This window comes from Gilliamella sp. N-G2, from assembly GCF_002142215.1.
Lineage (GTDB): Bacteria > Pseudomonadota > Gammaproteobacteria > Enterobacterales > Orbaceae > Gilliamella.
Map to the genome: position 1 here is coordinate 57672 of NZ_NAST01000006.1, position 57671 is coordinate 115342.

Here is a 57671-nt window from a genome sequence, read left to right on the forward strand (position 1 = left end):
CAAAAGAATATGATCACATTAAAGATGTTGATGACTTACCAGAATTATTAAAATCTCAAATCCAACATTTCTTTGAACAATATAAAGCCCTTGAAAAAGGTAAATGGGTGAAAGTTGACGGTTGGGATAATGCCGAAGCAGCTCGCAAAGAAATTATCGAATCTTTTGAACGCGCAAAACAAAAGTAATTTGCAATATACAAAAAAGTAATTTTTTGTCTGAGTCATAAAAAATTTTTATGACTCTTTTTTTTATGTTTATTTTAACTTTCGAAATAACCTCAAGTAGTTATAATATCAGTAATTTATCATAGATCAAAAAACAATCAATTACAGAAAAATTATAAAAAAAACTTCACTCTAAGATGAAAAAAATGTCATGAAACTCTTGCTTTCGATTATAATTTATGAGGTAATAGTAATGGGCAAACGAAAGAAACATTTTTATGGAAACGATTAACTTTTTAATTTAGTGGTAAACTGGTTAGATTAGTTTTTGAGTGGATGTAAATAATGTTTAGTTAAGCCTAAACAGCCGATAAGGCAAATTATTAATTATTGTTAGGATGTCTAGTCAATGAATAAAAAAACAGGCCAAGTAAAATGGTTCAACGAAAGTAAAGGTTTCGGTTTTATTACCCCAACCGATGGAAGCAAAGATGTATTTGTTCACTTCTCTGCTATATCAGGTGATGGATTTAAAACCCTAGCTGAAGGACAACAAGTCGAATTTGCTATCCAAGATAGCCCTCGTGGACCAGCAGCGGCTGAAGTTGTTGTTATCTAATTAAATTTAATTAAATAATATAAGCAAAACGCCTATTTTTAGAAATAGGCGTTTTTTATGCGTACAAATAATGATTTCAAGCAGAAGTTAAAAAAGCGACACCAAGGTCGCCTTTTTAATTACAATAGATTCTTATTTTTTAGAAACAACTGCGATTAAGTCTAATACTTTATTTGAATAACCAACTTCGTTATCGTACCAAGATACTAATTTAACAAAGTTATCGCTTAATTGGATACCCGCTTTAGCATCAAATACAGAAGTACAAACTTCACCTAAGAAATCTGTAGACACAACGTCATCTTCAGTATAACCAAGAACGCCTTTCATTGGACCTTCTGCAGCAGCTTTGATTGCTTTACAGATATCTTCATATTTAGCTGGTTTTGCTAAACGAGCTGTTAAGTCAACAACAGAAACGTCTGGAGTTGGAACACGGAAAGCCATACCAGTTAATTTACCATTTAATTCAGGAATAACTTTACCTACCGCTTTAGCCGCACCAGTTGATGAAGGGATGATATTTTGAGCTGCACCACGACCACCACGCCAATCTTTATGAGATGGACCGTCAACAGTTTTTTGAGTTGCTGTAGTTGCGTGAACAGTAGTCATTAATGCTTCAACGATACCGAAGTTATCATTAACTACTTTAGCTAAAGGCGCTAAACAGTTAGTAGTACAAGAAGCATTAGAAACGATATCTTGACCTGCATATTCTTTATCATTAACACCCATAACAAACATTGGAGTATTGTCTTTAGATGGGCCAGTTAAAACAACTTTTTTAGCACCAGCTTGAATGTGTTTACGAGCAGTTTCATCAGTTAAGAATAAACCAGTTGCTTCAGCTACAACATCAACACCTACTTCATTCCATTTTAAGTTCGCAGGATCTCTTTCAGCAGTAACGCGGATTGTTTTACCGTTAACAATTAATTTACCGTCTTTAACTTCAACAGTACCGTCAAAACGACCGTGAGTTGAGTCATATTTAAGCATATAAGCCATATAATCAACGTCTAATAAATCATTGATAGCAACGATTTCGATGTCAGAGCGTTTTTGAGCAGCACGGAAAACAATACGACCGATACGGCCAAAACCATTAATACCTACTTTGATTGTCATAACAATTACCTTCTTTTTGTTTTAAATGATAAAAATAACTTGCAGTAAACTACCAAATTTTGGGGGCTTATTCAAGACCATTACACATAATTAGGCACGAATTAATCAAATAGTTTTTAATCATAAAAGAAATTACAAACTATACTCAATAAAATCATATAATTAATGTGATAAAAAATTTTACTCTAAGCATAAAAATAACCACTGCATTAAGTAAAAATAATTCGTTATAATAAGTTGGATTATAAGAATAATACCGCTCCAAATTAAGTAACAATTACATAGCGAAGATTTTATCGACCATAAACTTAATATATATTATCCTAGCAATAATTTATGCTAGCTTAGTTACAAATTTTTACTATCATAAGGCATTTGGCTGTCTAACTACTAGATTCTGCGATAGAAGTTGAAATTGTAATAGATTTGATAAATTGAATTTTAAATATTAAAGAAATAACACTATGACTGATAACCAAGATTTTACCGACCACACACCAATGATGCGCCAGTATCTAAAGTTGAAAGCTGAAAATCCTGATATTTTGCTATTTTATCGTATGGGGGATTTTTATGAGATGTTTTATGAAGATGCTAAACGTGGTTCACAGCTCTTGGATATTTCACTAACCAAACGAGGCTCATCTAATGGTCAACCTATTCCGATGGCAGGAGTACCTTACCATGCGGTTGAAAGTTATTTAGCCAAACTCATTTCACTTGGTGAATCAGTCGCAATTTGCGAACAAATTGGTGATCCAGCAACAAGTAAAGGACCGGTTGAACGTAAAATTGTCCGTATTGTTACTCCAGGTACTGTAAGTGATGAATTATTGTTAGAAGATCGCAAAGACAATTTGCTTGCTTGTATTTGGCAACAAAAAGAGCACTTTGGTTATGCAACTTTAGACATGAGTTCTGGACGTTTCTTTGTATTTGAATGTGATAATCCTGAAGCAATACAAGCAGAATTGCAACGGACCGCCCCTGTCGAATTACTCTATCCAGAAAATTTCGAATCGATGTCTATGATTGAACATCGCCATGGTTTAAGACGAAGACCAATATGGGATTTCGATCTTGAAACGGCAAAACAACAACTTAATTTACAATTTGGTACTAATGATTTAGTTGGTTACGGAGTTGAGAATTGTCATTATGCATTATGTGCAGCAGGTTGCTTATTGCAATATGTCAAAGATACCCAACGCACAGCTATGCCTCATATTCGATCAATAATTAAAGAATCGCCTGTTGATTTTGTAGTCTTAGATGCAGCTACCAGAAAAAACTTAGAAATTACTGAAAATTTATCGGGTGGCACTGAACATACCGTTGCCGACATTTTAGATAAAACACAAACCGCTATGGGTAGTCGAATGCTCAAAAGATGGTTGCATTCACCAATACGCAATCTATCTATCTTACACAATCGGCAACAGGCAATAAGTGAATTACAAAATAATATTATCGATTTACAACCGTTATTAAAACAAATCGGTGATCTTGAACGAATTTTGGCAAGATTAGCCTTAAGAAGTGCACGTCCGCGCGATTTTGCTCGATTACGTGATGCCTACAACCTTTTACCACAACTTCAGCAATCATTGTCTGAATTTAAGGCACCTGCACTCATTGCATTGCGTGCTAAAATCAATCAATTTGATCAAATAGCCGATCTATTAAATCGAGCAATTATTGAATCACCACCAGTAATTATTCGTGATGGAGGTGTCATTGCTAGCGGTTATAATCAAGAGCTGGACGAACTACGCGATTTAGCAGATGGTGCAACCAACTATTTAGAACAGCTCGAAATTCGCGAGCGTGAAACTTTAGGCATTGATACATTGAAAGTTGGTTTTAATGCGGTTCATGGTTATTACATCCAAATTAGCCGCGGGCAAAGTCATTTAGCACCAATCCATTATACACGAAGACAAACACTGAAAAATGTCGAACGCTATATTATTCCTGAGTTAAAAGAGTATGAAGATAAAGTTTTAACATCTAAAGGTCGAGCTTTAGCTCTAGAAAAACAACTTTATGAACAACTATTCGATCAACTGTTACCATCATTAGCCGATATGCAAATCAGTGCTGATGCAATTGCGGAACTTGACGTACTGACCAACCTTGCTGAAAGAGCCTTGACGCTTAATTATTATTGTCCAACCTTAACCAATCAAGCTGGTATTGAAATCAAGGATGGCCGACATATTGTAATAGAACAGGTATTGCAAAAGCCATTTATCGCCAACTCATTATCATTATCACCGAATAGAAGAATGCTAATTATAACGGGTCCAAATATGGGTGGTAAAAGTACCTATATGCGTCAAGCCGCGTTAATTGTTCTACTTGCTTATATTGGTAGTTTCGTTCCTGCCTCTAAAGCAATCATCGGCCCTGTTGATCGCATTTTTACACGGATTGGGGCATCAGATGACCTAGCTTCGGGACGGTCTACCTTTATGGTCGAAATGACTGAAACAGCTAATATTATGCATAATGCAACAACAAATAGTTTAGTTTTAATGGACGAAATTGGACGTGGAACTTCAACTTATGATGGTCTTTCATTAGCATGGGCTTGTGCTGAAAATTTGGCTAACCAAATCAAAGCGATGACTCTATTTGCTACCCACTATTTTGAACTAACTCAATTACCAGAACAGATGCAAGGTGTTTATAACATCCATTTTGATGCAATAGAACATGACAATACCGTCGCCTTTATTCATGAAGTCTCAGAAGGTGCAGCAAGCAAGAGTTTCGGTATAGCGGTAGCAGGACTTGCAGGAGTACCTAAAACCATCTTAAAACGTGCCAACCAAAAATTAAAAGAGCTAGAAGTCATTTCTAAACAATCAGCTAATAGCCATGTTGAAAGCTCACAACTTACCTTTATTGGCGATGCAGAACCATCAGAAGTCGAACTAGCCCTACAACAGATCGATCCTGATGCATTAACGCCAAAACAAGCGTTAGAAACCATTTACCAATTAAAAAAATTACTTTAACCAATCGTCAATAAAAGTAAATTAATAAAAAAACCGCTATTAAATCAATAATGGCGGTGTTAATTTTAAAATTTTGGTTTGAATTATTTCCAAAATTTCTTCTTAGAGGTTTTACCAATACCAGGATTAAAACTATTAGTTGGATCTAACTCATGATAGAAGTTTTTCAAATCTGAATTAGCATGATACAAATGACCAACATTATGTTCAGCTGGATATTGCGCTCCACGCTGATCGAGTATTACCAACATTTCATCCTCCACTTTAGCACAATCAGTACCTTTTTTTGCCAAATAGTCTTGATGGAACACCGAACAGAAAAAATGACCATAATATAACTTATGAATAAAATGCTGACTAATACTTTCAGGCAAGGTTTCGAACCAATCTTTATCATTACGTCGCAAAGCGATATCCAATGCGACTAAATCCTCAACCGTTTTAGTATGCACATTACGATAAACTGTCGCAGCACCCGCAACGGCAAAACGGTGCAACATTGCAGCTTCTGCTTCTTTATCATTACAACGAAAATAACTGCCATTACGTTTTTCAGTTGAACTGGTAGCAAAATAGTCCTGCAAAAATGTCTCAGCTTCAGCTATGCCATCATCAGACATTTTTAAAATCAAATGATGTTCATAACGATCACGATAATCACGCATCGATTTTGGCAAATGATTTGGCCATAATTTACAAACAGCCACGGCAAATTTATCGGAAAAACTGCCCGAAATAAAAGGGATTTTACTCATTATTCGATCAACAAAATTCTTCAAAGAATACATACGAGGTATGTTATCGGTGCCCAATTTTTGGATCGCTAAAAATAGATGTTTACCATATACTGCAGCTATATCAAACGCATCTCGATGAATATACTCACCAGATACAGGTAAATTTTTAAATTGTCCTAAAATATGACGACGAATATCATCAAGTTCATTGGTATTATTCGTGCCAATATAAAACACTGCAGTGTTTTCTTCTAATGGAAATGTATCTAATCGCACCGCAAATACCATTAACCGCCCTGCACTACCAGACGCTTCGTAGTGACGTGCTGGATCTGCATTATATCTGGCCGGCGTATTAGCATCGATTTGTCGCACATGATCACAATAATGGTGATCGTGCCCTAAACCAGCGTTCGGATTAACATCTTTATCGGTATAAACCCGATTTTGTAGATTTTGTAAAATATCCTCAGGCGTATCGCCTAACTCAATACCTAAATGATTAACCAAATGTAACTGCCCTTGCTCATCCAATTGAGCAAATACTGCCATTTGAGTATAAGCTGGCCCCCGTTGAATTAACGCACCACCCGAATTATTACATACGCCACCTAATACTGAAGCACCAATACAAGACGAGCCAATCACTGAATGTGGTCCACGATGATATTTTTTTAGTTCTTTTTCTAAATGAAATAACGTACTACCCGGCAAACAGACAACCTGATCGCCATTTTCAATTACTTGAATGCCATCTAATCGACGGGTACTTACAATAACTATCGGTCTATCATAATCATTACCATCTGGCGTTGAACCACCTGTTAAACCAGTGTTAGCTGATTGAGTTATTACAATAACATCAGCTTCAACACAAGCTTTTAAAACTTGCCACTGCTCTAATAGTGTGCCAGGTATAACCACCGCTAATGCATCCCCTAGGCCAAAACGTGCACCTTGACGATAAGGTAAAGTACGACTTGGATCAGTTAAGATATATTTATCACCAACAATACTTTTTAACTTTTCAACAAGGCCTGATGTACTATTATTCACTGTCATTTTGGTTCCCTTATTTAAATTAGAATTAGACAAATATTCAACTCTTCCTGATCATATTATAACCAATTAAATTTATTGAAAAGAGCACATTACACTTTACAGAGATAAAGAACAAAACTGACACAAAAAGCTAAAAGGAATAAAAATAATAGATAATTATTAGAGTATAGAGATATAAAGAATTAAGATTAAAGTTTTATCGAATCATGCATACAATTTTGAGTTGTAACAATAGAGTTCCTCAACTTTTTTTGCTAAAAAATTCTTTTAGTCGATAAAAATACTTTCCTAAAAAAATAAATATACGGTGTTGGTTATTATTCTTTTTTAGTTTTTTAAATTCTTGGACTGATTTTATTAATGGTACATCTGTTTTGAATATTTTTTTCGGTTTCTTTGGCTTTCTAATATTTTTATTTTGTATTCGATTTTCAATAACGCCAACAATACTAATCATAATAACAAATAATATGATTAAAAATTCAGAAAAAACAAAGAAAAATACCTGTTCACTTTTGCCCCCAATAGTATAAAATCTTGTAGATACTACAGCTGCATAGCTATCTGTGATAGTTAGCAAAAATAGCATGAGAAATAAAAAAACACTTTTCAAATTTAACATTCCTTTGTCACTATATTCTTAAGTGATGACTGAAAATAAGCATACAACAAAGTATAAAATTTGCATATAAATTAGATAATTTTAGATTGTATTTCATTAGAAAATCATTTAATTTTTTCCAATTATACTATTTAGGTTATGCAAATAATCTAAACATTGTTGTGTTATAGATTTCATAAATTCATAATTAAAAAATATAGTTTAATCGCTTTTATCAATAGACAAGCTATCATTTCAAACTAATCTTCTTGATTTTTCAACTTCACTTAATAAATATCAGACGAGAAAATTACAATTCCCTGATTTTAAAGAAGATAGAAAAGGGGTGAAGATAGAATGAAAGTTTAATTGCTTCAATATCTCGTTCGTTTCCTATTTGTGTTTTAATGACCTTATATATCGGCGGACAAGTAGGATTTAAACCCCGAGTAATTGAAGGAATCCCTGAAAAAGCAAAATTTGAATCGCCACTGTCATTATTATTAGACGGTCAACAACGAATTACTTCAATTTATCAAGTAACTCTTCGCAAACAAATTGTTAAAACAAGTACACCTAAAAATAAAAAGTTAAATACAAATTTATATCAATATAAAAAAGCCTCAAATTCTAATTTAGATAGAGAAGAAGCAATTATAAATATTGCTGAAGATAAAAATTTGACAAGAACAAGAAGATTAACTTTGATTTGATTCTTTGTACATTAACTATTTAATATATTAAAATTTAAAATAAATATTGAATGGTTGGGAATATAATAACTAAATTTTATATTAATATGATAAAAAAACTTTATTTATTGATTATTTTCTTTTTTCTATTTTATGGTAGTAAGTCTGCAATTTCCGAACAAAAAGCTATTGATGTAAATCCTATTAAAGAAACATCAGTAGTAAAAGAAAAAAATACTCAATCTCAATATATTTCTTATGAAATGGTGAAAAATTTATCTTTAGATGATGCACTAGGAAAATTTCCTTCCTATAAAAAAGAAACATATATTTTAGGAACTAATGAAGGTCTAATAACAGAATTTAGGATAGGGCTGCTTAATATTTTCAAACAAGACGAAATTAAACAGGGGAAAATTAAAATAACCGAAATAACTTGGCAAATTAATGCTGTAGAAAATTTAACAGTTTGGTATCACCTACAAAAGGAACAATGGCTACCTATAGATCATTATATTTGGCATAAAGATTCGCTGTTTTAATCTGTTAAAAAATAGTTTGCCACCAACGACGACCACTATCTACAATTTAATAAGAGATCCATTTTATTAGTAAATGGATCTTAACGCTAAATTATAGAATCAAAAATCAAGTATAATAAATACTAGAACAACGTAGTTTCTCTTATAATCCGAAATGCTTCATAAAGCGAATAGAACACACCATCACTTTCAATTTCATCTTAATAAAATTGAATTATTCATTTTCAATAACGAGTTTGTAATCTTTTGCAATAATATCAAAAACATAATCATATGTTTGTAATACATAGTGTTTATGATCTTCGCTTATCTTAGAGGATATGCTGCCGTTTTTTAACTCTTGAATTAAACTAGAATTGCAAACTAAATCAAAAGATGAGTCTAATTTTTTTTCATTTATATAAAGATCTAATTCACAACACTGATAATAAATAACATCCGAAAAAGAAAATGTATATGGAATAAAATCTTTTCCCGAAGTTATTTCAGTTAATATGGAATTGAATTCACCTTTAAAAATACAATTATATTTTGAATCAAATATCTGCTTGAATTCATCTAAATAGATCGCATCTCTTCCGCTTATAACTCCAACCGCTTCAGTTTTAATCGCTTGATATTTCATATTGGTTAATCTTTCTTGATAATATTTCTAGGGATTAATTTGTTTATAAATTATTATTTCATGCTTTCATCAAAAACAATACTCTTTCTAGTTAACTTAGTACACAAACTATATTTGCTCATTAAATTTGGGGGTGGTTATTTTTTTGAATGAGAAAAAACAACTATGATTATATTTACTATAAAAACGTATATTTAACACAGTAAATCATTTTCTCTATATTCCTAATAAAGTTGAATAAAAAGAGGAATTAATTTTTAAAAGAACTAATTTTTTAGATAAATAATGATTGTATTATTTATCTAAACTATTTTTATTATCACTAGCAATAGTGATGTTTATCAAAGTAAAAGCCTAATCCAACTTGGGATGTTGATCAACAAGTTCCTGTCGTTTAGTTTGTAGTTCTTCGATCTGTTCATCGATATCTTCCACTTCATCTTCAATTGAATCAAAATGTTCAGAAAGGAGTGATTCAGCTTCGTTGCGATTAGCGGCTGTTGGCGTGGTACCATGTAACGGTTTTTTTGCGGTTTCGTGCATGGCAAAACCGGTAACAACACCAATAAATCCCACCAACATCAAATAATAGGCTGGCATATATAAGTTACCGGTTGATTCAACAAGCCATGCTACTAAAGTTGGCGTTACCCCAGCAACAATAATCGCAAGATTGAAAATGCTGGCAATGGCGCTATAGCGGATATTTGTAGGAAACATGGCGGGCAATATTGAGGTAATAATCCCGGTAAAACAGTTAATAAAGAGTGCTAAGATAAATACCCCTAAAAAAACTAAGGGAATATGCTGACTGTTAATTAACATAAACGCTGGATAAGATAATAGCAATAGACCGATACTACCAATTAATATAAATGGTTTACGTCCTACTTTGTCACTTAGTAGCCCAATTATGGGTTGAATAATTAACATTCCGACCATTATCGCTATAATTATGAGTAAACCATGCTCAGTGTCATAATTTAAGTTATGCGCTAAATAGCTTGGCATATAAGTTAATAACAAATAGAACGATACGTTTGTCACAATAACTAATCCTGCGCAAACCAAAATATGTCGCCAATATTTGCTGATAATATTTTTTAGCGCTGATTTGGTTTCAGCTATTTCTTCTGATTCTCTAGCTTCGAGGTGTTGTTGGAAAGTTGGAGTCTCTTCGGAAATATGATGTAAGATAAAACTAATTATACCCAACGGTAAGGCAATTAAAAATGGGACACGCCACCCCCAACTATAGAGCGCCGATTGACTAAGTAGCATGGATAAGAACACCACTAAACCTGCTCCAATAATAAACCCGACCATTGAACCAAAATCAAGCCAACCACCAATAAAACCGCGTTTACGATCGGGTGAATATTCGGCCACCACCGTTGCGGAACCTGAGTATTCACCACCAATTGAAAAACCTTGCGCTAATTTAACCATTAACAGTAATACTGGTGAGGTAATGCCAATTGTTTCATAAGTTGGTATCAGTCCAATACAAAATGTACTTAATGACATGATTATTAACGTAATAGATAGTACTTTTTGTCGACCGATATTATCACCAATTAAACCAAAAATTATCCCTCCTAATGGACGAATAAAAAAGGGAATAGAAAAAGTCGATAACGCTGCAATAATCTGCACACTAGGCGATACATGAGGAAAAAACACCTGACCAATAATATACGCCAAAAAACTATATACACCAAAGTCATACCACTCAATAGCATTACTGAAAGCCGATGCCCAAGTGGCTTTCTTTAATTGGTTATCATTAATAATGGGAATGTCATTAATGTCTAGAGGTTTATGATTCGATTTTGCCATGAAATACCGCCTTTTAAATTTATTAATATCAAGATTTAAATCCAAATAATTAATTTCAATCAGCTGCCATGCCAAAGATAAACGATAAGATTAGAGAAATTCGAGATAAAAATTTAAACACACCAATTTTGCTTAATGATTGATGTCAGACAGGAAAGAATTATATACCTAAATTTAACAAAAATAACTCATTTATCACACCAAGCTATTATCTTCATTTTCATCTTGTTGATGGTGACTATTGCTAGTAACCTTATCCATTATCCTTTAGAATGAGATTACCCAAACTGATGAGGTATTCCCTATGCGATGGAGAGACCAAAGAGAGAGTGATAACATTGAAGATCGCCGCTCACAATCAGCAAGTGATATTGGGACACGTATCCCAATTGGTGGTAAAGGTAAAATTATTCTATTTCTTATCGTGTTAGTAGCCGGTTACTACGGCGTTGACTTGACGGGCTTACTAGACAGCAGTGTGATTAATTTAGGCGATAACACATCCACGAGCCAAGTTGATGACGCTCCACTTAACGACAGTGACGCTGCTAAATTTACATCAGTGATTTTAGCTAGCACCGAAGATTTTTGGCAAGAACAATTCCAACAATTAGGCAAAATGTATATTCCTCCTAAACTGGTGCTGTATAGCGGTGCAACCCGAACGCTATGTGGTACTGGCCAAGCTATGATGGGTCCATTTTATTGTAATTTAGATAAAACCGTTTACCTTGATTTATCATTTTATCAAGAGATGAAAAGACGCCTTGGTGGTGGCGGTGACTTTGCCCAAGGCTATGTGATTGCCCACGAAGTTGGACATCACGTACAAAATTTACTTGGCACTTTTGATAAACTCCAGCAATTAGGGCAAAATCAAACGAATCAGCTATCGATTAAACTTGAATTGCAAGCCGATTGTTATGCCGGTTTATGGGGTCATGCTATGCAAAAACAGCATATTTTAGAAGTGGGCGATATAGAACAAGCCCTCAATACCGTGCAAGCGATTGGCGATGATCGTCTGCAACAACAAAATAATGGTTATGTTGTTCCTGATAGTTTTACTCATGGCACCTCAAAACAACGTTATACATGGTTTAAACGTGGCTTTGATAGTGGGTCGATAAATCAGTGCAATACATTTATTCAATAAGGAAATTTAAGTAAAGGAACCAATATGTCAAAAAAATTAGTAAACCGAGTTCTATTAGTCAATGATGATGGCATTGATGCCACGGGGATCCGAATTTTGAAGAGTATCGCGGAAAATATCGCTAACGAAGTTTGGGTGGTTGCGCCGGTGGTCGATCAGAGCGGTGTTTCTTGTTCGGTGAGTCTAAAATCGCCATTTCGGGTACAAAAGCGTAGCCAAACGGAATATGCGGTCTATGGCACACCTGCCGACTGTTCGTTATTTGCTATAAAATCTGTCATGGCCAACCAATTACCTGATTTGGTGCTATCAGGAATTAATAATGGTTCCAATTTAGGATTTGAAACAGTATTATCGGGCACGGTAGGGGCAGCAATGATGGCGATGACGCTAGGTGTACCGGCAATGGCTTTAAGTCAAGTTAGTAGTGAAGATAACATACCAACCGATTGGCACTGCTCAACTCATCTTGCTGAATCGATAATTAGACAACTTTATACGCTATCCACTCCAGATAATATTTGTTTTAATATCAACTTCCCTAATTGCCAAGCTGAGCAAATAAAAGGCGTTAAAATCACCAAACAAGGCAGTCCGGATGTTAGCCAATTTGTAATTGCTGAAACTCAAGATCCTGAAGGTCATGACTATTTTTGGTTTAGAGCCAAACGCAATCAAGGTGTGATTGATGTCGAAAAAGAACTCGATGCCGCCAATGATGGATATATTGCTATCACCCCGCTAAATTATGAACGTACCGATTATGCGTTTTATCAACAGATAAAAGCCACATTTAACGTTTAAATTTTTGTTTGATTGTAACCGTCTTCCTACTTGTTAAATCAAATAAGGAAGACGTTAATTTGCATAAGATAAAATGAGATGAATTGACAACTATTTTTTTACTAACGCACAAAATAGCAAAGAAATCGTCACCATTACTAAGCCAATCCAATAAACCACTTCATGACCGTAAGCTTGAGAGGCAAAACCTTGGATAATACCAGCTAAAATCACGCTACAAATAATGCCGTTATTAAATAAAGTTGAAGCGATACCCATGCGGGTTGGTAATAAGTCTTGAAAATAAATAATACCAATGTTGGCAACAATCCCAATAAACAATCCATTAAAGATTTGTAATATATACAACATGGTTGCATCTTTAAAGAAGATCATCCCTACATAAAACAAAATTCCACAAATGATAGCAATAAAAAATAAATTGCGTTTGCCTAATATTGGTACCAAATAACCAGCTATAATCATAATAGGAATTTCAATTCCTGCCGCTAATCCCATCAAACTACCTGGTAATGAATTAGACAGGTGCAATACCGCTTCCACATAAATCGGCATATCGATGATATACATCATATTTGCAGTCCACATAAAAATGGTGGAGATTAACAAACACATCACATTGCGATTGGTAAAAATCGATTGGTTCGCCGTAGCTAACTCATTTGCAGTAAACGAACTGATTGCCCTTTTTTCAACTGGAGGCAAAAAGATAGTGACGACAATCATCGAAATAATAAACATCGACATGGCACACAAATACATCGCAGTAAAACCGTAATTAATTGCCAACGCAAAAGATAATGGTGGGCCTATCACCCATGCTAATGATAATTGCGCACGAATCAGTGAATTAAAGGCAACTGCATTACGACCGCTCTTTTCGGCATACTCACGCGCCATCGCAAATACCTGTGGCATTGCAGCAGACGCTAATGCGGCAAAAAATACACCTAAGGTAATTAACACATAATAGTTACGTGAATAAGCAAAAATCAGACTATTTGCCAGCCCCATCAAACAACAAAAAATTACAATTTTACGGCGGTCACCCCTGTTATCCGAATACTTGGCTAACAAATAACTACCAATAATACTGGCTAGTGCATTAACCGAATAAAACGCACCGACTAAACGAGGATCAGCTCCAACTTCAAACGATAAGAAGCGACTTAAGGTAGGCGATTGTAAGGCACCCGCTACTCCAATAATAAACGTCGTCACTAAAAAAGCACCAAAAACAACGCCAGATTTTCGAATGAATGAAGAACTCATAAAAGCAGACTAACCATTAAATTAAATGATGTAATTATACCCTTAAAATTAGTGGGAATATAGGCGCTCGTCGGCTAATTTGGAGTCTTTTCAACTTGTCGACAACTTAAATAACCGGTATATAGTAAATTATTTGGTGATGTTTATTATCAAGACTTTATAAATTTGGAAAAATAACCACGTAATATTCTATTAAACTTGATTAATCTAAAATCTACATTATTCTATATTTAAAATTAATGCTATTTAATTGATGATATTATTCAATTAATTTGTCACAAAATATTTGCTCTTATCTTTAAAATATGCACTAATTTCATTGTTCTTTTTCTAAACTACCTACACGGCAGTAATCAATGAAGCTCAAAAATCAGCAGATGAAGCGAGTTTCTAAACTACCTACACGGCAGTAATCTATACAAATTCATTTCCATTTTTACCGCATGATTTCTAAACTACCTACACGGCAGTAATCTCACAGTAACACCAACAATGATGAAACGACTATTTCTAAACTACCTACACGGCAGTAATCTAGAACACGATATAATATAAACATAGTTTGCAAGAAGTAAAAGTGGATTTTTACTTACAAAAACCCTTTTTTTTGACAACTTTATATTTTATTGATTTTTAATCATTTTATTTTTAATTAAAAAAAGGGTTGGCAATAACATGATGTTGGCTGAAAAAAATTTCCTCAACTTTTTTCGAAAATTTGTTTAAAAAAGATTTCTTTTTGTTTTTTTGAGCGTACAATCAAAGTCATCCACAAAAAGAGGTAACGTTATGTTATATAATAACAAATCCGAACAATCTCACCACGATAATCACGATCATTGTCATGGCGATTGTCATAATATTGCTCATAATCATTCACATGATTCTCACCATTCTCAGGAAGCTAGTCACACCGCATGCTGTGATGGGCATGATCATAGCTCATCACAAAAATGTGAGATTGAAGATCCCCCCGAAGAACCTGAGCGGAGTAACCAAGGCATTAAGTTAACTTGGAAAATTCTAGGTATGGATTGCGCTCATTGCGCAAGCAAAATCGAAAACGGTGTTAAAACACTGCCTAATATTAATCAAACCAAAATCATATTCTCAACCGAAAAATTAATCGTTTTTGTTCCTAAGCATGATGATGCAGTAATCAAGATGATTGAAGATAAGGTTACAGAACTAGGTTATACGCCGATTTTTGAGTCGAGCCCTGCTCATCATCATGAACATTCACATAGTTTTGATAAAAAGGCATTTATTCCATTAGCGGTTTTAGGTGCATTGATTGTGGTTAGTTATCTCATTTTGTTGGTGAATAAAACCGCAGGTGAATATGCATTTATTGTGACAGCTGTAGTTGGGATTATCCCAATTTTGAAAGAGGCCATTGTTTTAACCCGTAGTGGTACGCCGTTTGCGATTGAAACACTAATGAGTATTTCGGCAATGGGTGCGCTGTTTATTGGTGCAGCCGAAGAAGCCACCATGGTGATCTTTCTGTTTATGATAGGCGAGATGTTGGAAGGCTTTGCAACCAGTAAGGCAAAAAAAGGTATCTCATCACTGGCCGAGTTAATGCCTGATGAGACGGTGATTATTATTGATGGTAAAAGGAAAACAGTTGCTAGTCATACCTTAAAACCAGATGATATTATCGAAATTTCATCCGGTGGTCGATTACCAGCTGATGTTATTTTGGTTAGCGAACAAGCCAGCATTGATGAAAGTGCGCTAACCGGTGAGTCCATTCCGGTTAATTATTTAAGTGGCGATAAAATTTTAGCCGGGTCGTTAGTGGTCGATAATACCATTCAACTTAAGGTGATTTCAGAATCGGGGCAAAATGCTGTCGATCGTATTTTACAGCTGATTGAAGATGCCGAGGATCGTAAAGCGCCAATAGAGCGGTTTATCGATAAGTTTAGCCGTTATTATACGCCGGCGATTACATTATTTGCGTTTTTAGTGATCCTAATTCCACCATTGTTGACCGGCGCTGATTGGTATACTTGGATATATCGAGGGTTGACGTTGTTGTTAATTGGTTGTCCTTGTGCGTTAGTAATATCAACTCCAGCGGTGATTACCTCGGCCTTGTCTAGCGCGGCTAAATATGGGGTATTAATTAAGGGTGGTGCGGCACTTGAGCGTATTGGTTCGATTAAAATGTTGGCATTTGATAAGACAGGAACATTAACCGAAGGTAAGCCACAAGTGACTGATGTCATTAATCGACACTGTTCTAACGAAGAACTGCTAACGATTGTTGCGGCGGTTGAAAGTGGCTCTCACCATCCTTTAGCTAAAGCGTTAGTCGATTATGTTAAGCAAAAGCCGATCGAGTTTGCCGAAGCAAATAATCGTAAAGCAATTGCTGGTGTTGGGATACAAGGTGAATTAAATCAGCAAACCTATTTTGTTGTGTCACCAAATAAGATCGAGACAGTGTCAACTGCGCTTAATACCGAGGATGCTCATACGATTACTCAGCTTGAAGATGGTGGTAAGACGGTTGTAGTCGTTACCACCAGTCAACAGTTACTGGGGATTATTGCTTTGCAAGATGTTCTGCGTAGCGATGCTTTACCGGCTATCACTGAGCTTAAGCAACTTGGTTTGCAAACCTTGATGTTAACTGGCGATAATCAACGCGCCGCAAAAGCAATTGCCGGTCAATTAGGTATGGAGTATCGTGCTGAGCTATTGCCGGCAGATAAGTTGGCCAAAATCGAAGAGATTGGTCGGCAGACTCCGATTGCGATGATTGGTGATGGCATTAATGATTCCCCAGCAATGAAAGCCGCCACAGTCGGAATTGCCATGGGGAGTGGGACTGATGTTGCACTCGAAACGGCGGATGCGGCGTTGACTAAAAACAATTTGTTAAGTTTGCCAATGTTGATTCGCTTAACTCGCTTTGCTAATCGAAATATTAAGCAAAATATTACCATTGCTTTGGGAATTAAGTTGATATTTTTAATCACTAGTTTATTTGGCGTGACAGGGCTTTGGTTAGCGGTGTTAGCTGATTCTGGTACCACGGCAATCGTTACCGCTAATGCTTTGCGGTTATTGAGAATTAAAAAATAGGTAATAATTTTATCATGCCCCATTTATACTTAAATGGGGCAATTTTGTGACAGCGACTATTGAGTATTTATTCATCACTCCTTAATGAAATTTCGCCACCGATAAACGCCTTGGTTTCGCCATTTTGTTCTAAAAGTAATGCACCCTGCTCATTGATACCTTTAGCAACACCGCGGATCACATTGTCACCAATTAATAATTTAACTGGGCGATTAACAAAATTGTCAAGTCGTTGCCAATCATTAAGAAATGGTGTTAGACCGTGTTGTTCAAAGTCACGAAGTTTGGTTTTGAGGTTTTTAGCTACCTTTGCTACCAGCAAATTGCGATCAACTTTACCTAAATTAGCCCATTTTTGGTTGACGATGTTGGGATCGGGGTTGGTCATCATTAAGTTGACCCCCACACCAATAACAACATGCGCGCAATCACCGGTTTTACCCGCAAGTTCGACTAATATGCCTGCAAGTTTTTGATCATCAAGATACAAATCATTAGGCCATTTAACTTTGATATCTTGATTAGAGATTTCCCGTAATGTATCAGCCATCACAATACCAACCACTAAACTTAGTCCCATAGCAGCTGCAATACCTTGATCAAGTCGCCAATACATCGAAAAGTAAAGATTACTGCCAAACGGTGCGAACCATTGTCGCCCTCGTCTACCTCGAGCTTTAGATTGAAACTCGGCTACACAACTGTCACCTGTTTGTAATTTTTCAATATTATTTAATAGATATTGGTTGGTCGAGTCGATGATCGGCAACACCTCTACATGACTATCCTCACCATAATTTTCGTCGATTTTGACTTTATCGAGTAAGTCAATTGGTGATGCTAAACAGTAACCTTTACCTTGTACGGATGATAAGGTGATGCCCCAATCTCGTAGTACTTTGATATATTTGTTGATGCCAGCACGGGTAATGCCAAATTGGTTGGCAAGCTCCTCACCTGAGTGAAACTGTCCATCAGCTAATATATTGATTAATTTCAATGGATTTTGGTTACTGCGCATTCAATCCTCACTTTTTGAGCAATAATAAAACAACAAAATAGAGTGAAATTATAGCAAAACTAATAAATAAGTAAGTATTGCTTAATGTGTCCATTATAAAAGCTATCACTGCCGGAGCAACTAGACTACCGAGTGTATTGGTTAATAGCATGGATTGGTTCATCGATACAATTTCTTGTTTGCGAACACATGAGCAAGCCCACGCCATGGAGATTGGATAAATGGTGTAAATGGTGGCACCAAGTAGAATAATGGCTAATACACCATAAACGTTGAATATCAGCAAGCCACAGGCGATCATCATGAAAATTGATTCAACTAGCAATACAATACGACGACCAAACCTATCTGCACACCAGTTAGCCGGCATTTGGGCAATCACACCAGAAAGTATTAGTAGTACCATCCAATTGGCGACTTCATTATCGGTATAACCTAAGTGAGAGTAGTAAGCAGGCATTAGTGAATAAAGTGACCCAATTAACATACCTGCGATAGCACAACCAATTAAACCAACTCGAGAAGGTTTGTATAATATCATTGGCATAATATTGAAACTGCTTTTTTTCTTTTTCGGCAATTTATAGTGAGTTAGCAATATAAATAAAATAGCTAATCCCATTAGTACTGCAATCACTAAGCCAAAATAGAGTACCTCTTGCGGAAAATATTGCAGCAGAGCTTGCCCTAATACAGTGCCTAAATAGTAGGTAGTGAGATAGACCGCCAACATTTTGCCGCGGGTACGCACCGTACCGGTAACTAAGATACAACTTTCAATCACCACCCAAGTGACAGCACAAGCGATCCCAATGAAAAATCGCCAGATCGCCCAACTGTAAAAATCCATTGAGAAGCTTAAACCAATAGTCGCAATTGCAAAGATAATACAACTGTAGGTGTAAGTGAATCTAGCATTAAATCGGCTAATAAACCAATTTGCCATAATGGTACCTACTAAGTTACCTGTAAAGTAGCTTGAGCCAACTAAGCCTATCTGCCCTAGCGAAAATTCTTCACGCACAAGCCAGAGTGGCACTTGGGTATTGAGTGCCGATAAAGCGATGGTAACAAATAGTAAACTCGTTAATAAAATAGGAAATGAATACGAATGTTTCATAAGTTTGTAAATAATTTTGTTGTTTTTAGGACGTATTTATAAAAATTTATCCACGTCAATTTCACCTGTCGCTCCCATAAATCGAATTTCAGGCGATAGGTGCACCGAGAATTTTTGCAATACTGCATTGATGATATAACGCGCTAATGCGACAACATCTTGCGCGGTCGCATTATCTTTATTGACTAATACCAAAGCTTGTTGTTGGTGCACTGCTGCACCACCAATTTGGTATCCTTTTAGACCACACTGATCAATTAACCAACCGGCAGCTAATTTTATTTGATCTGCTGTTTGTGGATATATAGGCATTGTTGGGTATTTTTCAAGTAGTTTATCCGCAAGTGTTTTCTCGACTATCGGATTTTTAAAGAAGCTTCCACCATTACCTAGTACATTAGGATCAGGCAATTTGCTTCGACGGATTTCACACACTTTATCAAAGATCATTTTAGGGGTGACACTATTTGCATCAAAATTTCTTAATTCACCATAAGTTAGTACTGGATTCCACTGTTTTGATAATTTGATACCAACATAGACAACTGCATAATCATTAGCATATTTTTGTTTGAAGATGCTTTCACGATAGCCATATTGACCATCAGTGACAGTAATAATTTTACCGGTTGCAAATTCAAGTAATTCAACATAATCCGCCACTTTTTGAAATTCAACCCCATATGCGCCAATATTTTGGATGGGTGCAGAACCAACACAACCAGGTATTAAAGCCAAGTTTTCAAGGCCAGGGATGTTCTGGTTAATAGTGTTGGCAACTAAATCATGCCAATATTCGCCGGCCCCCACTTTTAAATGCCAGTGAGTCGCGGTTTCGGTTATGGTTAATCCTTTAATTCGATTAACTATGATTGTACCAACAAAATTTTCAGTAAATAATGTATTACTGCCTTGTCCAATAATTATAAAAGGTTGATTATCGAGATTGTTTTTCCAAACTTGCATTAGTTGTTCAACAGTTGTGACTGTTTCGACCCGGTTGGCATAAACATCTAGAGCAAATGTATTAGGAATTTTTTGGTTCATTAATGACTACCTTTTATAAAAAATACTTTTAAATTCAATTAAACCAATATTATTTGACGTTTTTGTGCAAATTTAGCTTTTAAAAGTATCAAATCAATGGCTTTATCAATATTTGATAAAGCACTTTATTCAATAATGGTTTACTTATTTGCTATATTAACACAATGCAAAATGATCTTTTATGCATTAAACTATTTTTTACTGATCTTCACTATTTATTTGTTGATAAAAAAGTCAAAAGATTAGACAAATAGTCTACAAATAAAATCATATCCCTTTTTTGTTTTTTTTTATCATGTATTATAACTACGATCTTTTGTATAAATTTATTTATAATCTATTTTACTCAACCTTTATGGTAGATGTTATTTTTTTTAAAAATTCGAGAAATAAGTGATCGATCACGGTTTTAAATGACTTTATGGTTTATATAAGATCATAGCTATATTTAGTAGAGATTTAGAGGAAATTATGAAAAGAGTTTTTATTATGATCCTTGATTCCTTTGGGATCGGTGGTGCAGAAGATGCAAAAAAATATGGCGATGAAGGCTCAAATACTTTAGGTCATATTGCCGAAGCTTGTGCTTTAGGTAAAGCAGATCATGGTCGACAAGGCCCATTAAAATTACCTAATTTAGGAAAATTAGGTCTGATCGAGGCCGCTTATGAATCTACGGGTACATATCCTAAAGGAATGGCTACCGAAGGTGATGTAATTGGTGCTTATGGCTATGCCAGTGAAATTTCATCAGGTAAAGATACACCATCAGGTCACTGGGAAATCGCTGGCGTTCCTGTGCTGTTTGATTGGGGTTACTTTACTAATACTATTAACAGCTTTCCTCAAGAGTTATTAGATAAGATTGTTAAACGTGCTAATTTGCCGGGCTATCTCGGTAATTGCCATTCATCGGGTACTGTGATTCTTGATGAGCTTGGCCTTGAACATATGGCTACGGCTAAACCTATTTTTTATACCTCTGCTGATTCAGTTTTTCAAATTGCCTGCCATGAAGAGACTTTCGGTTTAGATAAGCTTTATGAAGTGTGTGAAATTGCTCGTGATGAACTTAATAAAGGCGACTATAATATCGGCCGCGTTATTGCTCGACCATTTTTAGGTAATAAACCGGGTGAATTTATCCGTACCGGTAATCGCCATGATTTAGCTGTTGAACCACCAGCACCGACGATGATTAAAAAATTGGTTGATGAAAAACAAGGTAACGTTGTGTCCATCGGTAAAATTGCTGATATTTACGCCGAGGTAGGTATAACAAAGAAAGTGAAAGCAACTGGCATTGAAGCACTATTTAATGCTTCACTTGATGAAATTAAACAAGCCAAAGACAATACCATTGTATTTACCAATTTTGTTGATTTTGACTCATCATACGGCCACAGACGTGACGTTGCTGGTTATGCTGCAGCATTAGAATATTTTGACCGCCGTTTACCTGAAATGTTAGAACTGATTCAACCCGGTGATCTATTAATTATTAGTGCCGATCATGGTTGTGATCCTACTTGGACGGGAACAGATCATACTCGTGAACATATTCCTGTTATAGTTTATGGTGATAGCGTTCCTGCTGGGTCATTAGGTCATCGAAAAACATTTGCAGATATAGGACAAAGTGTTGCGGATTATTTTGATTTATCACCGATGGATTATGGTGAATCATTTATTCGCAAATAGTAAACTGTTTTTTTGTTAGTGTAGTAACTTATTTTAGAAATAAATCAGGAGAGTTAAATGCCTACCCCACATATTAACGCCGCCGATGACGCTTTCGCTCAAACGGTTTTGATGCCCGGCGATCCATTACGCGCTAAGTTTATTGCCGAAACTTTTTTAGAGAATGCTAAAGAAGTAACCAATGTTAGAGGAATGTTAGGTTTTACCGGTGACTATAAAGGTAAACAAGTTTCCGTGATGGGGCATGGAATGGGTATTCCATCTTGTTCTATCTATACAACTGAATTGATTAAGTTTTATGGTGTTAAAAACATCATTCGTATCGGTTCCTGTGGCGCCATCAGCCCCGATGTCAATCTTGGTGATGTGGTTATTGGTATGGGTGCCTGCACTGATTCAAAAGTCAATCGGTTACGTTTTAAAGATCATGATTTTGCTGCGATTGCTGATTTTGGTTTAATTTGTAATGCAGTTAATGCTGCTAAACAATTAGATGTTAATGTGAAAGTGGGTAATCTTTTTTCTGCTGATCTATTTTATAGTGTTGAGCCAGATCTTTTCGATATCATGGAAAAATACAATATTCTAGGTGTCGAAATGGAAGCTGCTGGTATTTACGGTGTAGCAGCAGAATACGGAGCTAAAGCATTAGCAATCTGTACAGTTTCAGATCATATTCGCAAAGGCGAAGCTATGTCATCTGAACAGCGCCAGCTGGGTTTTAAAGAGATGATTACTGTTGCTTTAGAGTCGGTATTACTGAATTCAAATTAAATTAATGGCAGAATTTCTGCCATTTTTTTTATTTAAAAAATATATAAATTTTACATTGGCTGTTATTAAACAATTTTAACCGTTAATGTGTTTATCGTTATAACTAGCGTTTTGATAGTCATAACAAATTTTATTTATTCATTAATTTTTATCTTATAGGTTAGAAAAGAGCTCATTTAATAAGGAATCGAAATGAATACCAAGCTACAACTGAAAGTTATATTATTCTTACAATTTTTTATCTGGGGGAGTTGGCTAATTACCTTAGGCTCCTATATGATGATTAAATTAAAATTTACTGGTATTGAAGTTGGCGCCGTATATGGCACTATGGGTATTGCTTCAGTCTTTATGCCTAGTCTGCTTGGTATCGTAGCTGATAGATGGATACCAGCTAATCGCTTATATGTGTTATGCCATCTGATTGGCGCAGTAACCTTATTTATCGCTGCATCTATCACATCGCCATTTTTGATGATGATTGTGATGCTTATACATTGCCTTGCATTTATGCCAACCATTGCAATTTCTAATTCAATTTCCTACTCTTGCTTAGAATCACAAGGATTAGACGTTATCGAACAGTTCCCTGCTATTCGAATCTTCGGCACTATCGGCTTTATCGTAGCAATGTGGATGGTTAGCTTTATGCAGTTAGAACTTAGTAATATGCAACTTTATATTGCAGCTGCTAGTTCAGTTTTATTAAGTCTCTATTCATTAACCTTACCTTTAATTGAAGTTGCAAAAAATGATGGCAAAGAAAAGTCTATTGTAAGTTCATTAGGTTTAGATGCATTTGTATTATTAAAACAACCTAGATTGGCTATCTTCTTTTTATTTGCTGTATTATTAGGTGGGATTTTACAAATTACTAATACTTTTGGTAATCCGTTTCTACATGACTTCGACAAAGTACCAGAATATGCTGATAGCTTAGTGGTTAAATTCCCATCAGTGTTATTATCTATTTCACAAATTTCGGAAGTTGTATTTATCTTATTTGTACCATTTTTTATGAAAAAACTTGGTATTAAATATGTCATGTTAATCAGTATGCTGGCATGGGTTGCTCGTTTTGGTTTATTTGCTTATGGCGATCCATCACCATTCGGCTTTGTGCTATTACTGTTATCGATGATCGTTTATGGTTGTGCCTTTGATTTCTATAATATTTCTGGCTCAATGTATGTTGAAAAAACAGTATCACCTAACATCCGTAACAGTGCTCAAGGTTTATTTATGACAATGACTAACGGTATTGGTGCTTATTTAGGTTCAATGATTAGCGGTATTGTTGTTGATCACTATACTTCAGAAACGGGTATTGATTGGCATAATGTATGGCTTGTTTTTGCAGGTTATTCACTTGTGCTTGCTATTATTTTTGTTTTCATTTTCCAAAATGATACTACTGAGCAAAAAACCGCAACCATTAGCAGTTAACTAAAATAAGATTCAGGTCAAATAACCTTCTTTGACTTGAAATATTCAATTAATATTAAAGTAAATAGTTGAATCAGATTATTAGCTAATAACTTGATAACATCAACAATTAGGCAACCGTTAATTAGTTGCCTAATTCTTAACTAGGCTAAAATGTTACCAGCCTCACAGAAATTTGATAAGTCACACAAAATGTATGGAAAATAAGTGTCTTATCAAGGTAAAATAAAACGCTTGTAAATAGGGCTTCAATTCGGCTTTTATTACTTAAATCAATTACCGAAATATGACTATTACAAGTGCCCTATAAGCACAATTGAACAGATTAGAACTAGATGAATAAACAAATAATCCCAAAAGTTATACTTCATGAGCATGTAGAAGGCAGTATTACTCCCTTTATGGCTAAAAAACTAGCCGATAAAAATCATCTACCTTTTCCTGATTCATTGTGTTATCAAATCGGCGATTATAATGAGATAGAGTATAAAAATGGTCGATATAATTATGATGAATCTGACTTTGTTTCATTTATCCAAACCTATGATACTGTTTCTAATTTTGTGAAAAATCCTGACGATTATTACCTAATTACCTACGATTTTTTAAGTAGAAATGCTAAACAAGGGTTAATTTATTGCGAATTATTTCTGTCACCTTATCATATTTGTGCAACAGAAAACCAAGGTAAAGTTGTTTGGGATCAAGCAAGATTTCAACAAACACTAAATCAAATGGATAAAGCGATTATCGATGTCCAAAAAGAGCATAATATAACGGTACGATATCATGTTATTGGCGTACGCCATCTTGGCGCCGATATAGTATACGAGACATTACAATTTATTGAGAATAATCCGCATCCATTTATTACTGGATTTAATATTGCCGGCAATGAAAAAGCTGGACATTTTGATGATTTTGAAAAAGCTCATCAACTTGCTGAAAAATTAAATTTAAAAAAATCCTACCATGCAGGTGAAATTGATTCGGCTGAAAGTATTATTCAAGCTTTAAAACATGGTGCAAATCGTATCGGGCACGGTATCGCGGCAATTGAAGATGAGAGCTTGATTAAACAATTAGTTGATAACGAAATCACGTTAGAAATAGCTCTCACCAGTAATCGTATTTTAGTCAATAATTTACATGGTGATATTCATAATCACCCAATTCGACAACTTTATGATAAAGGGGTAAGAATTACCCTTAATACCGACGATGCTGGTATTTTTGGTACCGATATCGAAAAAGAGTATCTGCTAGCCGAGCAAGCGTTTCATTTTTCACGTTTGGAATTATTTGATATTACCCTTTGTGGAATTGATGCCGCATTCGTTGAGTCTAACGAAAAAACACGTTTATTAAACGAAGTTTTATCTTGTTTTAACAACAATGATAAACGATCTTTACAACAAGCAATTAATACTAACCAGTATCATCCGGCTATTATTGCCAGATTTAAAAAATACCAAGATTTATTATTACAAAATATTAATGGATAACCGTATCAGAAAAATAGGAAATAAATATGAATAAAACTCGACTAACCCTAAGCCTACTTACCCTATTAATTTCTGGAACACTGCAAGCAGCAACGGTTAATTTAAGAATTATTGAAACGACTGATCTGCACGGTAATATGATGAATTACGATTATTTTAAAGATCAGTATATTGATACCTTTGGTTTAGCTAAAACAGCCAATTTAATTCATCAAGCGAGGGAAGAGGTAAAAAATAGCGTATTAGTTGATAATGGTGATCTGATTCAAGGTAGTCCGATGGCTGATTATGCGCTTAATAAAGGATTGAATAAAGGTGATATTCATCCGGTTTACAAAGCTCTGAATACCCTTGATTATGTTGTAGGTAATATTGGTAATCATGAATTTAATTTTGGTTTAGATTTTTTACAAAAAAGCCTAGCAGGAGCAAATTTTCCTTATGTGAATGCCAATGTTTATGATGCTAAGACCAATAAACCTTACTTTAAACAATATATCATTTTAGATAAAAAAGTGGTCGATAGAGATGGCAAGCAACACCCTATAAAAATTGGTTATATTGGTTTTGTACCACCACAAATTATGCAATGGGATAAGCTTAATTTGGAAGGTAAAGTGATTGTTAAAGATATCACTGAAACAGCCAAAAAATTAGTACCAGAAATGAAAAAACAAGGTGCGGATATCATTGTTGCTATTCCTCATTCAGGTGTTTCTGCGGAACCTTACAAGGCATTAGCTGAAAACTCAGTTTATTATTTAAGTCAAGTTGAAGGTATTAATGCCATTATGTTTGGCCATTCTCATGGCGTATTCCCAAGTAATGATTTTAAATCACTGCCTAATACCGATATTAATACCGGAAATATTAACCATATTCCTGCTGTGATGCCCGGACAATGGGGAAGTCATTTAGGTGTAGTCGACTTAGTGATTGAAGGAGACAAATCTAACTGGAAAGTTGTTTCTAGTAAATCAGAAGCCCGCCCTATCTTCGATAGTAAAAATAAAAAAGCACTTGTTGATGCCAATAAAAATATTACCAAAGTATTAAAAGATGATCATGAAGGTACGCGTGAATTTGTTGGTAAACCAATTGGTAAGGTATCAACCGATATCAATAGTTATTTAGCCTTAGTCGAAGATACCTCCGCTTTACAGATTATTAGCGATGCACAGATTGATTATGTAAAACAATTTGTGCAAGGTGATCCTGATCTAGATGGATTACCAATTTTATCGGCTATTGCACCATTTAAAGCTGGCGGTCGCAAAAATGATCCGACAGCTTATGTTGAGGTAAAAAAAGGAGATTTGACATTTAGGAATGCAGCCGATATCTATCTTTATCCGAATATTTTATCTGCTGTAAAAATTACTGGAAAAGAGGTTAAAGAGTGGTTGGAATGTTCAGCAGGTGTTTATAATCAAATTGACATTAATTCATCAACACCACAATATTTGATTAATTGGGATAAATTTAGAACTTATAATTTTGATACTATCGATGGAGTAAGTTATGAAATTGATATCACTAAACCAGCACGTTACGATGGTAGTTGTCAATTAATTAATCCTGAATCAGAACGTATTATAAACTTAACCTATCAACAAAAAACAATTGATCCAAATCAAGCATTTTTAATTGCTACTAACAACTATCGTGCTTATACCGGTGCATTCCCTGGTACAGGTGGTAAAAATGTTAAATTTAATTCACCTGATGATTTAAGAGTTATTCTTTCAGCTTACATTACTAATTACACTAAAAAACAGGGACAAGTTGATGTAACTGTTGATAATAACTGGCGAATTGCACCAATTACCAGCCAAACTAATTTGGATATTCGTTTCGAATCATCACCAACTGATGAAGCTAAAACCTATATCGAAACACATTCATTGTATCCAACTAAGTTTGTTGAAAAAAATAATTTAGGCTTTGGTGTCTATCAACTTAATTTACAAGCACCAATAAATTTACAATCTAAAAAACAATAACATCTTGATGATGACAAGGATTATGACTATGCAAATTGAAAAATTAATCGAACTAGCAAAAACAGCACGTTCTAAAGCTTATGTACCCTATTCTAAATTTCAAGTAGGTGCGGTATTAATTACCGAAGATGACGAAGCAATTTTAGGTTGTAATATTGAAAATGCTTCCTATGGACTTGCTAACTGTGCTGAAAGAACAGCGATTTTTAAGGCAGTATCAGAAGGAAAGAAAAAATTCAAAAAATTGGTTGTGATTGGTGATACTGAAGGACCAATCTCACCTTGTGGTGCTTGTCGTCAAGTAATCAGTGAGTTTTGTGCTAAAGATATGCCAGTTATTTTGACCAATATGCAAGGCAAAATCCAAGAAACCACTGTTGGAGAATTGTTGCCTTGGTCATTTTCACCGAGTGATTTAGATTAGTTTTATTATTGAACTATGTAATTGAACTATGTAATTTAGCAATATTGAAAAATAAAAAAAGCGATTGATGATAATTAACCAAGATTAGCACAATCATCAATCCAAATTTTGGATGAGAAGAATATAATCCTAATTTGCTTTATAGATATTAAGAGAGATGTGTAATGAGATTTGTAGATATTATTGAAAAAAAACGTGATGGCAATGCTCTAACAACCGAAGAGATTCAATTTTTTATAACCAACTATACCAATGGTTCTATTCCTGATTATCAAGTCAGTGCCCTACTGATGGCGATTTATTATCAAGGTATGACTTCAAAAGAGTGTGCTGACTTAACTAGTGCGATGATGTATTCAGGTGATACCGTTGACCTATCCTCAATTAAAGGTATTAAAGTCGATAAGCATTCAACGGGTGGTGTGGGCGATACAACTACGTTAGTATTAGCACCATTAGTTGCAGCATTAGATATTCCAGTAGCTAAAATGTCAGGTCGTGGATTAGGCCATACAGGCGGAACGACAGACAAATTTGAAACCGTACCTGGTTTTAAAATTGAATTAGATAAACAAGAATTTATCGATCAAGTTAATCAAAAAGGTGTCGCTGTCATTGGTCAATCTGGCAACTTAACCCCTGCTGATAAAAAACTTTATTCATTACGTGACGTAACAGGTACGGTTAACTCTATTCCTCTTATTGCTAGCTCAATTATGAGTAAAAAACTTGCAGCTGGTGCAGATGCTATTGTTTTAGATGTTAAAACTGGTGACGGCGCTTTAATGAAAAGCATGGAAGACTCAGAAAAATTAGCTCATGAAATGGTCAATATTGGTAATCAAATTGGTCGTAGGACTATGGCTATTATCTCTGATATGTCTCAACCGTTAGGCTATGCTATTGGTAATGCATTAGAAGTTAAAGAAGCCATAGATACTTTAAATGGCCATGGCCCTGCTGATTTAACTGAACTCGTTTTAACGCTTGGCAGTCAAATGGTGGTATTAGCCAATAAAGCTAAAACATTAGATGAAGCAAGAGAAAAACTACAAGAAGTGATTAAAAATGGTAAGGCTATTGAAAAATTTAAAACGCTAATTGGGGCTCAAGGTGGTGATAGTTCGGTGGTTGATCATCCGGAAAAATTAGCTAATGCTCCTTACCAAATTGATTTACCAGCACAAAAAGCAGGTTATGTATCACGGATTATTGCAGACCAAATTGGTATTGCTGCGATGCAACTGGGTGCAGGTCGAGCAACTAAAGAAGATGTTATCGATCCTGCGGTTGGTATCGTACTACATAAAAAAGTCGGCGATAAAGTTGAAGTAGGTGAAGCACTGTTAACTATTCACGCAAGTAGTGATCGTATTGATGCAATTAAACAAAAACTGTATGACAATATTACTATTAGTGATAGCGCTGAACAGCCACAATTAATTTTTAAAGTAATTACGGAATAGCTTTAATAAATACGGATTCAGGAGGCATCATGCATCGTTTAAAATTAAATAAAAAACTGTCACTACTTGTTATTTTAAGTCTGTTTTCAGTCAATTCATTCGCAGCTGTTGCTACCAAACAGTCTACAGCACCTGCTTGGGAAAAAGATAAGTCCTACTCTTTTACTATTTTACATACTAACGATCATCATGGCCGTTTTTGGCAAAATGATATTGGTGAATATGGTTTAGCAGCACAAAAAACTGTTGTTGACCAAATAAGAAAAGAAGTAGCAGAAAAAGGCGGAAAATTACTTTTACTTTCTGGCGGTGACATTAATACTGGTGTTCCTGAATCTGATGTGTTACAAGCAAAACCCGATTTTATCGGTATGAATGAGGTTGGCTATGATGCAATGGCAGTAGGTAACCACGAATTTGATCATCCGTTAGCAATTATTCGTGAACAACAAAAATGGGCTCATTTCCCATTTTTATCAGCAAATACTTACTTCAAAAATACCGATAATCGTGTTTTTGATGCCTATAAAATATTTGATTTAAATGGTATTAAAGTTGCAGTATTTGGTTTAACTACTGATGACACTATTTTCCTTGCTTCGCCTAAAAATACCGATGGTGTTGAATTTCGTAAAACGCTACCAGAAGCGGAAAAAGTTATTAGCCAAATTAAAAGCAGTGAACGTCCAGATATGATTATTGCGGTTACTCATATGGGGCATTATGAAAATGGTGAGCATGGTTCAATGGCTCCAGGTGATGTTGAACTAGCCCGAGGATTAAAAGCTGGTGAACTAGATATGATTGTCGGTGGCCACTCGCAAAACCCAGTATGTATGGCTAGCCCTAACAAACGTATTACCGAATATGTCCCAGGAACACCTTGCGCTCCAGATCAACAAAATGGTACGTGGATTGTTCAAGCACATGAATGGGGGAAATATGTTGGTCGTGCTGACTTCGTATTCTTAAACGGTAAAATTACCCTCAAAAATTATCAGTTAATTCCAATTAATTTAAAAAAAGAAGTTGATAACGGTAACGATACAAAACGTCTTGAATATTACACCAGTGAAATCGAACAGGATAAAAAATTGTTGGAAACACTAAAACCCTATCAGGAACAAGGTAAACAACAATTACTCATTAAAAGTGGTGAGTTAACCGGTCGTTTAGAGGGTGATCGTAACGTAGTTAGATATCAACAAAGTAATATGGGGCAACTATTGCTTAGTGCCTTTATTGAAAAGACAAATGCCGACATTGGTATTATGTCTGGTGGTATGATTCGTGACTCACTAATAGAAGGCGATATTACTTATCGTGATATTTTGAAAGTTGAGCCTTTTGGTAATAGTGTTGTTTACTTTGAATTAACCGGCAGTGAATTAATCGATTATCTTAAAGTTGCATTAGGCAAAAAACAGGGTTCAGGTGGTTATACTCATTTAAAAAATATTAGCCTAACTAAAACTGGCGATACTATCAGCGACATCAAAATTAATAATGAACCAATTGATTTGCAAAAATCATATCGAATTGCAACATTAGACTTTTTAGCCGCTGGTGGAGATGGTTACCCTATCGTCAACAACTCGCCAACTTATGTAGATACAGGTTATCGAGATGCCGATGCAGTAAAACAATATTTTGAAGCACATTCACCAATTAATGCAGCCGATTATCAACCATCTAACTTTATTTTAGAAAAATAATTTTACGGTTTAAAACAGAAATATAAAAACTAATAGCACTGATAATCATAATTCTCAGTGCTAATAATTAAATGATTAGTCATAAAGATTGAATTTTTGCTCTCAGCATATAGGTAATATAGAGGTATTTATGAACATGACAGAATTTCAAAAGAATTGTTACGATATAGTGACCGATGCCAATTTGTCACCTAAACAAAAAGCGAACCTTCTCGCATTAGCCGCAGAAAATAATTTACCTTATGTTGATTTAGATAGTGAAACACAAAATGCGCTCAATGAACGGGTAATTTGTGATATGTACGAAGGACATGCACCGTATAAACCTCGTTATGTATTACCGGATTATGCAAAATTTCTTAAGCAAGGATCGGAATATTTAGAACTTGAACCAGCAAAAAACTTTGATGATGCACTAAATATGCTCACCATTGCTTATCATCACGTACCTTCGGTCACTGGTATGCCGGTTTATTTAGGCTGTTTAGATCAAGTGTTACTTCCTTATGTTGGCAATTTGACAGAAGAAGAACTTTATCCACGATTAAAACGTTTTTGGATTATGTTAGATCGTAATCTTCCTGATGCCTTTATGCATGCCAACATTGGGCCAACCGATAATGTGATCTGCCGAGTGATATTACGTGTCGATCGTGAACTTAAACAAGTTGCACCTAATTTAACTTTTATTTATGATGAAGATATCACCCCAGAATATTTACTAAATACTGCAATTGAAAACATTTGTGAAACAGCAAAACCACATATTGCTAATAATATGATGATTAAAAACGATTTTGATGAAAAAGGTTATGGTGTTGTAAGTTGTTACAACTCTCTTCCTGTTGCTGGTGGTGGTAGTACTTTATCAAGAATCAATTTAAAAGAGGTTGCGTTAAAAAGCAAAAGCATCACTGACTTTTTGCAAAATACTTTACCATATTATTGCCAATTACAATTAAATTTGATCAAAGCAAGATCGGAATTTCTTTATGAGAAATCGAATTTCTTCGCAAATAGCTTTTTAGTTAAAGAGGGATTAATTGACGCAAACCGATTCGCGCCAATGTTCGGTATTTATGCCATGGCTGAGGCAGTCAATATTCTACAAGAAAAATCCAACTTAGCTGGGCGTTATGGCGTCGATGAAGATGCTAATCAACTGGCCACCACTATTTCTCAACAACTAGCTGACTTTATTGACAGCCATACAATTAAGCATGCATGGCAAGGTAAAGCAATGTTACATGCTCAATCAGGTATCAGCTCAGATAGAGGCGCTACGCCAGGTTTACGTATTCCTTATGGTCATGAACCCGATCCAGTAACCCATATTATGGCATTATTCAAACACCATAAATATTATACTTCTGGCATTAGTGATATTTTAACGGTTGATGAAACAATAAAAAACAATCCTCTAGCCTTAGTACAAATTTGTAAAGCCGCGTTTAAATTTGGTTTCCGTGAATTTACCGCTAATATCAGTGGTAATGATCTGGTACGTGTAACTGGCTATATGGTGAGATTATCAGATATCAAAAAATACAAACAAGAGGGATCGCGAATTAATACCACCTTTTTAGGTAGTGAAGCGGCCGAAGATACTGAAAATAACAGCTACCTATGCCGAACACCTCGGGTAATCAGTCATGAACAAGTCATGGGCAATCGTTAATAAACTATTACCCTTTTCTTGTGTTGATGGACCGGGAAACCGGTTAGTCATCTTTTTACAAGGCTGTAATTTCAAATGTTTAAATTGCCACAATCCTTATACCATTTCACGGTGTAAGGATTGTTGTGATTGCGTTACGACATGTCCACATCAAGCGTTAACATTCATCAACAACAAAGTTATTTGGCAATCGTCAAATTGCCAGCAATGTGATACCTGTATTAATACTTGTAGTTATCAATCCACACCAATGACCTATAACTACAATGTTGAAGATATTTTGCTTGAAATTCGCAAGTACTTACCTTTTCTCAATGGTATTACTATTAGCGGTGGCGAAGCGACATTACAATTACCTTTTATCGAAAAGCTATTCCAAGCGATAAAACAAGCAGAAGATTTAAAACACCTGACTTGTTTTATTGATAGTAATGGTTACTTAGCAAAAACTGGCTGGCAAAAAGTTGAAAGAGTAATGGATGGTGCGATGATCGATCTGAAAGCTTGGAATACTAAAGTGCATAAAAAACTTACTGGTCGGGATAATGATCGCGTTAAACAGACCATTGAATATCTTGCCCAAATAGAAAAACTGCATGAAGTCAGGTTTTTAGTAATTCCTGAATACACTGACTTGCAAAATAACGCTAAACAACTCGCAGATTTTTTAATAACACTCGATCCTCAAATTAAAGTCAGAATAAATGCCTTCCACAATCACGGTGTACATGGCATAGCCAAAACATGGCCAGTGGCAACACAACAACAGATCGAATCTTTTGCTGCTGAATTAAAACATTATGGATTGCAGAATATTACTTTGCCGAGCGTCTATTTATAATATCTTTATAACCACACTAATTATAAGGTCGGATTATTTGCATGTACTTGCTAATCGGTTATTGTGATGGTGGTCATATTGCAAATGCAAAAATAATTATCTTTAATCAATACGAAACAACTGATAAGCATAATTATCCCCCCTGACAAAATAAACTTGCTGAAAGATGGCAATATTTTTTACCAACTTCAGCAAGTCATCAATTTTAATTAATATTTGGTACACATGGTATAGGCACTATCTGGTTCGACAATGACATTACCCTCAGCAGATCCAACACTATAGCGATGGATAAATCCATCGGAGTCAACCACAGAAGTCAATTCATTGGTGAAATAAAAATCATAATTAAATAATTTTGCATAATCAGAATCACTTATACCAGCCATCATATCGCGTAAGTCACCATTTATTGGTGCATAATAGAAAATTTTACCCCACTCTCCCATTAAGCTATTGCCAATAGCCCGTTTATATCCATTTCCTTGGAGATACCATTCGGTATTAGTGTTATTATCATAAGCAAGAGGTGAATTAGTCAGTTCTGCTCGGGTTGGTAAGCGATCACCACTGTTTCGGCATAACTTCTCCGATTCATAGAAAGAGATAAAGCCAAGATTGCCTGTATGTACATAAAACCAATGTTGTATCGAGAATTGATAGAAGAAGGTTGCGTTTGTTTGCGTATTGGTGAGTTGAATTACAAATTTATCTCCTTTACTAGGGACATTATTAGTAAAAATAAATTCACTTTTTGAGTCTGCAACCGAACTGCGTGGTACATTTTTTAGGGATGAATTTGGATTTTTAAGTATTTTGTAAGTATATTGTGATATCGAATTAACTGGCACAATTCTGAAGCGAGCATATGGAAATGCTGTACTTGGGAAATGATTACCGGAAGCATCAACAGCCGAGGCTATAAAACCAGTGCCTTTAACAAATTGATTCGTATCATAAGGATCCGCTCGATTAACAACGTTACTCCCCCACCATGCATTATTATCGCCTTCCGGCCAGCCAGTTGGATATAGGGTGTTAACTGCTAAAACGCCAGGTCTTATATAACAAATACCATCGTTAGCTTTTACGGTAAATATTTTTGAAACTTCTTTAGGCTGAGATTCAGTTGGAATACCATACTGAGTTCTAGCAGAAATACTAAAAGTAAGTTTTAGTGTTGAGTCACCGTTATAACTGCCTGAATTACAAATATTACTACCTAATGGAGCTGTTGAATCAGAAGGAATTATATTATTTTTACTATCACGCCATTCAGCTTTTACGCTCTCCACTTTAAAATTATTGCTACTTCCCAAATAATCACCATCAACATCAATAATATCATCATTAGTCATAGCTGAAAAATCAATATCAAATGAATACATAATTGGTGAAGTATCAAAGGCAACAGATATTTCATTAGACGAACCAGGGGTTATAACTAAAGGATCACTGTTTGGTACTTTTAATTTTACTTTAATACCATTAAGCGCTTTTAAGCCGCCTGACGCTTGAATCTCCGGTGCATTACCAATAATATACATTTGCGTAGTCACAAAAGATGATAAAATTGCAAATAGATTATTGGAAAAAATCAATAACATTAATAGCAATAATCTCTTTTTGAAAAATAATTTCAAAGAAATTTTTTTTAAAACAACAGCACAATTATTCATCGCTACTCCTCTACTCATAAACTTCTCCGCCTATCCGAATAAGATTATTGATTTGAAGCATTAGTGAATTAACAATTTTTATAAGTTGTTCAAAAATTGTTACCCGTTAATATCAGAGCTAAGACAATTAAAATCGTTATTTTTCTAACAGAAATTCATCCATATCTAATATACGGCTCGAACAAAATAATTTGACTACAACAATTTGTTTGTTGTTTAAGACTTAAATCGTAACATCCTAAATTTTAAAACTTGTAAAATAAGAACATCAGACAAAAATTTGGAAAAGCTAAAAAAGGTAAGACTAAATAAAGAAACTGAATTTGAAAACAATTAATAATTAATTGGAATTTAGCAGTAGCATTATTATATATGATTATACTTTGATAAGGAAATAGTAAAAAAAATTATTTTCCGTTTATTAATACCAATTCATGGAAGAATTTAAAATTATTAATATTACTTAAGTTATATTTCAAAAATCAAAGGGGAATAATTTCCCCTTTTTTAATTTGATATATGATTATTTACTTTTTTTAAATGCGGCAGCAAATGCATTACCCATAGCACTGTTAGTCCGCGTGGCAGCAGATTGATTTTTATTAGATACCTTATTGTTAGCCGATCGGCTACTATCAAGTTTCGACGTAGCTGTATCATCTAAACGCATTGATAAAGCAATACGTTTTCGGGCAATATCAACTTCTATTACTTTCACTTTAACAATATCGCCTGCTTTTACTATGGTTCGCGGATCATCAACAAATCGATCTGATAATGCTGAAATATGAACTAGACCATCTTGATGCACACCGATATCCACAAAAGCGCCAAAATTAGTTACATTAGTTACCGCTCCCTCCATAATCATGCCAATTTTTAAATCTTCCATTGTTTCAATATTATCGGCAAATTGTGCAGTTTTAAATTCTGGCCTTGGATCTCGTCCTGGTTTATCTAATTCTTTAATAATATCAGTTACTGTCGGTACACCAAAATTGTCATCAACATAATCGATAGCTTTTAGTGATTTAAGATAATTCGAATCACCTAAAATGTCTTTTAAGGCTTTATGATTTTTTTCTAAAATCCTTTCAACAACAGGATAGGCTTCCGGATGAACGGCTGATGCATCAAGCGGATTTGCACCTTCCATAATTCTTAAAAAGCCGGCACATTGTTCAAATGCTTTAGGTCCTAATCGTGGCACTTTTAATAATTGTTTTCTATCGGCAAATTGACCATTTTGGTTACGCCAATCGACAATATTTTGGGCGATCACTTTATTAAGGCCGGCAATACGTGCAAGTAGCATCATTGAAGCGGTATTTAAATTAACACCTACCGCATTAACCCCATCTTCAACCACCGCATCAAGTTTTTTCGCAAGTTGAGTTTGGCTTACATCATGTTGATATTGACCAACACCTATCGATTTTGGATCAATTTTAACTAATTCAGCTAATGGATCTTGCAAACGTCGCGCAATGGAAACCGCACCACGGATTGATACGTCGAGATCAGGAAACTCTTGTGCCGCAAGTTCTGAAGCCGAATAAACTGACGCCCCGGCTTCACTAACAATCACTTTCTGACCTTTGACTTCTGGATATTTTTTCTGAACATCAAGATAAAAACGTTCTGTCTCTCGTGAAGCAGTACCATTACCGATTGCGACAAGTTCAACTTGATATTTTATACATAACGCAGCAACAATCATTGCCGCTTTATCCGCCTGACCAGTATGTGGATAGATAGTTTCGGTAGCAACTAATTTTCCGGTCGCATCAACGACAGCAATTTTAACACCAGTTCGCAAGCCTGGATCCATCCCCATAGTGACTTTCATGCCCGCTGGTGCGGCCATTAACATATCATGGAGATTAGCCGCAAAGACGTTAATGGCTTCTTCTTCGGCTCGTTCTCGCAGCGTTGTCATAAGTTCAGTTTCCATGTGCATTAAGATTTTAATGCGCCATGTCCAATTGATCACTGCTTTTCGCCATTTGTCGGTTAATTGATCATTAAATCTAATGCCTAAATGTTCGGTGATAATCTGTTCACAATAGCTTTCTTTAGGAGCTTCTTCATATTGAGGATCAGCATTTAAAGAAAGTTGTAAAAATCCTTCATTTCGACCACGAAACATGGCTAAAGCCCGATGTGAAGGCACTTTTGAAATAAGTTCACTTTGAGCAAAATAATCTCTAAATTTAGCGCCCTCTTCTTCTTTACCGGCAATAACTTGAGAAACAAGATGGGCATTATTCCAAAGGTAATGACGAACTTTAGCTAGTAAAGTCGCATCTTCAGCAAAACGCTCCATTAAAATATAACGCGCACCATCTAATGCAGATTTAGTATCAGTAATACCTTTATCAGTATTAATATATTTTTCCGCTTCTGCTTCTGGATTGAGATCCGGGCGTTGCCATAAATCATCAGCAAGTGCTTCAAGACCTGCTTCGATTGCAATTTGCCCACGAGTACGACGTTTTGGCTTATAAGGGAGATAGAGATCTTCTAATTCGGTCTTACTAAGGGTATTGGTAATTTTTTGACTTAATTCAGAGGTTAATTTACCTTGTTCCTCAATTGATTTTAGAATCGTTAGTTTACGATCTTCAAGTTCTCGCAAATAACTTAAACGACTATCTAAAGTACGTAACTGGGTATCATCTAATCCTCCCGTTACCTCTTTACGATAGCGAGCAATAAATGGTACGGTGCTTCCATCGTCTAATAATTGAATGGCAGCTAAAACTTGTTCTGGTTTTACGGTTAATTCACCCGCTATAATATGGCTTATTTGATTATTTATCATGGTATCTCTGTATATCTTATCGATTAACGGAATTTATATTCATCATGCAAAAAGCTAATTATATAACAAGAGAAGGCTACTTGGCACTCGATCGTGAGTTGAAATATTTATGGAAAGAAGAACGGCCTAGAGTAACTCAGGCAGTATCTGATGCTGCAGCACTCGGTGATCGTAGTGAAAATGCCGAATATATTTATGGAAAAAGAAGGTTACGCGAGATTGATAGACGTGTACGATTCTTGACTAAACGCTTAGAGATCTTAAAAATTGTCGATCCTGATCCGCGTCAAGAAGGTAAAGTTTTTTTTGGCGCTTGGGTAAAATTAGAAGATGATTCAGGAAAATTACATATTTATCGAATCGTCGGTACCGATGAATTCGATCCGAAGAGAAATTGGATATCCATCAATAGCCCTGTTGCCAGAGCTTTGATCGGCCATAAGATTGATGATGAAATCTTAGTCATCACACCAAACGGTAAAACGTTTTTTTATATCATTGATATTAGTTACCAAGAACTTGTTTAGATGTTTTTTTATGATTATTGAAATAATAAACATTCAAAATCATCTACGTTATCAACATTGATTAAATTATCAAGTCGATCGTCTTCATCCAACCATTCGATTAGATCAGACATCGCATCGATATGCTTATTATTGTCTGATGCCGCTAACATAATAAGCAAAGATATTTTTTCACCGTCAGGGAAAATAACCGGATGAGTGCATTTTAATAAAGAAAATTTTGTATCTTCACAAATTACACCATTTTCAGAACGAGCATGAGGTAAGGCAAAGCCATCTGCAATAATAAAGTAAGCACCAATTTCATTAACATTATCAATAATAGAGGTGATATATCTTTGTTCGATGTGATTATTTTCGATTAATGAATTTCCAACTATTTGAATCGCACTTTTCCAATCCAAATTTTCTTTACTAAATTGCCAATGCTGCTCAAAAATAGGATGTAACTGTTTAGACATATTTTAACCTTTACTCTTGTATTACTTATTATTAATTTTTAACTTTAATATGGTTACAAGCTATCACTTGTAACCATTATTTATTTTAAGATAAAACCTTCAAAAATTGGTCACAAATATTTTGACCACTAATGCCATATTTATCTTTTAATTGACTACTTTTTCCTGATTCAGTAAACGTATCAGAAACGCCTATCCTTATTAGTGGTTTTAAAATACCATTTTGCATACTTTGCTCGGCAATTAATCCACCAACTCCGCCATTAATACTATGGTTTTCAACAGTTATAATGACATTAACCTGTTGACATAAGGATTTAAATTTTTCCAGATTAAATGGTTTAATACAGGCTAAATGTATAAGTTTACCTTTATGACCAAGTGAGGATAATTTTTGATAACCGTCATTAGCTTGTTCGTAACTTGCCCCTTCGAAGATGATGGCAAAATCATTTCCTTCATCAATAACGGCATCAATATCATTGACTCGAGGAACGATTGTTTTATCCCGAACTGGCATTGGTTCACGTGCAACTCTTATGTAAACAGGGCCATTGATTTTAGCCGCTTGTTCAAAAGCTTGGTAAACTTCATCCGCATCAGCAGGCGATAAAACGGTTAGATTAGGTAAAACTCTTGTTAACGCAATATCTTCTAGAGCATGATGTGAGGCACCATCAAATCCACCATCAACACCTGGGTGAGTTCCAACTATTTTAATATTGGCATTTGCATAACAAGATTGTCGCAGCTGAGTCCATACTGTTCCGGTGGCAAAAATAGCAAAATCGATAAAGAACGGAATTAATCCTTCGAATGATTGCCCCGCGGCAAAACTTAATGATGAAGCCTCAGCAATACCCATTTCAAAAAAACGTTCTGGGTAATTTTTTGCAAACTGATCTGCACGAGTTGAACTAGCTAAATCACAATCAATAACAGTAATTGGGAAATTGTTTTCTGCTAATTGAATTAACGCTTTACCAATTGCATCTCGAGGTGCTTTCATTTCTGTCATTGTAAATCCTCCATAGCTTGTTTATATTCGACATCAGTTGGTGTTTTAGAATGCCAATCACCATTATTTTCCATAAAACTAACTCCTTTTCCTTTAATGGTGTGCGCTAAAATAGCTATCGGTTTTCCTTTATAATGACTCGCCAAAGCAAAACCATCTACAACTTGTTGCATATCATTACCGTCGGTTAATTCAATTACGTGCCAACCAAAAACTCGTAATTTGTCAGCCAATGGCTCTAATCTACATACTGAATTCACCTCGTCATGAGACGATAATTTATTGTAATCAATAACCGCAACTAAATTATCCATTTGCATATGAGCAGCTTGTTGTAACGCTTCCCAAATTTGTCCTTCATGCATTTCACCATCACCAATGATGGCATAAACTTTGTTAGGATCATTATTGAGTTTTTTAGCGGCAGCCATTCCCAATGCAATTGACAATCCTTGGCCTAATAAACCTGTATTTGCGTCAAGTTGTGGGACCGTCTTGATATTAGGATGCCCTTGAAGACGAGAATTTAAATTACGGAAAGTACTCATTTCTTCATCTTTAATAAAACCTAATTGTTTAAGTAATGCGTACTGAATGGCAACCGCATGACCTTTACTCATCACCAGCCGAGCTCGCGGACTTTGGTTGAAATTAATTTCATTGTGATAAAGGTAGGTCATGATATCGGTTATTGATAATGCCCCACCAGGGTGACCAGCCCCTGAACGATATATCATAGTGACAATATCACGTCTGGCTTGTTTTGCTGAAATTTTTAACTGTTCAATATTCATCATTTCCTCACTTGTTCTGTTCCATAATCAAGCTCAACATTTAATAAGCACTTTAAGTTTGCCATCAAGATTTCCCGATATAGCTTGTTGAAAGGCTTTATCGGCATCTTCTAATGAAAATACTTTTTGATAAATAATTTGGGATAAGTCGGTTTGAACTTCTTTTCGATTTAGTAATTTAGCCGTATTAATAAGATCTTCCGGTGTATACATATGACTAGAAATAACAGTTATTTCTGATGATTGTAATTCATGAAGATTTACGCTATTTCCTTTAGCATATTGGGCGATAAGCACTAAATATTCTGGTTTTCGTTGAGAATCAATAATTTCATCAAATACCTTTCTAACCCCCGAGCATTCAAAAATGATTGGTCTAATTTTTGAATTTAAAATATCAACTTCAGAGATACTATTTTTCACCGTGAAACCAAGTTCATTAAGTAATTTAACTCGAGCTTGATTGGTTTCAATGATAATTGGTTTTAGATTATGAAGATGTTTTAAAACCAAGCCGGTCACTACACCGATAGTGCCACCACCAGTAATAATGATTGGATAATTATTTAAATCTATATTTTCTAGAAGCGTAACTGCATGGTAACCGACCGCCAAAGGTTCAAATGTTGCGGCTATTTTAAGATCGATGTTATTGTCTAATTTGACTAAATGATCAAGATCTATGGTGATATATTGCGCTAAAGTCCCATCTAATCTAAATCCCATTACACGGCGATTTACACGACAAATATTAGGATGTCCATTAACACAGTTAACACATTCCCCACATCCAACAAGTGGATTGATTGCCACGTGATCACCAACTGAAAATCCTTTAGGATTAGGACTTACTTTGGTAATAACCCCAACGGCTTCATGGCCTTGAATAAAGTTTGTTGGTGGCTTCAATGAGGGATGCATTCCCAGATAGAAGTGGGTATCTGAACCACAGATACCACCATATTCAATTTTAACGACTGCATTTCCATCATCGAGCGAAGGTTCAGGAAGTTCAATGATTTCTGTTTTTTTTATATCAGTTATTTTTACTGCTTTCATGTTTTGTCTCTTCGTTAAGAAAGTTATAAGATTCTTACTACCATTAAACCGTAAGGTATTAAGATAAAGCTTCTTTTATCTTATTAATCAATTCGTCCAATTTAGGATCACCAATATAATTTTTAATGCTTATTATTGGTTGTGTTACTTTCTGATTCGCTCTTTCAACTAAACGTTCTTGAATAACAACAAGATCTGCTTCTTTTGGTACATTTTCGATAGAAAAATGCTTCACAATAATGTCTTTATCTACACCGTTTTCTTTTAGTAGTTTTTTAAATCTTGATGCACCTAGAGCGCTAGAACCAGCTCCAGCATCACAAGCAAAAGCAATGAATTGAATATTTTTTAGATCAACCCCTTGTTCATTTGATTGATTTGATAATTGAATGTCAGCTTTAGCTTTTAAATAAGCTTTGTTGCTTCCTTCTAATTTAGTATCAATTACTTCTTGTTTTGAATTAGAAAAATCTTCATCTTTTTCAGTGATTGGACTAATCTTAAGTAGCAAACTACAACCAATAAATGAAACTATCGCTGCTGCACCTATACCACATATTGTTGCTAGATGTTTACCTGGAGGGGTAAGTGCTAAGAAGGCAAAAATTGATCCTGGTGTTGCACCTGCAACTAACCCAGCATTCATAAGTGAAAAAACAATAATCCCAGCCGCTGAACCTAGCATTAGAGGGAAAATCATTAGTGGTCGCATATAAACATATGGGAAATACATTTCATGAATGCCGCCAAAGAAATGAATAATAGTTGCTGCTGGTGCAGATTTTTTACTCATACCTTTACCGAAGAAACAGAATGCTAATAGTAAACCTAATCCTGGACCAGGGCTGGCAAATACCATAAAATAAACTGATGATCCGTTAACTAAAGCGTCCTTCATTCCTAATTGATAGAATATTGCCTGATCGATAGCATTATTAAGGAAAAGTACCCTAGTAGGCTCAATTAGTAAGGCGAGAGAAGCTAAATAACCAGTTTTCAATAATCCATCTATTGCTGCTGCGATAATATTAGTAATTGATAGCATGAATGGGCCAATAAAATAATAACCTAAAATAGCTAAGCCCATTCCTAAGAAACCTAATGCAAAATTTTGAATAATGTTTTCAAAGCCATTAGGTAAACGGTTTTCTAATAATTTATCAAGCCGTTTGCTGCAATAACCGCCCAAAGGTCCCATAGCCATTGCCCCTAATAACATAGGTATGTCTGAGCCGACTACAATCCCCATAGTACCGACAGTACCAATTATAGCACCACGTTTACCGCCAACCATATCACCACCTGTATAACCTACAAGCATCGGTAACATGTAAGTAATCATAGGGCTAACTAAACTACCTAATTGTTCGTTAGGCAACCAACCTGCTGGAATAAAAAGAGCGGTAATAAATCCCCAAGCCATGAAAGCCCCGATATTGGGTATAACCATAGCTGTGAGAAATCCACCAAAACTCTGAATTTTAGCTCTTAATGAGATTTTCTTATCCATAGAAAAATTCCTTACAATTTAAAATATATATGCATATTTAATATGACTAGTCATATAAATATTAATTAAATAATATTTTATTAAAAAATAATGTATATATAATTTTTTTCAAAATGTTAAGTAAATCACATTTTAATTTTCAAACTTTTATGAATACACATATTATAACTAAGTTTACTGTGATATTTAATTTAGAGTCAAAATGTTGCCATCTGTGTTTATTTGAATGAAAATGGTGATCAAGAGAAAAATTAAGGAATAAAAATGAGTGGTAACGTAACAACTAAACAATTAAAAGTTATCAATTACATTACTAATCTAATAGAAGAAAAAAACCTATCTGCTGGTGAAAAAATTGATACCGAAGTCAACATTGCAAAGATTTTGGATGTAACTCGAACTACCGTTAGAGAAGCGACAAGACATTTATTAGATGAAGGATTAGTTTACCGTGTTAGAAAATCAGGATTACATGTTGGTTCATTCGAACGCAATATTAATTTAACCGGTAAATTTAATGTTATTTCACATTTCGATTATCAAGCTAAAAAACAAGGTTATAAGGGATCTAGAAAAGTACTTTCAGCAAGTATAATTCCCGTTCCAAGTGAAGAATTGGCCAGTTTACTTAAATTAAAAAGAAGCGATTTTGTTTATAAAATTGTAAGACTAATGTTCTTTGATGATATCCCTGTATCGATCGAATTTACATTAATACCCGCTAATTTATTTGATCAGTTTGAGTTTAGTCAATTAGAGATATCAAAATTTGGTTATATTGAAGAGATCACAGGAAAAAAAGTAAAAAAACGAATTCAAAATATTATGGCTGTGAATGTTGATGATGAAAATATAGAGGATTCATTAAATATAGTTAAAAATACTGCACTATTAAAACTTGAAGAGGTCACTTATCTTGAGGATGATACCCCTTGTGAACATAATACTTCTTTTATAAAAGCTGAGTATCATCCTATACAAAATATTATTGAGCGACGATTATAACGCTTTTTGTCGGAGAATTTATTTGCACTATATATATAAATTATGAATAATTAACTATATAATTCTGGCAAACTAATTGAATATTTGCCTGCATGATTGCCGTTAACCAACTATTTATCTATCCGATTAAATCAATGCAAGGTATTGCATTAACAGCAGCCAATAGTATTGATGGTGGTTTTGAACGTGACCGCGTTTTGATGTTATGTGAACCTGATGGGACCTTTATTACGGCTAGACAATATCCAGAACTGTTGAAACTTAAACCCACATTACACAATAATCAAATAGAGGTTTCGCTACCAACTAACGAATCAATAATTATTAATTTTGATGAGTTTTCATTAAACAATGAAGCCACAGAGGTTTGGGGAAATCACTTCACCTCACATATTGCACCAATAAAAGTTAATCAATTTTTTAGTCATATTCTCGAAAAAGATGTACAAATGCGCTGGATAGGTAAACAACTAACCAGAAGAACTAAACGTTACCCAGACGTACCGGTAAGTTTTGCCGATGGTTATCCCTATTTATTATTAAATCAAGCTTCATTCAATTATCTAAAACAGCAATGTCCTGAAACATTGGATATTCAGCAATTTCGTGGCAATATTATTATTGATGGTGCTCTTCCGTTTGCTGAAGATGGATGGAAAACGATTAAAATAGGCGAAGTAATTTTTGATATCGTTAAGCCTTGTACTCGTTGTGTATTAACTACCTTCAATGTCAATTCAGCCAAAGCATTACCGAATAATGAACCTTTAAGAACTTTAGGTTACTTTAGAGCTGATTTAGAAGGGAAAATCGATTTTGGCATAAATATGATTGCTCGCAATCATGGTACCGTATCTATTGGCGATAACATTGAGATACTTGAGCGGCAACCTGCTAAAAATTACATAAAAAACTTTCCTAAACAAGCAACAAAAGACTCGCAACTTTGTACAATTACATTCGAAGATAAAAAAATTGTCGGTAATAATCAGCAAACAATTTTAGAACAACTCGAACAGCATCATATTTCACTCCCTAACTCTTGTCGAGCTGGCGTATGTGGCCGTTGCTCTGTATTATTAAAAAAAGGAAATGTAAAGTCATTAACTCAATCAGCTGTAAAACAAAATAAACATATTCTTGCTTGTAGTTGTATACCTAAAGGGGATATCACGATAGAATTGGTAAAATGAAAATAACTTTTATTGCAGGACGCAAAATTTATTAAAATTATAAGAAAGATAAAAGGTTATCATGGATGTTTAGAAAATTATTTTTATTTATATTTCTCTGTTCGCTTTCTACAGCTGTATTTTCTTTGGATCATTATAAAATGGTGTTTGATGATATAAAGGAAGGAAAAGAAGCTAAAATTCTTAAAGAACTAAATGAAGGCAATACAACAAACCTCAGTTCCCTTTCACAATTAGGTATGAATTATATCGAATTAGCGCATAATTTTAGCTTAAAAAATTGTAAAAAGGTTTACAAAATTAATGAGTTGGTGTCTAGTTGGAAGGATCATTTTGTTTTGACCGAAGATATCTACTATAACGAATATGATGAGGAAAAAGAATATAATGACTCCTTATCATATAGATGTAAAAAAGTAGATTATGCAGACATAAATTATTTTATTAAACCTAAATTAGTGGATAAAGGATTATCACTAATTCGAATAGCAATCCTGAATGGTGATTTAAACGCAGTTAGATTATTAATAGATTTAAAAGATTCAGATAAAATACCATACGGTTATGTCATTAATTTAATTGAATGTTTAAAAACAGATAATGAGATAAATGTTAATCAATATGCATCATTTTTAATTGGGCAAGAGTATCTTACATCCCCACAGATTGATCCAACAAGCGCATTGCAACAATTTGCTAATGCAAAAGATATTGATGATCCATCTTTATCCTATTTTATTGCTTACGCTAAAATTGAAAAGCTAATTGAGGATTTATTAGATAATAAATACAGTTTTAGTGACGAAGATTATAAACATGAAAACAAAATAATTGATAAAGAGACCTTAGAAAATATTCAAGAGAAAGCTTCACGAGGCAATATAAAATCCCTACTTTATTTGAGCAAATATTATGTAAACGAAGTAAAGCTAAGTAAAGCTTTGATGTATTTTAATCAGGCTTGCTCACTAGCGTCTTCACGAGCATGTGAAATGTATCAGTTACAGTTCAAGCTTTCAGAAAATCGAGAATTTTACACTTTATTAGAAAAATTTGATAAAGATACACTTGATCCTGAAATAGCCATTGCCATTGCTAAATGGTGTGAATCACATCACAAATATTTAGCTGCAATTTATTTCTATTCACATGTTGCTGATAACAATCCTCAATTATTTCTTGATATAGCTGATTTATATCCTAAAACAGAGCTTTTTACCTCTGAAAAAGATGCAGAAATATTGAAAAATTATATCAAGTATGTGAATTATATTAAAAGTCCTAAAATCATGGAAAAGATTGCTTTCAAGTATGACTATGATTCAAATTTTGATCAAAAAATTTATTGGTTAGAAGCGGCTGCAAATGCGGGTAGTTTTTCATCTCAACGAACATTATCCGAGATGTATATGAAAGGCGATTATGTAACTCAAAATTATGACAAAGCAATTTACTGGCATCAAAGATACTGTTTCGATGAACAAGATGGATATACATGGGGAAGTTGTATTGCTTTAAATATATTAAGACAAGATCCTCAATTACAACGAGCATTAAATAATGGTGATATGGAGGCCCAGTACAAAGTAGGTTCGATGTTTATTGAACATACAACATTGTATGAAATAGGGGTAGATTTACTTGAAAAAGCAGCCAAACAAGGTCATAGCTCAGCTGAACTGAGACTAATTTTGAATAGTAGTAAACGCAGCGATTTAAACTTTTCTCAATAATATTAAATTGAAAGTAAAATTATTTTATTAGATGGAATTGTTAATTTAAAAAAGAATATATTAATAAATGAGTAGAAACTTGCTACTCATTTTGAATAAAATTATATTAATTAAGAAATGGCTTTTAATGCTAATTGCTCATTCTCAGAAACTGCTGAATTTTCTGTTTTTGCTAATGAGTTAACTAAAGCTAATCTGTCATTCATCACTTTGATTGCTTCTGAAAAATAGAAAGTTTTATTCATCGCTATAAATGTTGGTTGGGCAATAATACAAAGTGAGGCGTTCTCACCCGCTTCAACAACTAATAAACATACTTTTTGGCCAGTCTCTTGCATATTTACGCTAACAACATCAGCTACCTTAGGTTGGAAAAACATTGGCTGTTGAGAAAAATACCAGCTTTTAGGCATTTGCGGCTTTAAAAAATTTGCAGCAACAATTGCATTAATGGATAATTCAATTTTTTGTGAGTCCGTTAACACCAACGATTGACAGCTATTATAAAACTGGTAATAAGCTGTTGCATCATCAACTGAAAAAGAAAACTCATCAAATACATCTGGAATTAATATTTTGCTAGCATAATTACACCGAAATAGCATTTCTGATGAAATTTCAAGCATTAAACTATCATATTCATTATCAAAATACCAACGCCAGCTATCTGTTGGTCGAAAAGCCATTTTCATTGATATTTTATCCTTTCAAATTGAACTAAATTTGAACAAAATATATCATAATTTATATAAAAAATAAATAAAAATTTAAAATAAAAAAATTTTAATTACTTAATTTTTAAAAATTTTATTGCAATTTATCAAAGTTCCAAATGATCTAAGTTAGATCCAAATATAGATCTTAATGATCCTTTCGGATCAAATTTAATTTGAATAGAAATAGTAAGTTCATATAATTGTAATTAACAAATTTTTAGCATAAAAAAAGGTGCTATTTAGCACCTTTTAGTAATCAGTTGATAAAATTAACTTGCAACATTAATACGTTTCATATCAGTCATATAGCTACGAAGTTTACGTCCAATAACTTCGATTGGGTGATGACGAATAGCCTCGTTAACATCACGTAATTGCGCATTATCAACACTGCCTTCAGGAATTGCTTTTCCTAAATCACCTGCTTGTAACATTGGCATAAATTTCTCTTTTAATAATGGTACAGCAGCATTGGCAAATAAATAGTTACCATATTCAGCGGTATCTGAAATAACAACATTCATTTCATATAGTCGTTTACGGGCAATAGTATTTGCGATAAGTGGTAATTCGTGTAATGATTCATAATAAGCTGATTCAGGTAAAATTCCAGACTCAAGCATGGTTTCAAATGCTAGTTCAACACCAGCTTTAACCATAGCAACCATTACAACTCCTTGATCGAAATAAGCTTGTTCATCAATCTTACCTTGGTATTCTGCCGCTTTTTCAAATGCAGTTTCACCTGTTTCTTTACGCCATTTCAATAAGTTAACATCATCGTTAGCCCAATCTTTCATCATAGTAGATGAAAACTCACCAGAAATAATGTCATCCATATGTTTACGATAAAGATCGGTCATAATTACTTTTAATTCTTTAGCTAACGCATTAGCGCGTAACTTAGCTGGATTTGATAAACGATCCATCATTAAGGTAATACCACCTTGTTTTAATGCTTCAGTGATCGTTTCCCAACCAAATTGTAATAATTTACACGCATATGCTGGATCTACGCCATCAGCAACCAATTTATCAAAGCAAAGTAATGATCCAGTTTGTAACATACCACATAAAATAGTTTGTTCACCCATTAGATCTGATTTAACTTCAGCAACAAAAGAAGATTGTAACACACCGGCACGATGACCACCTGTTGCTGCCGCCCATGCTTTAGCAATTGCTAGACCTTCACCTTTCGGATCGTTTTCTGGATGCACAGCGATCAAGGTTGGTACACCAAATCCACGTTTATATTCTTCACGAACTTCTGTTCCTGGACATTTTGGCGCAACCATAACGACAGTAATATCTGGTCGGATTTTTTCACCAACTTCAACGATATTAAAACCATGTGAGTAACCTAATGCCGCATCTTTTTTCATTAATGGTTGTACAGCTTTTACCACAGCAGAATGTTGTTTATCTGGAGTAAGGTTGATAACCAAATCAGCTGTTGGAATTAATTCTTCATAAGTTCCTACTTTAAAACCATTCTCAGTAGCTTTTTTCCATGATGCTCTTTTTTCATCAATAGCTTCTTTACGTAATGCATAAGTAATATCTAAACCAGAATCACGCATATTTAGCCCTTGGTTAAGACCTTGTGCACCACAACCTACGATGACAATTTTTTTACCTTTTAAAAAATTAGCTTCTGATGCAAATTCATCGCGCGCCATAAAACGACATTGACCTAATTGTTCTAATTTTTCGCGTAAATTTAGTGTATTAAAATAATTTGACATTATTCTCTCCATGAGTTGAATTTCTGATAATTAAGTTGTAAGCACTATACCGTAAAAGCATAATTGCGGAAATTGATATATTTAGAATATTATGTTGCATAAATTGCAATATACTTGCTAAGTTAACTACTTTCTTTTACTCTAAGCCACCCCAAATAACTTAACCATTTATTTAATATGGATACTCGTTACAAGCAAGCTAATAAAGAAGCAAAACTTTCATTGCTACTGACTATCATTTACTTCGCTGCATGGGTAATTACTGCTTATACTGTCAAAAATCAAACCGGATTTTTGGGTTTACCATTATGGTTTGAACTATCCTGTATATTTGTACCATCGGGTTTTATCTTGTTGTGTTTTATTATAGTAAAAAAACAATTTAAAAATATTCCACTAGAATAGGCCATTAAACCGTGCAATTAGATATTATTCTTCCTCTTGTTATTTATCTTATATTTGTATTTGCATTATCAATTTATGCATATGCAAAACGAAAAAAAGTAAATCAATTTACTGATTATTTTATTGGTAATCGGACTATGGGCGGTTTTTTACTAGCAATGACTTTAGCAGCAACTTATATTAGTGCCAGTTCTTTTATCGGTGGACCAGGGGCTGCTTATAAATATGGTCTCGGTTGGGTTCTGTTGTCGATGATTCAAGTTCCAACCGTATTATTATCACTTGGTATTCTTGGCAAAAAATTCGCAATTTTAGCCCGTAAATACAATGCAATAACGCTAAGTGATATGCTCTATTCTCATTATAAAAGCAAACTAATTGTATGCTTTGCCAGTATTGCTCTTATTGCGGCTTTTATTGGTGCTATGACCGTACAATTTGTCGGTGGAGCCCGATTACTACAATCATCTGTAGGTATTCCCTATGATATAGGATTACTTATTTTTGGTATTGGTACAGTAATTTACACAGCTTTTGGCGGATTCAGAGCCAGCATATTAAATGATGCATTTCAAGGGTTGGTAATGATTATTGGCGCCATTTTGTTATTAGTTGCCATTATTTATGCTGGCGGTGGCATTACAAATATAGTTGATCGTTTAAATCAGATCGATCCTGCATTATTAACACCTCAAGGCCCTGACAATTTTATGGACTTTCCATTTATGGCATCATTCTGGGTTTTAGTCTGTTTTGGAGTTGTTGGTTTACCTCATACCGCTGTTCGTTGTATGGCTTATAAAGATAGTAAGGCTGTTCATCAAGGCATTATTATTGGTACTGCTGTTGTGACAGTCATCATGTTAACAATGCATCTATCTGGCGCACTTGGAAGAGCAATAATAAGTGATTTAACTATTCCAGACCAAATTGTACCAACATTAATTATAAAGGTTTTACCACCTTTAGCCGCAGGAATTTTTTTGGCAGCACCATTATCAGCAATTATGTCCACCATTAATGCACAATTATTACAAGTTTCATCAGTAATTATTAAAGACCTGTTCTTAACGATGAGACCAAATACTAAATTTAGTGATAAAATGCTTACTCGCATCTCAATTATCATAACATTTATTTTTGGTGGTTTATTAATTGTCGCAGCATGGAACCCACCAGAAATGATCATATGGCTTAATTTATTAGCTTTTGGTGGACTTGAAGCAGTATTTTTATGGCCTCTAGTACTAGGACTATATTGGAAAAAGGCTAATTCAACAGGTGCTTTTTGCTCGATGCTTGCTGGTGCTATAAGCTACACATTACTTGCTGTTTATAACATTAAAATCTATGCTTTCCATCCAATAGTGCCATCATTACTTATTGGATTAGTTATATTTATTATTGCCAATCATTTTGGCCAAACGGGAAAAAATTATGCCTTGGATTCAACTCAGAATTAACACAACTAGTGATTTAGCTGAGAGTATTAGCGAACAATTAGAAGAATCAGGGGCTGTGTCAGTCACTTTTCAAGATACTTTTGATAACCCTGTTTTTGAACCTTTACCTGGTGAAACAAAACTTTGGGGAAATACCGATGTTGTCGGATTATATGATGCTGAAACAGATATTGACGAGTTAAAATCAATTTTAAATCTTGAGCAATATTCTTATAAAATCGAACAATTGGAAGATAAAGACTGGGAACGGGAATGGATGGATAATTTCCATCCAATGCAATTTGGTAAACGATTGTGGATCTGCCCTAGCTGGCGTGAAATACCAGATCCTAATGCGGTTAATGTAATGTTGGATCCGGGTTTAGCTTTCGGTACAGGTACTCATCCTACGACGGCTTTATGCTTAAGTTGGCTAGACAGTCTCGATCTTAATAACAAAATTGTGATCGATTATGGATGTGGTTCAGGTATTTTAGCCATTGCTGCGTTAAAATTAGGTGCAGCAAGAGTTATAGGCATTGATATTGATCCTCAAGCGATCCAAGCAAGTCGTGACAATGCTGAACGTAACAAAGTAGGTGAAAAGATTGAACTTTATTTAGCAAAAGATATTCCTGATAATTTACAAGCTGATGTGGTAGTAGCTAACATTTTGGCGGGCCCGTTGAAAGAACTTAACCCCCAGATTAGTAAATTAGTAAAGCTATCAGGAGAACTTGGATTATCTGGAATTTTAGCTAATCAATCACAAAGTGTATGTGACGCATATCAAACTGAGTTTGTACTTGATCCGGTTATTGAACAAGATGAATGGTGCCGTATAACTGGTAAAAAATTATAAAAAATTAATATTACCCCTTTTAACTTCGAGAAAAAATGCGTAATATAGCCGGCCTTAATTCGCTTAGTATCGGAAAGGTCAACTTAAAAAACAATCTGATTGCAGCCCCCATGGCAGGAATAAGTGACAAACCGTTTCGTAACTTATGTCACAAATTTGGTGCTGGGATGACTGTCTCTGAAATGTTTTTAGCAAATTCTGACGTTTGGCGTACTGACAAATCAACATTAAGAATGATTTCAAGTGATGATGTTGGTATACGTGCAGTTCAAATAGTTGGCTCAGACCCGGATGAAATGGCAAGAGCGGCTGAATTTAACGTCAAGCATGGCGCTCAGTTAATTGACATCAATATGGGATGTCCGGCTAAAAAAGTGAATAAAAAATTAGCTGGTTCTGCATTAATGCAGTATCCAGATTTGATAAAAACTATTTTGCAAAAAGTTGTTGGTTCAGTTGATGTGCCAGTAACACTAAAAACTCGGACTGGATGGGATAAAAATAATAGAAATTGCATTGAAATCGCACAAATTGCGCAGGATTGTGGCATAAAGGCTATTACTATTCATGGGCGAAGTCGTGCATGCTTATTCAATGGAAAAGTCGAATATGATTCCATTAAAGCAGTGAAGGAAAAGGTAACTATTCCTGTCATTGCCAATGGTGATATTTGTACCCCAGAACAAGCAAAAGATGTTTTCAAATATACGCAAGCTGATGGTATAATGATAGGCCGAGCGGCACAGGGGCGACCTTGGATATTTGAAGAAATTGCATTCTATTTAGCACACGGACAGTTAAAAAAAAACAAAACAATTGATGAAGTCGAACAAATAGTGTTAACCCACCTTGAAGGTCTTTATCAATTTTATGGAGAATACAAAGGATTACGGATTGCCAGAAAGCATGTATATTGGTATACCAAGAATTATGCTGATAGTGATCAATTCAGGCGCTTATTTAGTGTACTTAGCAATACAAGTGAGCAAGTAAAAACACTAAAAGCATTTTTTAGTCAAATTAGAAACAAATAAAAGAGTTAAAAATACTATGTCAGAACAACGCGTTACAGCTGCAGCACTTAAATTTACAACTGTAAACTCTCAAGACCAAATAACACAAAAGCCTTTGCGAGATTCAGTAAAGCAAGCTTTAAAAAACTATTTATCACAATTAAATGGTGAAGATCCTACTGATCTATACGAATTAGTGTTAGCTGAAGTTGAACACCCATTCCTTGATATGGTTATGCAATATACTCGCGGTAATCAAACTCGAGCAGCAAATATGCTTGGTATCAACCGTGGTACTCTACGCAAAAAATTAAAACAATATGGAATGAGTTAGTCGATACTGACGCATATATTGTTATATAATTTAAAAGCGCCTTCTCAATAAGGCGCTTTTTGTTTGTTAATTTTTTCCTATGTTATATTTCTCTTTGTTGATAACAGATAAAAATTAAATTTACCTTTTGATGAAACTCAGTTTAATAGTTTATGTATAAATAAAAAAATTCTGATTATATTCAAGTATGAAATCAATAAATAGATTGATAATGAACTTTAGCTAAAAGTTTGTTAAAATAGCTCGATTTTTAAATTATTTAATCTGGAGAATTTTATGGCAGGTCATAGTAAATGGGCCAATACCAAACATCGCAAAGCAGCTCAAGATGCTAAGCGCGGTAAAATCTTTACCAAAATTATTCGCGAACTTGTAACCGCAGCAAAACTTGGTGGTGGCGATCCAGCGTCTAACCCTCGTCTACGTGCTGCTATGGACAAAGCATTATCTAACAACATGACTCGAGATACCATGAACAGAGCAATTGCTCGTGGTGTTGGTGGTGAAGATGATACTAACATGGAAACTATCATCTATGAAGGTTATGGTCCAGCTGGTACTGCGGTAATGGTAGAATGCTTAAGTGATAATCGTAATCGTACAGTATCAGAAGTGCGTCACGCGTTTACCAAAACCGGTGGAAACCTAGGTACTGATGGTTCAGTTTCTTACTTATTCACCAAAAAAGGCGTGATCTCATATCCTACCGGAACAGACGAAGACCAAGTCATGGATGCCGCACTTGAAGCTGGTGCTGATGATGTTGTGACTTATGATGATGGTGCAATTGATGTGTTCACAACACCTGAATCATTTGGTGAAGTTAAAGATGCTCTCGATGCAGCAGGTTTAGTCGCTGAATCAGCGGAAGTATCAATGATTCCTGCAACTAAGGTTGATTTGGATATTGACTCTGCACCAAAACTACTACGTCTTATCGATATGCTTGAAGATTGTGATGATGTTCAAGAAGTTTATCATAACGGAGAAGTTTCAGACGAAGTTGCAGCTGCACTCTAATGACTATTATTCTGGGTATTGACCCAGGTTCTCGTTTGACGGGGTACGGCGTAATTCGTCAAACGGGACGACAACTAACCTATCTTGGCAGTGGTTGTATCCGCACTGCAGTCGATGACTTACCAACGCGTTTAAAACGTGTCTATGCTGGTGTAAGCGAAATCATCCTTCAATTTCAACCCGATATGTTTGCTATTGAACAAGTGTTTATGGCTCGTAATGCCGATTCAGCATTAAAATTAGGTCAAGCACGTGGTTCAGCTATTGTTGCCGCCGTAAATAACGATTTACCAGTTTTTGAATATGCAGCGCGCTTAGTCAAACAAAGTGTGGTTGGAACAGGCGCGGCTGACAAAAAACAAGTTCAACACATGGTTAAGTTTTTACTCAAACTACCTGCTAGTCCACAAGCAGATGCGGCTGATGCGCTAGCCATAGCGATTACACATGCCCATATGAGCCAACAACTGATCAAATCAAGTCGTTAAATTCCAATATAATCGAAATATAATTTCTTTATACCTTATTTATATGGTTCAAAACCCCAGTTCCTCAATTCAAAATTTAACTAAGTATAAACTAAGTTATCACTACAACACTTTATCAAAAAATATATAAAAAAAAAAGCACCAAGATTATTAGTGCTTTTAATTCATATCAATTAATAGTTAATCTACTATTTTTCAGTTTTGCCAGTGTAGTTAGTTGGCAATACTATTTTATTCTTATGTTTAGTGAATAATTTAGTTATAAACAAGAAAAACAACGGAACATAAAATATCGCCAAGAATGTTGCAGTTAACATACCACCTATTACCCCAGTACCTACCGCATTCTGACTTACAGAACCTGCACCACTACTTGTTGCTAACGGATACACGCCTAGGATAAAAGCAAATGAAGTCATTAAAATTGGACGTAAACGTAAACGACACGCTTCTAACGTTGCATCAATTAATGACTTACCTTCTTTTTCTAACGCATCTTTAGCAAATTCTACGATCAAAATAGCATTCTTAGCCGATAGTCCCATTGTTGTTAATAGACCAACGATAAAGTAAATATCATTATCAAGACCTCTAAACATGGTTGCATATACGGTACCAATAATACCTAATGGGATAACGAATAAGATAGAAATAGGTACAGTCCAACTTTCATATAATGCAGCTAATGATAAGAACACTACGATAAGTGAAATAATATAAAGTGTTGTCGTTTGTGAACCTGTTTGACGTTCTTGGTAAGAAATATCTGTCCAATCATACGAGAATCCTTTAGGTAAGCTTTTAGATAGTTCTTCCATTATTGCCATAGCTTGACCAGAACTCATACCAGGCGCAGCTGAACCACTAATACCCATTGCAGCAACTCCATCATAGCGAACTAGAGATGGTGACCCATAACTTTTAGTTGTGGTAGCAAATGCATCATAAGGAACCATTTCACCTTTTTGATTTTTCACATGCCAGAAACTAAAATCATCTGGTAACATTCGGTAGGCCGAATCAGATTGTAAATAGACTTTTTTAACCCGATTGTTATAAACAAAGTCATCAATATAAGAAGAACCCAATGCAGTTGAAAGTACGGTATTAACACTGCTTACTGCAACACCAAGTGCTTGAGCCGTTTCAAAATCAACATTAATCTTATATTGTGGAACATCTAGCATACTACCTGGACGAACTTGTTGTAGATTAGGATTCTGTGCAGCTTGACCCAATAATTGGAAAAATGCCCCCATTAGTGCTTCATGACCAAGTCCAGCGGTATCTTTTAACATGTAAGAAAAACCATTTGCCATACCAAGTGAAGGTACAGCCGGAACATTAGTGATAATGACACGACCTTCAGTGATAGTTGAAGCAAATCCCCAACCACTACCAACTAATGCATCGACTTTTTGATCTGGACGTTTACGTTCATCCCAATCTTTTAATCGAATAAAACCAAGCCCCATATTTTGCCCACGACCAACCATACTAAAACCAGCAACGGTAAAGATTTCTTTAACTGAATCGGCTTTTTCATTCATATAAAATTGAGAAGTTTTATTCAATACCGCCATGGTTTGTTCTAATGTTGCACCTGGCGGTAACTCAACCATTACAATCAACACACCCTGATCTTCATTTGGTAAGAAACCAGTTGGTAAACGGTTAAAGCCAAATACTAAGCCAACAACTATCAAGGCATAGCAAACAAATGAAATCAG

At 34.8% G+C, this 57671-nt stretch carries 47 protein-coding genes, 1 pseudogene and 1 CRISPR repeat array (2 of these 49 cut by a window edge); of the genes and pseudogenes, 29 read left to right on the plus strand and 19 right to left on the minus strand.

Translation table 11 applies throughout. The features are described 5' to 3' along the window. Together ppa and B6C99_RS04475 are read left to right on the plus strand one after the other, a co-directional pair. On the plus strand, nucleotides 1-188 hold the final stretch of the coding sequence (ppa, locus tag B6C99_RS04470; protein ID WP_086358731.1) for an inorganic diphosphatase. 343 nt of this gene lie to the left of the window's left edge; only the last 188 of its 531 coding nucleotides appear in the window; its start codon lies off the left edge, out of view; it ends in the stop codon at nucleotides 186-188. Between the two features lie 388 nt (nucleotides 189-576). Further along, nucleotides 577-786, plus strand: coding sequence for a cold shock domain-containing protein (locus tag B6C99_RS04475; RefSeq protein WP_065619463.1), 210 nt, complete (start codon nucleotides 577-579; stop codon nucleotides 784-786). Between the two features lie 132 nt (nucleotides 787-918). Here B6C99_RS04475 and gapA read toward each other — a convergent pair whose 3' ends face one another. Continuing rightward, nucleotides 919-1917, minus strand: a complete 999-nt coding sequence (gene gapA / locus B6C99_RS04480; protein WP_086358732.1) for a glyceraldehyde-3-phosphate dehydrogenase — start codon at nucleotides 1915-1917, stop codon at nucleotides 919-921. Nucleotides 1918-2381: 464 nt separating this feature from the next. On the opposite strand from gapA, the gene mutS reads away from it, so the two are divergent. Further along, nucleotides 2382-4940, plus strand: coding sequence for a DNA mismatch repair protein MutS (mutS, locus tag B6C99_RS04485; protein ID WP_086358733.1), 2559 nt, complete (start codon nucleotides 2382-2384; stop codon nucleotides 4938-4940). An 83-nt stretch (nucleotides 4941-5023) separates the two neighbouring features. Here the strand turns inward: mutS and dld are convergent, their stop codons facing one another. Beyond that, nucleotides 5024-6739, minus strand: coding sequence for a D-lactate dehydrogenase (dld, locus tag B6C99_RS04490; protein WP_086358734.1), 1716 nt, complete (start codon nucleotides 6737-6739; stop codon nucleotides 5024-5026). A gap of 241 nt (nucleotides 6740-6980) precedes the next feature. Continuing rightward, on the minus strand, nucleotides 6981-7352 hold the full coding sequence (locus B6C99_RS04495) for a hypothetical protein (protein WP_143413912.1): 372 nt from the start codon (nucleotides 7350-7352) through the stop codon (nucleotides 6981-6983). 356 nt (nucleotides 7353-7708) lie between these two features. On the opposite strand from B6C99_RS04495, the gene B6C99_RS04500 reads away from it, so the two are divergent. Further along, nucleotides 7709-8053: a hypothetical protein gene (locus B6C99_RS04500; protein ID WP_256363504.1), complete on the plus strand. Its 345-nt coding sequence runs from the start codon at nucleotides 7709-7711 to the stop codon at nucleotides 8051-8053. Nucleotides 8054-8103: 50 nt separating this feature from the next. After that, nucleotides 8104-8574, plus strand: a complete 471-nt coding sequence (locus tag B6C99_RS04505; protein ID WP_143413962.1) for a hypothetical protein — start codon at nucleotides 8104-8106, stop codon at nucleotides 8572-8574. 214 nt (nucleotides 8575-8788) lie between these two features. On the opposite strand, the gene B6C99_RS04510 is transcribed toward B6C99_RS04505, so the two are convergent. Together B6C99_RS04510 and proP are read right to left on the minus strand one after the other, a co-directional pair. Further along, nucleotides 8789-9199, minus strand: a complete 411-nt coding sequence (locus B6C99_RS04510; protein WP_086358738.1) for a hypothetical protein — start codon at nucleotides 9197-9199, stop codon at nucleotides 8789-8791. Between the two features lie 354 nt (nucleotides 9200-9553). Further along, nucleotides 9554-11038, minus strand: coding sequence for a glycine betaine/L-proline transporter ProP (gene proP, locus B6C99_RS04515; protein ID WP_086358739.1), 1485 nt, complete (start codon nucleotides 11036-11038; stop codon nucleotides 9554-9556). 304 nt (nucleotides 11039-11342) lie between these two features. On the opposite strand from proP, the gene B6C99_RS04520 reads away from it, so the two are divergent. Together B6C99_RS04520 and surE are read left to right on the plus strand one after the other, a co-directional pair. Then, complete coding sequence (locus tag B6C99_RS04520; RefSeq protein WP_086358740.1) at nucleotides 11343-12194, plus strand: neutral zinc metallopeptidase; 852 nt, start codon at nucleotides 11343-11345, stop codon at nucleotides 12192-12194. Between the two features lie 24 nt (nucleotides 12195-12218). After that, nucleotides 12219-12998: a 5'/3'-nucleotidase SurE gene (gene surE / locus B6C99_RS04525; RefSeq protein ID WP_086358741.1), complete on the plus strand. Its 780-nt coding sequence runs from the start codon at nucleotides 12219-12221 to the stop codon at nucleotides 12996-12998. A gap of 90 nt (nucleotides 12999-13088) precedes the next feature. On the opposite strand, the gene B6C99_RS04530 is transcribed toward surE, so the two are convergent. Beyond that, nucleotides 13089-14270 (minus strand): MFS transporter, encoded by a 1182-nt coding sequence (locus tag B6C99_RS04530; protein WP_086358742.1) that lies wholly within the window; start codon nucleotides 14268-14270, stop codon nucleotides 13089-13091. A 327-nt stretch (nucleotides 14271-14597) separates the two neighbouring features. Next, nucleotides 14598-14807: direct repeats of the CRISPR family, unit length 29 nt; unit sequence TTTCTAAACTACCTACACGGCAGTAATCT. A gap of 252 nt (nucleotides 14808-15059) precedes the next feature. On the opposite strand from B6C99_RS04530, the gene B6C99_RS04535 reads away from it, so the two are divergent. After that, nucleotides 15060-17369, plus strand: coding sequence for a zinc/cadmium/mercury/lead-transporting ATPase (locus B6C99_RS04535; RefSeq protein ID WP_086358743.1), 2310 nt, complete (start codon nucleotides 15060-15062; stop codon nucleotides 17367-17369). Between the two features lie 67 nt (nucleotides 17370-17436). Here B6C99_RS04535 and birA read toward each other — a convergent pair whose 3' ends face one another. The 3 genes from birA to murB are packed head-to-tail and all read right to left on the minus strand — an operon-like array spanning nucleotide 17437 to nucleotide 20557. After that, a complete protein-coding gene (gene birA / locus B6C99_RS04540; RefSeq protein WP_086358744.1) occupies nucleotides 17437-18390 on the minus strand; it encodes a bifunctional biotin--[acetyl-CoA-carboxylase] ligase/biotin operon repressor BirA in 954 nt (317 codons plus the stop codon). Nucleotides 18391-18397: 7 nt separating this feature from the next. Continuing rightward, a complete protein-coding gene (locus B6C99_RS04545; RefSeq protein ID WP_086358745.1) occupies nucleotides 18398-19510 on the minus strand; it encodes an MFS transporter in 1113 nt (370 codons plus the stop codon). A gap of 36 nt (nucleotides 19511-19546) precedes the next feature. Next, a complete protein-coding gene (murB, locus tag B6C99_RS04550; RefSeq protein WP_086358746.1) occupies nucleotides 19547-20557 on the minus strand; it encodes a UDP-N-acetylmuramate dehydrogenase in 1011 nt (336 codons plus the stop codon). 471 nt (nucleotides 20558-21028) lie between these two features. Here murB and B6C99_RS04555 point away from each other — a divergent pair, with 471 nt between their 5' ends. The 10 genes from B6C99_RS04555 (at nucleotide 21029) to B6C99_RS04600 (ending at nucleotide 34110) form a co-directional block, all read left to right on the plus strand. Next, the gene (locus tag B6C99_RS04555) at nucleotides 21029-22258 is read left to right on the plus strand and encodes a phosphopentomutase (protein WP_086358747.1); all 1230 of its coding nucleotides are present in this window, start codon (nucleotides 21029-21031) and stop codon (nucleotides 22256-22258) included. Nucleotides 22259-22315: 57 nt separating this feature from the next. Then, the gene (deoD, locus tag B6C99_RS04560; RefSeq protein WP_086358748.1) at nucleotides 22316-23032 is read left to right on the plus strand and encodes a purine-nucleoside phosphorylase; all 717 of its coding nucleotides are present in this window, start codon (nucleotides 22316-22318) and stop codon (nucleotides 23030-23032) included. Nucleotides 23033-23224: 192 nt separating this feature from the next. Then, on the plus strand, nucleotides 23225-24478 hold the full coding sequence (locus tag B6C99_RS04565) for a nucleoside permease (protein ID WP_086358749.1): 1254 nt from the start codon (nucleotides 23225-23227) through the stop codon (nucleotides 24476-24478). Nucleotides 24479-24813: 335 nt separating this feature from the next. Continuing rightward, on the plus strand, nucleotides 24814-25983 hold the full coding sequence (gene add / locus B6C99_RS04570) for an adenosine deaminase (protein WP_086358750.1): 1170 nt from the start codon (nucleotides 24814-24816) through the stop codon (nucleotides 25981-25983). 26 nt (nucleotides 25984-26009) lie between these two features. Continuing rightward, nucleotides 26010-27986, plus strand: coding sequence for a bifunctional 2',3'-cyclic-nucleotide 2'-phosphodiesterase/3'-nucleotidase (locus tag B6C99_RS04575; protein ID WP_086358751.1), 1977 nt, complete (start codon nucleotides 26010-26012; stop codon nucleotides 27984-27986). 28 nt (nucleotides 27987-28014) lie between these two features. Further along, nucleotides 28015-28410, plus strand: coding sequence for a cytidine deaminase (locus B6C99_RS04580; RefSeq protein ID WP_065614178.1), 396 nt, complete (start codon nucleotides 28015-28017; stop codon nucleotides 28408-28410). 164 nt (nucleotides 28411-28574) lie between these two features. Next, nucleotides 28575-29876, plus strand: a complete 1302-nt coding sequence (locus tag B6C99_RS04585; RefSeq protein ID WP_086358753.1) for a pyrimidine-nucleoside phosphorylase — start codon at nucleotides 28575-28577, stop codon at nucleotides 29874-29876. A gap of 29 nt (nucleotides 29877-29905) precedes the next feature. After that, complete coding sequence (gene ushA / locus B6C99_RS04590; RefSeq protein WP_086354180.1) at nucleotides 29906-31591, plus strand: bifunctional UDP-sugar hydrolase/5'-nucleotidase UshA; 1686 nt, start codon at nucleotides 29906-29908, stop codon at nucleotides 31589-31591. Nucleotides 31592-31721: 130 nt separating this feature from the next. Continuing rightward, nucleotides 31722-33269 carry a YjjI family glycine radical enzyme gene (locus B6C99_RS04595; RefSeq protein ID WP_371265819.1) on the plus strand — a complete coding sequence of 516 codons (1548 nt, stop codon included), beginning with the start codon at nucleotides 31722-31724 and terminating at the stop codon, nucleotides 33267-33269. Then, nucleotides 33244-34110 carry a YjjW family glycine radical enzyme activase gene (locus tag B6C99_RS04600; RefSeq protein ID WP_086358755.1) on the plus strand — a complete coding sequence of 289 codons (867 nt, stop codon included), beginning with the start codon at nucleotides 33244-33246 and terminating at the stop codon, nucleotides 34108-34110. Before B6C99_RS04595 ends, B6C99_RS04600 begins: the two co-directional genes overlap by 26 nt. A 209-nt stretch (nucleotides 34111-34319) precedes the next feature. Here the strand turns inward: B6C99_RS04600 and B6C99_RS04605 are convergent, their stop codons facing one another. After that, the gene (locus B6C99_RS04605) at nucleotides 34320-35807 is read right to left on the minus strand and encodes a hypothetical protein (RefSeq protein WP_143413913.1); all 1488 of its coding nucleotides are present in this window, start codon (nucleotides 35805-35807) and stop codon (nucleotides 34320-34322) included. A gap of 640 nt (nucleotides 35808-36447) precedes the next feature. Then, nucleotides 36448-38613 (minus strand): annotated as a pseudogene (locus B6C99_RS04610) (Tex family protein); the annotation flags it as partial. A 44-nt stretch (nucleotides 38614-38657) separates the two neighbouring features. On the opposite strand from B6C99_RS04610, the gene greB reads away from it, so the two are divergent. Continuing rightward, entirely contained in the window at nucleotides 38658-39140 is a 483-nt protein-coding gene (gene greB, locus B6C99_RS04615; RefSeq protein WP_086358758.1) for a transcription elongation factor GreB, read from the plus strand. Between the two features lie 14 nt (nucleotides 39141-39154). Here the strand turns inward: greB and B6C99_RS04620 are convergent, their stop codons facing one another. The 5 genes from B6C99_RS04620 to B6C99_RS04640 form a co-directional block, all read right to left on the minus strand. Next, nucleotides 39155-39601 carry a PTS sugar transporter subunit IIA gene (locus B6C99_RS04620; RefSeq protein WP_086358759.1) on the minus strand — a complete coding sequence of 149 codons (447 nt, stop codon included), beginning with the start codon at nucleotides 39599-39601 and terminating at the stop codon, nucleotides 39155-39157. A gap of 85 nt (nucleotides 39602-39686) precedes the next feature. Beyond that, the gene (locus B6C99_RS04625) at nucleotides 39687-40610 is read right to left on the minus strand and encodes a transketolase family protein (protein WP_086358778.1); all 924 of its coding nucleotides are present in this window, start codon (nucleotides 40608-40610) and stop codon (nucleotides 39687-39689) included. 5 nt (nucleotides 40611-40615) lie between these two features. Further along, a complete protein-coding gene (locus B6C99_RS04630; protein WP_086358760.1) occupies nucleotides 40616-41413 on the minus strand; it encodes a transketolase in 798 nt (265 codons plus the stop codon). Between the two features lie 33 nt (nucleotides 41414-41446). Beyond that, nucleotides 41447-42472, minus strand: a complete 1026-nt coding sequence (locus B6C99_RS04635; protein WP_086358761.1) for a zinc-binding dehydrogenase — start codon at nucleotides 42470-42472, stop codon at nucleotides 41447-41449. A 58-nt stretch (nucleotides 42473-42530) separates the two neighbouring features. Beyond that, a complete protein-coding gene (locus tag B6C99_RS04640; protein WP_086358762.1) occupies nucleotides 42531-43982 on the minus strand; it encodes a PTS mannitol transporter subunit IICB in 1452 nt (483 codons plus the stop codon). Between the two features lie 264 nt (nucleotides 43983-44246). Between B6C99_RS04640 and B6C99_RS04645 the strand changes: the two genes are divergently transcribed. The 3 genes from B6C99_RS04645 (at nucleotide 44247) to B6C99_RS04655 (ending at nucleotide 47913) form a co-directional block, all read left to right on the plus strand. Beyond that, nucleotides 44247-44987, plus strand: coding sequence for a GntR family transcriptional regulator (locus B6C99_RS04645; RefSeq protein WP_086358763.1), 741 nt, complete (start codon nucleotides 44247-44249; stop codon nucleotides 44985-44987). A 92-nt stretch (nucleotides 44988-45079) separates the two neighbouring features. Then, the gene (locus tag B6C99_RS04650) at nucleotides 45080-46180 is read left to right on the plus strand and encodes a YcbX family protein (RefSeq protein ID WP_086358764.1); all 1101 of its coding nucleotides are present in this window, start codon (nucleotides 45080-45082) and stop codon (nucleotides 46178-46180) included. A gap of 65 nt (nucleotides 46181-46245) precedes the next feature. Next, nucleotides 46246-47913: a tetratricopeptide repeat protein gene (locus tag B6C99_RS04655; protein WP_086366007.1), complete on the plus strand. Its 1668-nt coding sequence runs from the start codon at nucleotides 46246-46248 to the stop codon at nucleotides 47911-47913. Nucleotides 47914-48023: 110 nt separating this feature from the next. On the opposite strand, the gene B6C99_RS04660 is transcribed toward B6C99_RS04655, so the two are convergent. Next, the gene (locus B6C99_RS04660; protein WP_086358766.1) at nucleotides 48024-48605 is read right to left on the minus strand and encodes a cell division protein ZapC; all 582 of its coding nucleotides are present in this window, start codon (nucleotides 48603-48605) and stop codon (nucleotides 48024-48026) included. A 293-nt stretch (nucleotides 48606-48898) separates the two neighbouring features. Further along, on the minus strand, nucleotides 48899-50377 hold the full coding sequence (ilvC, locus tag B6C99_RS04665) for a ketol-acid reductoisomerase (protein ID WP_086358767.1): 1479 nt from the start codon (nucleotides 50375-50377) through the stop codon (nucleotides 48899-48901). Between the two features lie 177 nt (nucleotides 50378-50554). Between ilvC and B6C99_RS04670 the strand changes: the two genes are divergently transcribed. From B6C99_RS04670 to ruvC, 7 genes are all read left to right on the plus strand, one after another. After that, nucleotides 50555-50782, plus strand: a complete 228-nt coding sequence (locus tag B6C99_RS04670) for a YhdT family protein (RefSeq protein ID WP_086358768.1) — start codon at nucleotides 50555-50557, stop codon at nucleotides 50780-50782. Nucleotides 50783-50793: 11 nt separating this feature from the next. Further along, a complete protein-coding gene (gene panF, locus B6C99_RS04675; RefSeq protein ID WP_086358769.1) occupies nucleotides 50794-52245 on the plus strand; it encodes a sodium/pantothenate symporter in 1452 nt (483 codons plus the stop codon). Beyond that, nucleotides 52220-53086: a 50S ribosomal protein L11 methyltransferase gene (prmA, locus tag B6C99_RS04680; protein ID WP_086358770.1), complete on the plus strand. Its 867-nt coding sequence runs from the start codon at nucleotides 52220-52222 to the stop codon at nucleotides 53084-53086. The genes panF and prmA overlap by 26 nt, the downstream gene beginning before the upstream one ends. A 35-nt stretch (nucleotides 53087-53121) precedes the next feature. Continuing rightward, nucleotides 53122-54120, plus strand: coding sequence for a tRNA dihydrouridine synthase DusB (gene dusB, locus B6C99_RS04685; RefSeq protein WP_086358771.1), 999 nt, complete (start codon nucleotides 53122-53124; stop codon nucleotides 54118-54120). Between the two features lie 16 nt (nucleotides 54121-54136). Further along, entirely contained in the window at nucleotides 54137-54433 is a 297-nt protein-coding gene (fis, locus tag B6C99_RS04690) for a DNA-binding transcriptional regulator Fis (RefSeq protein ID WP_034883623.1), read from the plus strand. A gap of 276 nt (nucleotides 54434-54709) precedes the next feature. Continuing rightward, nucleotides 54710-55453, plus strand: coding sequence for a YebC/PmpR family DNA-binding transcriptional regulator (locus B6C99_RS04695; RefSeq protein ID WP_034883630.1), 744 nt, complete (start codon nucleotides 54710-54712; stop codon nucleotides 55451-55453). Beyond that, nucleotides 55453-55941, plus strand: a complete 489-nt coding sequence (gene ruvC, locus B6C99_RS04700) for a crossover junction endodeoxyribonuclease RuvC (protein WP_086358772.1) — start codon at nucleotides 55453-55455, stop codon at nucleotides 55939-55941. The genes B6C99_RS04695 and ruvC overlap by 1 nt, the downstream gene beginning before the upstream one ends. 188 nt (nucleotides 55942-56129) lie before the next feature. On the opposite strand, the gene B6C99_RS04705 is transcribed toward ruvC, so the two are convergent. After that, nucleotides 56130-57671, minus strand: the 3' portion of a protein-coding gene (locus tag B6C99_RS04705) for an efflux RND transporter permease subunit (RefSeq protein ID WP_086358773.1). It continues 1668 nt past the right edge of the window; the window shows 1542 of its 3210 coding nt (coding positions 1669-3210); its start codon lies beyond the right edge, outside the window; its stop codon occupies nucleotides 56130-56132.

What these genes read in the sequence shown, in the direction of transcription:
- B6C99_RS04475 (WP_065619463.1), top strand. Translation starts at nt 577, where the DNA reads ATGAATAAAAAAACAGGCCAAGTAAAATGGTTCAACGAAAGTAAAGGT.
- gapA (WP_086358732.1), bottom strand. Translation starts at nt 1,917, where the DNA reads ATGACAATCAAAGTAGGTATTAATGGTTTTGGCCGTATCGGTCGTATT.
- mutS (WP_086358733.1), top strand. Translation starts at nt 2,382, where the DNA reads ATGACTGATAACCAAGATTTTACCGACCACACACCAATGATGCGCCAG.
- dld (WP_086358734.1), bottom strand. Translation starts at nt 6,739, where the DNA reads ATGACAGTGAATAATAGTACATCAGGCCTTGTTGAAAAGTTAAAAAGT.
- B6C99_RS04505 (WP_143413962.1), top strand. Translation starts at nt 8,104, where the DNA reads ATGGTTGGGAATATAATAACTAAATTTTATATTAATATGATAAAAAAA.
- B6C99_RS04510 (WP_086358738.1), bottom strand. Translation starts at nt 9,199, where the DNA reads ATGAAATATCAAGCGATTAAAACTGAAGCGGTTGGAGTTATAAGCGGA.
- proP (WP_086358739.1), bottom strand. Translation starts at nt 11,038, where the DNA reads ATGGCAAAATCGAATCATAAACCTCTAGACATTAATGACATTCCCATT.
- B6C99_RS04520 (WP_086358740.1), top strand. Translation starts at nt 11,343, where the DNA reads ATGCGATGGAGAGACCAAAGAGAGAGTGATAACATTGAAGATCGCCGC.
- surE (WP_086358741.1), top strand. Translation starts at nt 12,219, where the DNA reads ATGTCAAAAAAATTAGTAAACCGAGTTCTATTAGTCAATGATGATGGC.
- B6C99_RS04530 (WP_086358742.1), bottom strand. Translation starts at nt 14,270, where the DNA reads ATGAGTTCTTCATTCATTCGAAAATCTGGCGTTGTTTTTGGTGCTTTT.
- B6C99_RS04535 (WP_086358743.1), top strand. Translation starts at nt 15,060, where the DNA reads ATGTTATATAATAACAAATCCGAACAATCTCACCACGATAATCACGAT.
- birA (WP_086358744.1), bottom strand. Translation starts at nt 18,390, where the DNA reads ATGCGCAGTAACCAAAATCCATTGAAATTAATCAATATATTAGCTGAT.
- B6C99_RS04545 (WP_086358745.1), bottom strand. Translation starts at nt 19,510, where the DNA reads ATGAAACATTCGTATTCATTTCCTATTTTATTAACGAGTTTACTATTT.
- murB (WP_086358746.1), bottom strand. Translation starts at nt 20,557, where the DNA reads ATGAACCAAAAAATTCCTAATACATTTGCTCTAGATGTTTATGCCAAC.
- B6C99_RS04555 (WP_086358747.1), top strand. Translation starts at nt 21,029, where the DNA reads ATGAAAAGAGTTTTTATTATGATCCTTGATTCCTTTGGGATCGGTGGT.
- deoD (WP_086358748.1), top strand. Translation starts at nt 22,316, where the DNA reads ATGCCTACCCCACATATTAACGCCGCCGATGACGCTTTCGCTCAAACG.
- B6C99_RS04565 (WP_086358749.1), top strand. Translation starts at nt 23,225, where the DNA reads ATGAATACCAAGCTACAACTGAAAGTTATATTATTCTTACAATTTTTT.
- add (WP_086358750.1), top strand. Translation starts at nt 24,814, where the DNA reads ATGAATAAACAAATAATCCCAAAAGTTATACTTCATGAGCATGTAGAA.
- B6C99_RS04575 (WP_086358751.1), top strand. Translation starts at nt 26,010, where the DNA reads ATGAATAAAACTCGACTAACCCTAAGCCTACTTACCCTATTAATTTCT.
- B6C99_RS04580 (WP_065614178.1), top strand. Translation starts at nt 28,015, where the DNA reads ATGCAAATTGAAAAATTAATCGAACTAGCAAAAACAGCACGTTCTAAA.
- B6C99_RS04585 (WP_086358753.1), top strand. Translation starts at nt 28,575, where the DNA reads ATGAGATTTGTAGATATTATTGAAAAAAAACGTGATGGCAATGCTCTA.
- ushA (WP_086354180.1), top strand. Translation starts at nt 29,906, where the DNA reads ATGCATCGTTTAAAATTAAATAAAAAACTGTCACTACTTGTTATTTTA.
- B6C99_RS04595 (WP_371265819.1), top strand. Translation starts at nt 31,722, where the DNA reads ATGAACATGACAGAATTTCAAAAGAATTGTTACGATATAGTGACCGAT.
- B6C99_RS04600 (WP_086358755.1), top strand. Translation starts at nt 33,244, where the DNA reads ATGAACAAGTCATGGGCAATCGTTAATAAACTATTACCCTTTTCTTGT.
- B6C99_RS04605 (WP_143413913.1), bottom strand. Translation starts at nt 35,807, where the DNA reads ATGAGTAGAGGAGTAGCGATGAATAATTGTGCTGTTGTTTTAAAAAAA.
- greB (WP_086358758.1), top strand. Translation starts at nt 38,658, where the DNA reads ATGCAAAAAGCTAATTATATAACAAGAGAAGGCTACTTGGCACTCGAT.
- B6C99_RS04620 (WP_086358759.1), bottom strand. Translation starts at nt 39,601, where the DNA reads ATGTCTAAACAGTTACATCCTATTTTTGAGCAGCATTGGCAATTTAGT.
- B6C99_RS04625 (WP_086358778.1), bottom strand. Translation starts at nt 40,610, where the DNA reads ATGAAAGCACCTCGAGATGCAATTGGTAAAGCGTTAATTCAATTAGCA.
- B6C99_RS04630 (WP_086358760.1), bottom strand. Translation starts at nt 41,413, where the DNA reads ATGAATATTGAACAGTTAAAAATTTCAGCAAAACAAGCCAGACGTGAT.
- B6C99_RS04635 (WP_086358761.1), bottom strand. Translation starts at nt 42,472, where the DNA reads ATGAAAGCAGTAAAAATAACTGATATAAAAAAAACAGAAATCATTGAA.
- B6C99_RS04640 (WP_086358762.1), bottom strand. Translation starts at nt 43,982, where the DNA reads ATGGATAAGAAAATCTCATTAAGAGCTAAAATTCAGAGTTTTGGTGGA.
- B6C99_RS04645 (WP_086358763.1), top strand. Translation starts at nt 44,247, where the DNA reads ATGAGTGGTAACGTAACAACTAAACAATTAAAAGTTATCAATTACATT.
- B6C99_RS04650 (WP_086358764.1), top strand. Translation starts at nt 45,080, where the DNA reads ATGATTGCCGTTAACCAACTATTTATCTATCCGATTAAATCAATGCAA.
- B6C99_RS04655 (WP_086366007.1), top strand. Translation starts at nt 46,246, where the DNA reads ATGTTTAGAAAATTATTTTTATTTATATTTCTCTGTTCGCTTTCTACA.
- B6C99_RS04660 (WP_086358766.1), bottom strand. Translation starts at nt 48,605, where the DNA reads ATGAAAATGGCTTTTCGACCAACAGATAGCTGGCGTTGGTATTTTGAT.
- ilvC (WP_086358767.1), bottom strand. Translation starts at nt 50,377, where the DNA reads ATGTCAAATTATTTTAATACACTAAATTTACGCGAAAAATTAGAACAA.
- B6C99_RS04670 (WP_086358768.1), top strand. Translation starts at nt 50,555, where the DNA reads ATGGATACTCGTTACAAGCAAGCTAATAAAGAAGCAAAACTTTCATTG.
- prmA (WP_086358770.1), top strand. Translation starts at nt 52,220, where the DNA reads ATGCCTTGGATTCAACTCAGAATTAACACAACTAGTGATTTAGCTGAG.
- dusB (WP_086358771.1), top strand. Translation starts at nt 53,122, where the DNA reads ATGCGTAATATAGCCGGCCTTAATTCGCTTAGTATCGGAAAGGTCAAC.
- fis (WP_034883623.1), top strand. Translation starts at nt 54,137, where the DNA reads ATGTCAGAACAACGCGTTACAGCTGCAGCACTTAAATTTACAACTGTA.
- B6C99_RS04695 (WP_034883630.1), top strand. Translation starts at nt 54,710, where the DNA reads ATGGCAGGTCATAGTAAATGGGCCAATACCAAACATCGCAAAGCAGCT.
- ruvC (WP_086358772.1), top strand. Translation starts at nt 55,453, where the DNA reads ATGACTATTATTCTGGGTATTGACCCAGGTTCTCGTTTGACGGGGTAC.